At 60.7% G+C, this 56740-nt stretch carries 55 protein-coding genes (1 of these 55 cut by a window edge); 44 read left to right on the top strand and 11 right to left on the bottom strand.

What is annotated here, in order from left to right; all coding sequences use genetic code 11:
* The first annotated feature begins 57 nt into the window (after positions 1–57).
* The 6 genes from napE to O8B93_RS05265 are packed head-to-tail and all read left to right on the top strand — an operon-like array spanning position 58 to position 4669.
* Positions 58–243, top strand: coding sequence for a periplasmic nitrate reductase, NapE protein (napE, locus tag O8B93_RS05290; RefSeq protein ID WP_269708761.1), 186 nt, complete (start codon positions 58–60; stop codon positions 241–243).
* Between the two features lie 7 nt (positions 244–250).
* Positions 251–751 (top strand): ferredoxin-type protein NapF, encoded by a 501-nt coding sequence (napF, locus tag O8B93_RS05285; protein ID WP_269708760.1) that lies wholly within the window; start codon positions 251–253, stop codon positions 749–751.
* Positions 744–1031 carry a chaperone NapD gene (locus O8B93_RS05280; RefSeq protein WP_052819247.1) on the top strand — a complete coding sequence of 96 codons (288 nt, stop codon included), beginning with the start codon at positions 744–746 and terminating at the stop codon, positions 1029–1031. The genes napF and O8B93_RS05280 overlap by 8 nt, the downstream gene beginning before the upstream one ends.
* Positions 1006–3510, top strand: coding sequence for a periplasmic nitrate reductase subunit alpha (napA, locus tag O8B93_RS05275; protein WP_269708758.1), 2505 nt, complete (start codon positions 1006–1008; stop codon positions 3508–3510). The genes O8B93_RS05280 and napA overlap by 26 nt, the downstream gene beginning before the upstream one ends.
* Positions 3480–3971, top strand: coding sequence for a nitrate reductase cytochrome c-type subunit (locus tag O8B93_RS05270; protein ID WP_010973823.1), 492 nt, complete (start codon positions 3480–3482; stop codon positions 3969–3971). The genes napA and O8B93_RS05270 overlap by 31 nt, the downstream gene beginning before the upstream one ends.
* Positions 3972–3973: 2 nt before the next feature.
* Entirely contained in the window at positions 3974–4669 is a 696-nt protein-coding gene (locus O8B93_RS05265; protein WP_269709029.1) for a cytochrome c3 family protein, read from the top strand.
* Positions 4670–4777: 108 nt separating this feature from the next.
* Here O8B93_RS05265 and O8B93_RS05260 read toward each other — a convergent pair whose 3' ends face one another.
* The 3 genes from O8B93_RS05260 to O8B93_RS05250 form a co-directional block, all read right to left on the bottom strand.
* Positions 4778–6691 carry a PhoX family protein gene (locus O8B93_RS05260; RefSeq protein WP_269708757.1) on the bottom strand — a complete coding sequence of 638 codons (1914 nt, stop codon included), beginning with the start codon at positions 6689–6691 and terminating at the stop codon, positions 4778–4780.
* 129 nt (positions 6692–6820) lie between these two features.
* A complete protein-coding gene (locus O8B93_RS05255) occupies positions 6821–7537 on the bottom strand; it encodes a 4'-phosphopantetheinyl transferase family protein (RefSeq protein WP_269708756.1) in 717 nt (238 codons plus the stop codon).
* Between the two features lie 211 nt (positions 7538–7748).
* A complete protein-coding gene (locus O8B93_RS05250; RefSeq protein WP_269708754.1) occupies positions 7749–8936 on the bottom strand; it encodes an acyl-CoA dehydrogenase in 1188 nt (395 codons plus the stop codon).
* 96 nt (positions 8937–9032) lie between these two features.
* On the opposite strand from O8B93_RS05250, the gene O8B93_RS05245 reads away from it, so the two are divergent.
* The 8 genes from O8B93_RS05245 to O8B93_RS05210 all read left to right on the top strand — a co-directional run bounded on the left by O8B93_RS05245 (position 9033) and on the right by O8B93_RS05210 (position 17668).
* The gene (locus O8B93_RS05245; protein ID WP_269708752.1) at positions 9033–9953 is read left to right on the top strand and encodes a LysR family transcriptional regulator; all 921 of its coding nucleotides are present in this window, start codon (positions 9033–9035) and stop codon (positions 9951–9953) included.
* Positions 9954–10087: 134 nt separating this feature from the next.
* Positions 10088–11149, top strand: a complete 1062-nt coding sequence (locus tag O8B93_RS05240) for a LacI family DNA-binding transcriptional regulator (RefSeq protein ID WP_269708751.1) — start codon at positions 10088–10090, stop codon at positions 11147–11149.
* Positions 11146–12168 carry an ABC transporter substrate-binding protein gene (locus O8B93_RS05235; protein ID WP_269708750.1) on the top strand — a complete coding sequence of 341 codons (1023 nt, stop codon included), beginning with the start codon at positions 11146–11148 and terminating at the stop codon, positions 12166–12168. The genes O8B93_RS05240 and O8B93_RS05235 overlap by 4 nt, the downstream gene beginning before the upstream one ends.
* Positions 12169–12333: 165 nt before the next feature.
* Entirely contained in the window at positions 12334–13161 is an 828-nt protein-coding gene (locus tag O8B93_RS05230) for an ABC transporter permease (RefSeq protein WP_269708749.1), read from the top strand.
* Entirely contained in the window at positions 13158–13937 is a 780-nt protein-coding gene (locus O8B93_RS05225; protein WP_006315562.1) for an ABC transporter permease, read from the top strand. The genes O8B93_RS05230 and O8B93_RS05225 overlap by 4 nt, the downstream gene beginning before the upstream one ends.
* Positions 13930–14955, top strand: coding sequence for an ABC transporter ATP-binding protein (locus O8B93_RS05220; protein WP_269708746.1), 1026 nt, complete (start codon positions 13930–13932; stop codon positions 14953–14955). Before O8B93_RS05225 ends, O8B93_RS05220 begins: the two co-directional genes overlap by 8 nt.
* 2 nt (positions 14956–14957) lie before the next feature.
* Positions 14958–15878: a nucleoside hydrolase gene (locus O8B93_RS05215; protein ID WP_269708745.1), complete on the top strand. Its 921-nt coding sequence runs from the start codon at positions 14958–14960 to the stop codon at positions 15876–15878.
* Positions 15875–17668, top strand: a complete 1794-nt coding sequence (locus tag O8B93_RS05210; protein WP_269708743.1) for an adenine deaminase — start codon at positions 15875–15877, stop codon at positions 17666–17668. Before O8B93_RS05215 ends, O8B93_RS05210 begins: the two co-directional genes overlap by 4 nt.
* A gap of 51 nt (positions 17669–17719) precedes the next feature.
* On the opposite strand, the gene O8B93_RS05205 is transcribed toward O8B93_RS05210, so the two are convergent.
* Positions 17720–18421 carry a DNA helicase gene (locus O8B93_RS05205; protein WP_269708742.1) on the bottom strand — a complete coding sequence of 234 codons (702 nt, stop codon included), beginning with the start codon at positions 18419–18421 and terminating at the stop codon, positions 17720–17722.
* 216 nt (positions 18422–18637) lie between these two features.
* Entirely contained in the window at positions 18638–19810 is a 1173-nt protein-coding gene (locus O8B93_RS05200) for a M20 aminoacylase family protein (RefSeq protein WP_269708740.1), read from the bottom strand.
* Between the two features lie 207 nt (positions 19811–20017).
* Between O8B93_RS05200 and O8B93_RS05195 the strand changes: the two genes are divergently transcribed.
* The 24 genes from O8B93_RS05195 to O8B93_RS05080 all read left to right on the top strand — a co-directional run bounded on the left by O8B93_RS05195 (position 20018) and on the right by O8B93_RS05080 (position 47455).
* Positions 20018–20725, top strand: coding sequence for a phosphoribosyltransferase (locus O8B93_RS05195; RefSeq protein WP_269708739.1), 708 nt, complete (start codon positions 20018–20020; stop codon positions 20723–20725).
* Between the two features lie 205 nt (positions 20726–20930).
* Positions 20931–21986 carry a dipeptidase gene (locus O8B93_RS05190; protein WP_269708738.1) on the top strand — a complete coding sequence of 352 codons (1056 nt, stop codon included), beginning with the start codon at positions 20931–20933 and terminating at the stop codon, positions 21984–21986.
* 50 nt (positions 21987–22036) lie between these two features.
* Entirely contained in the window at positions 22037–23674 is a 1638-nt protein-coding gene (locus O8B93_RS05185) for an ABC transporter substrate-binding protein (protein WP_269708737.1), read from the top strand.
* 21 nt (positions 23675–23695) lie between these two features.
* Positions 23696–24763 (top strand): ABC transporter permease, encoded by a 1068-nt coding sequence (locus O8B93_RS05180; RefSeq protein WP_269708736.1) that lies wholly within the window; start codon positions 23696–23698, stop codon positions 24761–24763.
* Positions 24760–25692 (top strand): ABC transporter permease, encoded by a 933-nt coding sequence (locus O8B93_RS05175; RefSeq protein WP_269708734.1) that lies wholly within the window; start codon positions 24760–24762, stop codon positions 25690–25692. Before O8B93_RS05180 ends, O8B93_RS05175 begins: the two co-directional genes overlap by 4 nt.
* Complete coding sequence (locus O8B93_RS05170; RefSeq protein ID WP_269708733.1) at positions 25689–26525, top strand: ABC transporter ATP-binding protein; 837 nt, start codon at positions 25689–25691, stop codon at positions 26523–26525. Before O8B93_RS05175 ends, O8B93_RS05170 begins: the two co-directional genes overlap by 4 nt.
* Entirely contained in the window at positions 26522–27271 is a 750-nt protein-coding gene (locus O8B93_RS05165; protein ID WP_269708732.1) for an ABC transporter ATP-binding protein, read from the top strand. The genes O8B93_RS05170 and O8B93_RS05165 overlap by 4 nt, the downstream gene beginning before the upstream one ends.
* Positions 27272–27531: 260 nt before the next feature.
* A complete protein-coding gene (locus O8B93_RS05160) occupies positions 27532–28434 on the top strand; it encodes a LysR family transcriptional regulator (RefSeq protein ID WP_006313227.1) in 903 nt (300 codons plus the stop codon).
* 208 nt (positions 28435–28642) lie between these two features.
* Entirely contained in the window at positions 28643–30178 is a 1536-nt protein-coding gene (locus tag O8B93_RS05155) for an ABC transporter substrate-binding protein (RefSeq protein WP_269708731.1), read from the top strand.
* Between the two features lie 194 nt (positions 30179–30372).
* Positions 30373–31323 (top strand): ABC transporter permease, encoded by a 951-nt coding sequence (locus O8B93_RS05150; protein WP_269708728.1) that lies wholly within the window; start codon positions 30373–30375, stop codon positions 31321–31323.
* Positions 31320–32141, top strand: a complete 822-nt coding sequence (locus tag O8B93_RS05145; protein ID WP_269708727.1) for an ABC transporter permease — start codon at positions 31320–31322, stop codon at positions 32139–32141. Before O8B93_RS05150 ends, O8B93_RS05145 begins: the two co-directional genes overlap by 4 nt.
* Positions 32142–32194: 53 nt before the next feature.
* On the top strand, positions 32195–33592 hold the full coding sequence (locus O8B93_RS05140; protein WP_269708726.1) for an amidase: 1398 nt from the start codon (positions 32195–32197) through the stop codon (positions 33590–33592).
* Positions 33593–33688: 96 nt separating this feature from the next.
* The gene (locus tag O8B93_RS05135) at positions 33689–34255 is read left to right on the top strand and encodes a DJ-1/PfpI family protein (protein ID WP_269708725.1); all 567 of its coding nucleotides are present in this window, start codon (positions 33689–33691) and stop codon (positions 34253–34255) included.
* Positions 34256–34326: 71 nt separating this feature from the next.
* Positions 34327–34677 (top strand): ribbon-helix-helix domain-containing protein, encoded by a 351-nt coding sequence (locus tag O8B93_RS05130; protein ID WP_107339536.1) that lies wholly within the window; start codon positions 34327–34329, stop codon positions 34675–34677.
* Between the two features lie 175 nt (positions 34678–34852).
* Complete coding sequence (locus tag O8B93_RS05125) at positions 34853–36016, top strand: M20 aminoacylase family protein (RefSeq protein WP_269708721.1); 1164 nt, start codon at positions 34853–34855, stop codon at positions 36014–36016.
* Between the two features lie 48 nt (positions 36017–36064).
* The gene (locus tag O8B93_RS05120) at positions 36065–37915 is read left to right on the top strand and encodes an ABC transporter ATP-binding protein (RefSeq protein WP_269708720.1); all 1851 of its coding nucleotides are present in this window, start codon (positions 36065–36067) and stop codon (positions 37913–37915) included.
* Positions 37916–38126: 211 nt separating this feature from the next.
* Positions 38127–39080: a sugar-binding transcriptional regulator gene (locus tag O8B93_RS05115; protein WP_269708719.1), complete on the top strand. Its 954-nt coding sequence runs from the start codon at positions 38127–38129 to the stop codon at positions 39078–39080.
* A 144-nt stretch (positions 39081–39224) separates the two neighbouring features.
* Positions 39225–40538: an ABC transporter substrate-binding protein gene (locus O8B93_RS05110; RefSeq protein ID WP_269708718.1), complete on the top strand. Its 1314-nt coding sequence runs from the start codon at positions 39225–39227 to the stop codon at positions 40536–40538.
* Between the two features lie 230 nt (positions 40539–40768).
* Entirely contained in the window at positions 40769–41641 is an 873-nt protein-coding gene (locus O8B93_RS05105) for a carbohydrate ABC transporter permease (RefSeq protein ID WP_004445256.1), read from the top strand.
* 12 nt (positions 41642–41653) lie between these two features.
* On the top strand, positions 41654–42478 hold the full coding sequence (locus O8B93_RS05100) for a carbohydrate ABC transporter permease (RefSeq protein WP_269708717.1): 825 nt from the start codon (positions 41654–41656) through the stop codon (positions 42476–42478).
* A 12-nt stretch (positions 42479–42490) separates the two neighbouring features.
* Positions 42491–43489 carry an ABC transporter ATP-binding protein gene (locus O8B93_RS05095; RefSeq protein WP_269708716.1) on the top strand — a complete coding sequence of 333 codons (999 nt, stop codon included), beginning with the start codon at positions 42491–42493 and terminating at the stop codon, positions 43487–43489.
* Positions 43490–43614: 125 nt separating this feature from the next.
* A complete protein-coding gene (locus O8B93_RS05090) occupies positions 43615–45099 on the top strand; it encodes a mannitol dehydrogenase family protein (protein WP_269708715.1) in 1485 nt (494 codons plus the stop codon).
* Between the two features lie 7 nt (positions 45100–45106).
* On the top strand, positions 45107–45823 hold the full coding sequence (locus O8B93_RS05085; protein WP_269708714.1) for an HAD family hydrolase: 717 nt from the start codon (positions 45107–45109) through the stop codon (positions 45821–45823).
* A gap of 57 nt (positions 45824–45880) precedes the next feature.
* The gene (locus O8B93_RS05080) at positions 45881–47455 is read left to right on the top strand and encodes an FGGY-family carbohydrate kinase (RefSeq protein WP_269708713.1); all 1575 of its coding nucleotides are present in this window, start codon (positions 45881–45883) and stop codon (positions 47453–47455) included.
* 200 nt (positions 47456–47655) lie between these two features.
* On the opposite strand, the gene O8B93_RS05075 is transcribed toward O8B93_RS05080, so the two are convergent.
* The gene (locus O8B93_RS05075; protein ID WP_269708712.1) at positions 47656–48489 is read right to left on the bottom strand and encodes a MurR/RpiR family transcriptional regulator; all 834 of its coding nucleotides are present in this window, start codon (positions 48487–48489) and stop codon (positions 47656–47658) included.
* A gap of 298 nt (positions 48490–48787) precedes the next feature.
* On the opposite strand from O8B93_RS05075, the gene O8B93_RS05070 reads away from it, so the two are divergent.
* Positions 48788–49525: a sulfate transporter family protein gene (locus tag O8B93_RS05070; RefSeq protein ID WP_269708711.1), complete on the top strand. Its 738-nt coding sequence runs from the start codon at positions 48788–48790 to the stop codon at positions 49523–49525.
* On the opposite strand, the gene nth is transcribed toward O8B93_RS05070, so the two are convergent.
* Entirely contained in the window at positions 49487–50269 is a 783-nt protein-coding gene (gene nth / locus O8B93_RS05065) for an endonuclease III (RefSeq protein ID WP_269708710.1), read from the bottom strand. The two genes, O8B93_RS05070 and nth, sit on opposite strands and share 39 nt — an antisense overlap.
* A 37-nt stretch (positions 50270–50306) precedes the next feature.
* Between nth and O8B93_RS05060 the strand changes: the two genes are divergently transcribed.
* Positions 50307–50789 carry a DUF2244 domain-containing protein gene (locus O8B93_RS05060; protein ID WP_269708709.1) on the top strand — a complete coding sequence of 161 codons (483 nt, stop codon included), beginning with the start codon at positions 50307–50309 and terminating at the stop codon, positions 50787–50789.
* A 131-nt stretch (positions 50790–50920) separates the two neighbouring features.
* Positions 50921–51793, top strand: coding sequence for a bifunctional helix-turn-helix domain-containing protein/methylated-DNA--[protein]-cysteine S-methyltransferase (locus O8B93_RS05055; protein ID WP_269708708.1), 873 nt, complete (start codon positions 50921–50923; stop codon positions 51791–51793).
* A gap of 220 nt (positions 51794–52013) precedes the next feature.
* Here the strand turns inward: O8B93_RS05055 and O8B93_RS05050 are convergent, their stop codons facing one another.
* A complete protein-coding gene (locus O8B93_RS05050; protein WP_269708707.1) occupies positions 52014–53003 on the bottom strand; it encodes a sugar-binding transcriptional regulator in 990 nt (329 codons plus the stop codon).
* Positions 53004–53210: 207 nt separating this feature from the next.
* On the opposite strand from O8B93_RS05050, the gene tal reads away from it, so the two are divergent.
* Positions 53211–54176 carry a transaldolase gene (gene tal / locus O8B93_RS05045; protein ID WP_269708706.1) on the top strand — a complete coding sequence of 322 codons (966 nt, stop codon included), beginning with the start codon at positions 53211–53213 and terminating at the stop codon, positions 54174–54176.
* 103 nt (positions 54177–54279) lie between these two features.
* On the opposite strand, the gene O8B93_RS05040 is transcribed toward tal, so the two are convergent.
* Positions 54280–55047, bottom strand: a complete 768-nt coding sequence (locus O8B93_RS05040) for an IclR family transcriptional regulator (protein ID WP_092733064.1) — start codon at positions 55045–55047, stop codon at positions 54280–54282.
* A gap of 198 nt (positions 55048–55245) precedes the next feature.
* Here O8B93_RS05040 and O8B93_RS05035 point away from each other — a divergent pair, with 198 nt between their 5' ends.
* On the top strand, positions 55246–55977 hold the full coding sequence (locus tag O8B93_RS05035; protein ID WP_003499083.1) for an SDR family oxidoreductase: 732 nt from the start codon (positions 55246–55248) through the stop codon (positions 55975–55977).
* Between the two features lie 55 nt (positions 55978–56032).
* On the opposite strand, the gene O8B93_RS05030 is transcribed toward O8B93_RS05035, so the two are convergent.
* Complete coding sequence (locus tag O8B93_RS05030; protein WP_003499086.1) at positions 56033–56206, bottom strand: DUF1328 domain-containing protein; 174 nt, start codon at positions 56204–56206, stop codon at positions 56033–56035.
* On the opposite strand from O8B93_RS05030, the gene O8B93_RS05025 reads away from it, so the two are divergent.
* Positions 56205–56396 carry a hypothetical protein gene (locus O8B93_RS05025; RefSeq protein ID WP_269708705.1) on the top strand — a complete coding sequence of 64 codons (192 nt, stop codon included), beginning with the start codon at positions 56205–56207 and terminating at the stop codon, positions 56394–56396. The two genes, O8B93_RS05030 and O8B93_RS05025, sit on opposite strands and share 2 nt — an antisense overlap.
* Before the next feature lie 22 nt (positions 56397–56418).
* On the opposite strand, the gene O8B93_RS05020 is transcribed toward O8B93_RS05025, so the two are convergent.
* Positions 56419–56740 carry the final stretch of a metal ABC transporter permease gene (locus O8B93_RS05020; RefSeq protein ID WP_269708704.1) on the bottom strand. The gene runs 533 nt beyond the window's last position, so only the last 322 of its 855 coding nucleotides appear in the window; its start codon lies beyond the right edge, outside the window — the gene reads right to left on this strand; it ends in the stop codon at positions 56419–56421.

The following is a 56740-nucleotide window of genomic DNA, read 5'->3' as shown; positions in this document are numbered from 1 at the left end:
TTGAATATTTCGGCCTTTTGGCCGATGATAACTCGAACCGAACAGGGAAACGCGAATATGCCTAAAATAGTCGCGCCTCTACACGCGGATGGAAAGCCGAGCCGGACGAAGGAGCTTATTGCCTTCGCCGTTCTGGCCTTTGGAATCTGGCCTGTGCTGGCGGTCGGATTTGTCGGAGCCTTTGGCTTCATCGTCTGGATGTTCCAGATCATTTACGGGCCGCCGGGACCGCCCGGCCATTGAGGGCGAAATGACGATGGAAGTCTCACTCAGCTGGCGCGATTTTCTGCGCGGCGGACAGAAACGGGAAATGCGTATCTGTCCCCCCGGGGTCGCGTTGAGCGACCTCGCCGCCTGCAGCGGTTGCGCAAAATGCGTTGAAGCCTGTCCCACCGGTATCATCACCATGTCAGGCGGTCTGCCTTCGGTGGATTTCTCCGCCGGGGAGTGCACCTTCTGCGGCAAGTGCGCGCAAGCCTGTCCCGAGCCGGTTTTTGCGACATCTGACGCACAAAGCTTCGATCACATCATGGCGATCGGCGAGGGGTGTCTCGCTTTTGGCAATGTCGATTGCCAGGCCTGCCGCGATGCCTGCCCGACCGAGGCTATCCGGTTTCGCCCCCGCCGCGGCGGCCCCTTCGTGCCCGCGCTTGTCGAGGAGGCCTGCACCGGCTGCGGGGCCTGCGTGTCTGTCTGCCCAGTCGGTGTGATCAAGATCAAGGAAACAGCCAGGGAGACGCAATATGCCTGAGAATACAGGCCGATATCATGTCTCAAGCGCTGTGGTTGCGGTGATGCCCCAGATGCGGGACGCCGTGTTTGCAACGCTCCTGACGCTCGACAATGTCGAGGTTCACGGCGAGGGCAACGGCAAGATTGTCATCGTCATAGACGGCACGAGCACCGGCATGCTGGGCGATACGCTCACTTATATTTCGACACTCGACGGTGTGATTGCCGCCAACATGGTTTTCGAACACGTCGATACAGAGGAGACAGGCGGCGATGAGCAGCGAACTGACGCGGCGTAATCTATTGAAGGCGCATGCCGCCGGCATTGCGGCGGCAACGGCGGGCATTGCGCTGCCGGCCGCCGCCCAGCCGGTGCCGGGCGGTGTTTCAGCATTGCAGATCAAATGGTCCAAGGCGCCCTGTCGTTTCTGCGGCACGGGCTGCGGTGTCATGGTCGGCGTCAAGGAAGGCAAGGTGGTTGCCACCCATGGTGACATGCAGGCGGAGGTCAATCGTGGCCTCAACTGCATCAAGGGCTATTTCCTGTCCAAGATCATGTATGGCAAGGACCGGCTGCAAACCCCGCTTCTACGCAAGAAAAACGGCGCCTATGCCAAGGACGGCGAATTCGAGCCTGTCAGCTGGGATGAGGCCTTCGATGTGATGGCGCAGCAGTGCAAGCGCGTGCTGAAGGAAAAGGGACCGACGGCCGTTGGCATGTTCGGCTCCGGCCAGTGGACCATCTTCGAAGGCTATGCGGCCACCAAGCTGATGCGCGCCGGCTTCCGTTCCAACAATCTCGACCCCAATGCCCGCCACTGCATGGCGTCGGCCGCTTATGCCTTCATGCGCACCTTCGGCATGGACGAGCCGATGGGGTGCTACGACGATTTCGAACATGCCGATGCCTTCGTGCTCTGGGGCTCGAACATGGCGGAGATGCATCCCATCCTGTGGACCCGCATCGCCGATCGGCGTCTGGGCTTTGACCACGTGAAGGTGGCGGTGCTTTCGACCTTCACCCATCGCAGCATGGATCTCGCCGATATCCCCATGGTCTTCAAGCCGGGCACGGACCTCGTCATCCTCAATTACATCGCCAACCACATCATCAAGACCGGGCGCGTCAACGAAGACTTCGTTAAGAACCACACGAAATTCGTACGCGGCGTCACCGATATCGGTTATGGCCTGCGGCCAGACAATCCGGTGGAGGTGAATGCCGCCAATTCCGCCGATCCGACCAAGACGGAAGCGATCGATTTCGAGACCTTCAAGGAATTTGTCTCCCAATACACGCTGGAAAAGACCGCCGCCATGACCGGGGTGGAAGCCGGTTTCCTGGAGGAACTGGCCGAGCTTTATGCCGACCCGAAACGCAAGGTCATGTCGCTCTGGACCATGGGTTTCAACCAGCATGTCCGCGGCGTCTGGGCCAACCAGATGGTCTATAACATCCATCTTTTGACCGGAAAGATTTCCGAGCCCGGTAACAGTCCGTTCTCGCTGACCGGCCAGCCCTCGGCCTGCGGCACGGCGCGTGAAGTGGGAACCTTCGCCCACCGCTTGCCGGCCGACATGACGGTGACCAACCCGGAACACCGAAAGCATGCCGAAGAAATCTGGCGCATTCCGCACGGCATCATCCCGGAAAAGCCGGGTTACCACGCCGTGCAGCAGGACCGCATGCTGCATGACGGCAAGCTGAATTTCTACTGGGTACAGGTCAACAACAACGTCCAGGCCGGCCCCAACACCAAGAACGAGACCTATCTGGGTTATCGCAACCCGGAAAACTTCATCGTGGTTTCGGATGCCTATCCGACCATCACCGCCATGAGCGCCGACCTCATTCTGCCCGCCGCCATGTGGGTGGAGAAGGAAGGGGCCTATGGCAATGCCGAGCGGCGCACCCATGTCTGGCACCAGCTGGTGGAGGCGACAGGCGAGGCGCGTTCCGATCTCTGGCAGTTGGTGGAGTTTTCCAAGCGCTTCACCACCGACGAGGTGTGGCCGGCGGAACTGCTGGACGCCAATCCTGACTATCGCGGCAAAACGCTGTTTGAGGTTCTCTACAAGGACTGCGATGTCGGCAAGTTCCCGCTGAGCGAGATCAACGCCGACTACCAGAATCAGGAATCCAGGGATTTCGGTTTTTATCTGCAAAAGGGTCTGTTCGAGGAATATGCCGCTTTCGGGCGCGGTCACGGCCACGATCTGGCGCCTTACGATGCCTATCACGAGGTGCGCGGCATGCGCTGGCCGGTGGTGGATGGCAAGGAAACGCTGTGGCGTTACCGCGAGGGTTATGACCCCTATGTCAAGCCGGGCGAGGGCGTGAAATTCTACGGCAACAAGGACGGCAAGGCGGTCATCATCGCCGTGCCTTACGAGCCGCCGGCGGAATCCCCCGATGAGGAATTCGACACCTGGCTGGTGACGGGTCGCGTGCTGGAGCACTGGCATTCCGGTTCCATGACCATGCGCGTACCGGAACTCTACAAGGCCTTTCCCGGCGCTCGCTGTTTCATGAATGCCGCGGATGCGCGCAAGCGCGGGCTCAATCAGGGTTCGGAAATCCGTATCGTCTCGCGCCGTGGCGAAATCCGCTCCCGCGTGGAAACGCGCGGCCGCAACCGCATGCCGCCCGGCGTCATCTTCGTTCCGTGGTTCGATGCCAGCCAGCTGATCAACAAGGTGACGCTCGACGCAACCGATCCCATCTCCAAGCAGACGGATTTCAAGAAATGCGCAGTCAAGATAGAGCCAGTCGCATGATCAGGAAACACGGATGGATCGCCGCCACGCTTCTGGTCGTGGCCTTGGCGACGGGGGCCGTTGCGCAGATGGTGCCGGAACTGTCCGGCCCGCGCGGCGACGCCATGAAAACCGAGCCCGCGAAACCCCTGCCGAAATGGGTGATCGACGATTTCAGGCGCATGCGCGCCTATCCCGAACAGCCGCCTGTCATCCCGCATTCGATTGACGGTTACCAACTGTCGGTCAACGCCAATCGCTGTCTCTCCTGTCACAAGCGCGAATTCACCCAGGATTCCGGCGCACCGATGATCAGCGTCACCCATTACATGACGCGCGAAGGCCAGATGCTGGCGGATGTCTCGCCGCGCCGTTATTTCTGCACCGCCTGCCATGTGCCGCAGGCCGATACGCGACCGCTCGTGCCCAACACGTTCGAGGACATGAGCACCATGGGCGTGAAACCGGCGGGTAGCGAATGATGATTGCCCGTATCAAAAAACTCTTCATCTGGCTCTGGGCGGTTCTGACCACGCCGGCGGGTACGCTCAGCCTCGCCTTCCTGACTCTTGGCGGTTTCGTCGGCGGGGTGATGTTCTGGGGCGCCTTCAACACCGCGCTGGAAATGACCAACAAGGAAGCTTTCTGCATTTCCTGCCACGAGATGCGCGCCAATGTTTATGAGGAGCTGACCCGGACGGTGCATTTCTCCAATCGCTCCGGCGTGCGTGCTTCCTGTCCGGATTGCCATGTGCCGCACGAATGGACCGACAAGATCGCCCGCAAGATGCAGGCTTCCAAGGAAGTCTGGGGCAAGATTTTCGGCACCATCGACACCCGCAAGAAATTCCTCGACAAGCGGCTGGAGCTTGCCCAGCACGAATGGTCGCGCCTGAAGGCCAATGACAGCCTGGAGTGCCGCAATTGCCACTCCTCCGTCGCCATGGACTTTACCAAACAGACGCAGCGCGCCGCCGATATTCATTCGAAATATCTGCTGACGGGCAAGGCCACCTGCATCGATTGCCACAAGGGCATCGCGCATGAGCTGCCGAATATGGAAGGCATCGACCCCGGCTGGAAAATGCCACCCGCGCTCAACGATGAACCGGGACAGACGGCGTCCGCGGTCGATGATCTGCGCCGGGCGATGAGCGATGTGCATCGGAACGTGTTCTAATCGGTCGGGCAAAACAAAACGCCGTGCAGGCTTTCGGATGCACGGCGTTTCTATGTTCTGAACCAGACCGCGGGTTGCACGCGGCCGGGTTTGCGTCAGATTTATGCCTCAGCCGATCTTCGCGTTGTCGTCGCGCTTGATGGCGATGACCGCCGAGCGCGGCAGTTTGCCTTCGCCGTCCGGGAAGGGAGCGTCGGGGTGCTGGATGCCGACGAAGTGGGTGCGCTTGTCGCCGGACCAGGTCTGGCCGGTGACTTCGGAACCCTTTGGGGCGGTCAGGAAGCGCTCGATACGGCCGGTGGCCGGGTCGCCCGCCAGCATCTGGTTGTTGCCCTGGCCAGCGAAGTTGCCTTCATTGCTGTCTTCGCCGTCGGTCTGAATCCAGAGCAGACCGGTGCTATCGAACATCATGCCATCAGGCGAGTTGAACATGTTGCCTTCGTTGATATTCGAGGAACCGGCATAGGCGTCCTTGTGAACGGCGGGATTGCCAGCCATGCAGAACAGGTCCCACTTGAACTTGGCGTCCGCATGGTCGTCATTTTCCGGATACCAGCGCACGATCTGGCCGTATTCGTTCTTTTCGCGCGGGTTGACGGCATTGATGGTCATGGCGTCGCCGCCGGCATTGGCGCGCAGCTTGCCGTCCTTCATTTCACCGCGGCGGCTGTTATTGGTCAGCGCGCAATAGGCTTCGATGGCAACCGGGTTGATGGCGACCCATTCCGGGCGGTCCATGGTCGTCGCACCCACCTTGGAAGCGGCCTGGCGGGTGAAGACGCAGATTTCGTCGATCTTCATGCCTGTGGTTTCCGGCGTGAGGGCCACCCATTCGCCAGCGCCGTCATCGGCGAACTTGGCGACATGGAGCGTGCCTTCGTCAAGCAGCTTGGAAGTGTCGCCGCCCGGCACATAGATGCCGTTGGAGACGAATTTATAGAGGAACTCGCCACGCTCGTCGTCACCCATATAAACGACGACGCGGCCGTCACGGGCAATGACCACGGCGGCGTTTTCGTGCTTGATGCGGCCAAGCGCAGTACGCTTGATCGGGGTGGACTTGGCGTCCGAAGGATCGATCTCGACCACGTAACCGGCGCGGCGCGGCTCGTTCGGGTTCTTGGCGACGTCGAAACGCGCGTCGAACTTCTCATAGGCATAACGCGTCTCCGCGACGATGCCATAACGCTTGTAGTCGTCAGGCAGCTTGAAGGCGGCGTCAGCGGTGCCGAAATAGCCGTTGAAGTTTTCCTCGCAGGTGAGGTAGGTGCCCCAGGGCGTGCGGCCGGCACCGCAATTGTTGAAGGTGCCAAGACAGTCGACACCATCAGGATCGGCGGCGGTCTTGACGAGATCGGAACCGGCGGCCGGGCCGGAAAGCTTCATCGGCGTGTTGTGGTGGATACGGCGGTTGAACGGGCTGTCGAGAACGATCTCCCAGCCATCCTTGCCTTCGGCGACTTCCATGACGGTGACACCCTGCATGTTCTGCAGGATCTTCACGTCGTCGGCCGTCTTCGGATTGCCTTTTTCGGCATGCGGCAGGTTGATTTCCGGGTTCACATATTCATGGTTGACGGCGATCAGCTGGTGGGCGCCGACCATGAACAATTCCATGCCATCGGTGTTCTCGCCGAACACCTTCTCGGAGTTCTCGACGCTGACGCCCTTGGCGGGGTCGAGATCGGGAACGTTGGAAAACAGCGGCTGGCCCCATTTGGCAACCGGCTTCCAGCTATAGCCTTCCGGGACGTGAATGGTATGGTCGGTCGCAGCCGCCACCGGCTTGAACTGGAAGCGCGAGGTCGCTGCCTGCGCCGCTTCGGCCGAGGTGCTGCTCATCAGGTTGCCGAGCGTGCCCATGGCGGCCGCGGCCGAACCGAAGGCAAGTACGCCACCGAGAAAGCCGCGCCGGGAAATCGCGCTTTCAACCACACGGTCGAAATCGGTTTCGGCCGGCGGCGGGTTTTGCAGTTCGTCCCACTCGTCCCAGGACAGCTTGCTCGTATCGATGTCGGTCATGTCGTGTCTCCACCGTTCAATGTTTGGAATCATTCCAACAGGCTGCGTATCGTCTGAGTGTTTCACTCGGATGACGGGAAGAACGACTTAAAATATGAACTTTGGAGACCAAAATCGCGCAATTTTCTCTCAATGCGGGAGAAGGACGCGGGTGAGAAGAAGGCCTTCGAAATGGCCAAAGCGGAAGGGAACCTCCGTTCCTTTGCGCCATCCGCCGTCCAGATCGGCGGTCAACCGCAGGGCTCCCGAACCATTTTCATCGTAGGCGGATAATTCTGCCGCCTCGAAAAAGAAAAGCCGTTTGACAGTTGGGTAAAGCGCCTTGAACAGGCTCTCCTTGGCCGAAAAAATCAGTCCGGTCATGAATGGATCGATGACGTTGCCGAGGCTGTGAAGCTCCTGATTTGTCAGGGTCTGCGTTGCGATATCACCGGCTTCCTCTTCGCTCAAAAGCTTCTCGATATCGATGCCGATGCCGCAAAACCTGCCGCCGGCGCCGGCAAGGGCGATCGCCCGGTCACCGCTGTGGGAAATCGCGCCGACCACGCCTTCAGGCCAGATCGGCGCACGGTCTTCCCCCATCCCGGGAGATACTGCCTGCCCGGTGAGGCGACGTATGGCTTCCGCCGCGCATCGGCGTCCCGCCAGAAACTCCGCCTTGCGTTTGGGCACTGCCCGCAGAAGCTGCGGCGGTAGGGAAGCGGCCATATCGGCGGTGGGTTCTTCGTCAGTGCTATAGCGAAGAGTGAGGCAATGGCATTCGCCGCTGTTATCCGGCCACGGCCAGACGGCCGCCGGTGCAGCATCGGGAAAGGTGTCGTTATGAGATGCCGGCACGATCGCCATAATCTTCCCCTTGTTTTTCCGGTCGGGTCGGGCCGCAGATATCGCCTCGTCAATCAGGACCGGAGAGAAACGGCATCCTATCGGCCATATCATCCGGTCTTGCAATCCCCTCGCCAAGTGCTTGGAACGTCAGCATCCGAGTTCGAAAACAAAAGGCCTTCGAAGCGATCTTCGAAGGCCTTTTCCTGGTGTAGGGGATGCGGATGAAACCTCAGAAAAACGCCTGGATGCCCGTCTGCGCCCGGCCGAGGATCAGCGCGTGCACGTCATGCGTGCCCTCATAGGTGTTGACGGTTTCAAGATTCTGGGCGTGACGCATGACGTGATATTCGATCTGGATGCCGTTGCCGCCATGCATGTCGCGGGCCTGACGGGCGATATCCAGCGCCTTGCCGCAATTGTTGCGCTTGACGATTGAGATCATTTCCGGCGCCATCTTATGCTCGTCCATCAGCCGGCCGACGCGCAGCGATGCCTGAAGGCCGAGCGCGATTTCGGTCTGCATGTCGGCGAGCTTCTTCTGGTAAAGCTGCGTGCCGGCGAGCGGCTTGCCGAACTGCTTGCGGTCGAGGCCATATTGGCGGGAACGGAACCAGCAATCTTCCGCAGCCCCCATCACGCCCCAGGAAATGCCGTAGCGGGCGCGGTTGAGGCAGCCGAACGGGCCTTTGAGGCCGGAAACATTCGGAAGCAGGGCATCTTCGCCGACTTCCACGCCATCCATGACGATCTCGCCTGTTATCGAGGCGCGCAGCGACAGCTTGCCGCCGATCTTGGGGGCGGAAAGACCCTTCATGCCCTTTTCCAGCACGAAACCCCTGATCTCATTGTCATGCGCTTCGGATTTCGCCCAGACGACGAAAACATCGGCGATCGGCGCGTTGGAAATCCACATTTTCGAACCGCGCAGGCGATAACCGCCGGCGATCTTTTCGGCGCGGGTCTTCATGCCACCGGGATCGGAGCCGGCATCCGGCTCGGTCAGGCCGAAACAGCCGATCAGTTCGCCGGAAACGAGGCCTGGCAGGTATTTCTTCTTCTGTTCGTCCGAGCCGTAAGCGAAGATCGGGTGAATGACGAGCGAGGACTGCACGCTCATCATCGAGCGGTAACCGCTGTCGATCCGCTCCACTTCGCGGGCGACGAGGCCGTAAGCCACATAGCTGGCATTGGCCGCGCCATATTCTTCCGGCAGGGTGACGCCGAGCAGGCCGGTGCGTCCCATCAGACGGAAGAGTTCCGGTTCGGTGGTTTCGGAAAGATAGGCTTCCGAGATGCGCGGCAGCAGTTCGGATTTGCCGAAGGCCTCGGCGCTGTCGCGGATCATCCGCTCATCATCGGTCAGTTGGTCTTCGAGCAGAAAAGGGTCCTGCCAATTAAATGCTGCGCGTTCGCTCACTGTGTGCCTCCGGATTTGCTGGCCGGATTATTCTTATCCCAACCGTCGCGCACAAGCCATGTTTACTCATTTTTGCATTACCTATAGTAATAGGTCATGACGTCTCTCAGCCGTAAACTCCTGCCCTCCACCAGTGCGCTTGCCGCCTTTGATTCCGTTGCCCGGCTTGGCAGTTTTTCGGCCGCCGCCGATGAGCTGGCGCTGACGCAAGGGGCGATCAGCCGGCAGGTTATGTCACTGGAAGAACAGCTTGGCGTGCGGCTTTTCGAGCGCGGTGCGCGCGGCGTGGCGCTGACGACCGAGGGCCGCGCTTATGCAAAATCCATCGCGGCGGCGCTTGGCGAAATACGCTCCGCCTCGTTGCAGATCATGACCAAAACGCATGGCAATACGCTGAACCTCGCCATGTTGCCCACCTTCGGCACCCGCTGGCTTTTGCCGCGCATCCCGGATTTTGTGGCAAACCATCCGGAAATCACCATCAATTTCGCCACCCGCATCGGCCAGTTCGATTTCGAGCGCGAGCAGCTGGATATGGCGATCCATATCGGCCAGGCCGACTGGCCGGGGGCGGAAAGCACCTTTCTCATGCATGAAATGGTCGCGCCGGTTTGCAGCCCGCAATTCCTCAGCGCCCACCCGGTGGAAAAGGGAGAAGATATCGCTGCCCTGCCATTGCTGCATATGGCCTCGCGGCCGGGAGCCTGGGGCCACTGGTTCGAAAGCCTAGGCCTGTCGCTCGCTTTGCCACAGGGCATGCGGTTCGAGCAGTTCTCAAGCGTGGCGCAGGCGTGCATTGCCGGGCTTGGCGTGGCGCTGATGCCGCTGTTTCTGATCGATAACGAGCTGAAATCGAAGCAACTGGTGAAAGCCTTCGATCATCAGGCGAGAAGCCCCAGTTCCTATTATGCGGTGGCGCCGCTTTCGCGTGCCAATCACGCCCCGGTCGTGCTGTTTCGGGATTGGTTGGTGCGGCAGGTGGAGGCTTATCGCGCGGCCGGCACCCAGGGCTTGTGAAAATAATCGCTCTTTTTTCGGGCATTTAACCCTTGTGCCCAGCTTTTCGCCGCATTTCGCCGGCGAAGGACTCGACAGCGGCGCGCGCCTCGCTTATCCTGATTAAACGTTTAATCAGTCTTTCCGGACAATCCATGGCGTCTTCACGGCCTGCCACCAATCTGAGCGCGATAGCAGCGGCACTCGGCGTGTCGGTGGCAACGGTGTCCAATGCGCTCTCCGGCAAGGGGCGTGTTTCACCCGATCTGGTGGAGCGCATTCGCACGACGGCGAGTGAACTGGGTTATGTGCCGAGTTCGGCGGGCAGGGCGTTGCGCACCGGCAGATCAGGCGTTTTGGGGCTCGTCCTGCCCGATATCGCCAACCCTCTTTTCCCGCAGATCGCGCAGGCCATTGAAAAAGCAGCAGTCTCTGCCGGTTATGGCGTGCTGATTGCCGATGCGCGCGGCGAGATCGCCATGCAGACGGATGCCATCAACCGGCTGATCGAGCGCGGAGTGGACGGCATGGTCATCGTTCCCCGCCGCGGCACGCGCATCTCCGGCGTCGATTGCCCTGTCGCCATCATCGACAGCCCTTCCACGCCTGGAAATACCGTCGCCGCCGACCATTGGGATGGCGGCCGGCAGGTGGGTGACTATCTGGCAAGCCTCGGCCACCGCAAGGTGGTGCTGGTGGGCAAGAACAGGGATTCCAACGTGCAGAACGACCGTCTCGGCGGCATTCGCGATGGTCTCGGCAAGGCCTGTGTGACCCGGACGCTCTGGATCGACAGCATCGAAGAGGCTGACGGTGCGGGCTGCCGGCTGGGGCTTGCCGATCTGGTGGCGGATGGTTTCACCGCCTTTGCCGCCATTTCCGACCTGCATGCGCTGCGCGCGCTCACCGAATTGCAGCGCGAGGGCATCGAGGTGCCGGAAGAGGCAAGCGTCACCGGTTTCGACGATCTCATTTTCTCCGCCGTAGTCACCCCGCCGCTCACGACCATGCGCATGGATATGGGTCGCATCGCCGATCTGGCCGTCGGGGCGTTGCTGCGCGCCATCGACAGCGCCGGTGACAACGGTGTCGCCATCGATGTGACGGCGGAAATCTCGAAAGTACCGATGGCGCTGATCATGCGCGGTTCCACCGGCAAGACAAAGCATGATGCGATTGAAGCCAAAAAAACGACAGCAGGAGAACTCACACCATGAAAAAAATCATTCTTGCATCGGGCACCGCCCTGATGCTGACGATGGGAGCGGCGCAGGCTGAGGACAAGACGCTGACGATTTCCGTCTACGCCTTTGCGCAGGATGAATTCAAGGAACTGGTCTATACGCCGTTTGAAGCCAAATGCGGCTGCAAGCTCGTCGTCGAAACTGGCAACAGCGTCGAGCGTCTTGCCAAGATGGAAGCCAACAAGGCCAATCCGGTGGTCGATCTCGCCATCGTCTCCATGGCCGATGCGCTATCAGCCACCCGCAAGGACCTGATCCAGAAGATCGATGCGTCCAAGGTTCCGAATATCGAAAAGCTCTATGACATCGCCAAGGATCCGAATGGCGACGGCATGAGCGTCGGCGTCAATTTCTACGCGACCTCCATCGTCTACCGCACCGACAAGATGAAGATCGACAGCTGGGCCGATCTTTTGAAGGACGGTATTGTCGATCACGTCGCTTTCCCGAACGTTACCACCAATCAGGGCCCGCCGGCGCTTTATATGCTGGGCAAGGCGATCGGCAAGGATACGCCTGATCTTGCCGGCGCGATCGAAGCCGTGGGCGAGAAGAAAGACGATATCGTCACCTTCTACGTCAAGTCTTCGCAGCTGGTGCAGCTGATGCAGCAGGAAGAAATCTGGGCAGCCCCCATTGGCCGTTTCTCCTGGGCGCCTTTCACCAAGCTCGATCTGCCGCTTGCCTGGGCAACGCCCAAGGAAGGCCAGACCGGCGGCATGAACGTGCTCGTCGTGCCGAAGGGCGGAAAGAACGAGGAGCTTGCGCTGCAATTCATGGATTTCTGGCTGTCGACCGACGTTCAGAAGGCGCTGGCGGAAAAGCTGGTGGACAGCCCGACCAACAGAGAGGTCAAGGTTTCAGACGAGGTCGCGAACAACATCACCTATGGTGACGAAACTGCCCGCAGCCTGCAGCTCATTCCTTCCGACGTGACGCTCGATAACCGCGACAAGTGGCTGTCGGAGTGGAATTCCAAGGTCGGCCAGTAAGTCCTTTCACCGTTTGGAATGGGGCATCGAAACGTCCGAAAGGGCGGCTCCATTCCGGGAAAAGCGGTTCGGTCGTCCCCTGACCGCTTTTCCACCCTCTTTTCGCAGGCCGCTCCTTCCGGCTGCCATAACAACCGGCCTTCAGGCCGCTCAGGGAATAAACCCATGTTTCAGAACCGGGCCGAAGCGCTGGCGCTTGCCTTGCCCGCCGCAATTTTCGCGGCGGCGGTCTTTCTTGTGCCGGTCTTCATGCTTCTGTCGGAGGGTTTTCGGACCGCGGACGGCTGGACATTGTCGGCCTATGCCGCCTTCTTTTCCGATCCGCTGAACCAGACGGTTTTCCTGCGCACGCTGAAGCTCGGCGCGCTCGTCACCGTCGTCTCGGCGGTGGTGGGGTATGCTGCGGCTTTCGCGATCGTCAACCTATCGCCGGGCAAGAAGGGCCATGTGGTCAATCTCGTCGTGCTGCCGCTGATGATTTCGCCGGTCGCCCGCACCTATGCCTGGATCGTCATTCTCGGCAGAACCGGCATCGTCAATCAGGCGCTGCAGGCCGTCGGCCTGAGCGACGCGCCGATCCGCATCTTGTTTTCCGAAACGGCTGTCTTCATCGGCCTTCTGCAACTGTTCCTGCCGCTGATGATCATTTCGCTGATCAGCGCGCTCGAAAACATGCCGAAGGATACGATCGCGGCCGCCCGCGTGCTCGGCGCCAACTGGTTTCAGGTGTTCTGGAAAGTCATCCTGCCGCTTACCAAGGAAGGGCTGGTGGTCGGCGGCACGCTGGTCTTTACCGGTTCGCTGACGGCCTATATCACGCCTGCCATTCTCGGTGGTTCGAAGGTGCTGATGCTGGAAACCCTGCTTTACCAGCAGGTGACGGTCTCTAACAACTTCGTCGCCGCCAGCGTCATCGCCTTCATTCTTATCGTCATGAGCTTTGCCGCCAATATCCTGCTGAAGCGAATTGCCACCGCAAGGAACAAGAAATGACCCGGCAGCTCTTCATTCCGCTCACGCTTCTTCTTGTCGTCGGCTTCCTCATCGGGCCGTTCCTCATCATCGTCGCCGCCTCGTTTTCGGCGGGCGATACGCTCGCCTTTCCGCCGCAGGGCTTTTCGCTGAAATGGATCGCCAAGGTCTTCACGGTCGAAAGCTTCCGCGAGAGTTTTGCGATGTCGATGTTCCTCGCCATCGGCGGCACGTTTACGGCGCTTATCCTCGGCATTCCCGCTTCCTACGCCATGTCGCGCTACAAGCTGCCCTTTGCCGAGACCGTGCGCACCATCGTTTCCGCGCCGATCATCGTGCCCGGCATCATCGTCGGCTTAGCGCTGCTGCGGTATTTCGTCGTGCCTTTCGGCATCGGCATCACGCTTGCTTTGTTTCTCGCCCACACCGCGCTCATTCTGCCCTATGCGGTGCGGGTCGTGTCGGCCAGCCTCAACAACCTGCGGTCCGATATAGAGGAGGCGGCGGTGCTGCTTGGCTCGTCGCGGCTCGGTGCCTTTTTCCGGGTGGTGCTGCCGAATATTCGCGGCGGCATCCTGTCCGCTTTCATTCTCGGTTTCGTGACGAGTTTCAACCAGGTGCCGGTATCGCTGTTCCTGTCCGGTCCCGGCGTGCGCACGCTGCCCATCGACATGCTGGGCTACATGGAAATCGTCTTTGACCCTTCCGTTGCAGCCCTTTCCTCGCTGCTCGCCTTCCTTTCCATCGGCATCGTCTTCATGGCCGAACGTTTCCTGGGGTTCTCCCGATATGTCTGACGCAAATTATCTTTCGCTCAACAAAGTCTCGCTCGCTTACGGCAACAGCATTGCCGTCAAGGATCTGGATCTCGATATCCGCAAGGGCGAACTGCTCGCCCTTCTCGGGCCTTCCGGCTGCGGCAAGACAACGACGATGCGCGCCATTGCCGGGCTGATGCCGGTGGCAAGCGGGCGTATCGATCTCGATGGCGTCGATATCACTCGCGTCGCGGCCAACAAGCGCGCCGTTGGTCTGGTCTTCCAGTCCTATGCGCTATTCCCGCATCTGACTGTGTATGAAAACGTCGCCTTCGGCCTGAAACTCAAAGGCATGAGCGGCAAGACGCTTGATGATAAGGTGGCCTCCGGCCTCAAATCGGTAGGCTTGTCCAATTTCGCCTCCCGCAAGCCGGCGGAACTTTCCGGCGGCCAGCAGCAGCGCGTGGCGCTGGCGCGCTCCATGGTCATGGAGCCGAAGGTACTGCTGCTCGACGAGCCGCTCTCCAACCTCGATGCCCGCCTGCGCCTTGAAATGCGCACCGAATTGCAGCGCGTGCAGAAGGAAACCGGCGTGACGATGATCTTCGTCACCCATGACCAGATCGAGGCTTTGGCGCTCGCCGACCGCATTGTCGTCATGAAGGGCGGCAAGATTGAGCAGATCGGCACGCCGGAGGAAATTTATAACGCGCCGGTTTCGTCCTTCGTGGCTGACTTCGTCGGCTTCGAAAACATCTTCGCGCTTGATGGCGGCGCGTTGAAAACCGCGAACGGCACAACACCGCTTCCCGGACCAGTCGGTTCAGCATCCGGACTGGCCTGGCGGCCGCGCATGGTAACCCTTGGTTCAGGTCCTTTCCAGGGAACCGTGCGCGGCACATCCTTTGCAGGCAACAGCCGCGAATATCTGCTCGATACGCCGCTTGGCCCCATCAAGGCGGAAACCGATGCCGTCCTTGCTGCGCACGCCATCGGTGATACGCTCGCCTTCGACCTGCCGGTCGAAAAGGCGGCAAGCCTGAAGGTGTTTGGCTGATCATGGGCGTGTGGATCGATACCGATATGGGCTTTGACGATATCGCCGCCATCATGGTGGTGCAATCGGCAGGCCTTGCTATTGACGGCATCTCTTTGGTGTTCGGCAATGCGACGCTGGATGCGGTCTGCCGCAATGCCGCAGGCGCCGCAGCAAGCTTCGGCTGGTCGATGCCGATCCACCAGGGCCGCGCCATGCCGGTGCTTGGCGCGCTCGAAACCGCGCAGTCCATCCTCGGTGAAAGCGGCATTCCGACCGCCGGCCAAAGCCTGCCGGATGCGCCGGCTCTGCCAAAAAGCGATGCCTTTGCCGCACTCTGCAACTGGCTGGAGGGTGAAGGCAAAAAACGCATTCTCGCGCTCGGCCCGCTCACCAATATCGCCGCACTTTGTCTCGCTCGGCCCGATCTTGCCGCCAAAATTTCCGACCTGATCTGGATGGGGGGCGGGCTTACCAGCGGCAACCACACGGCATCGGCCGAATTCAACGCCTTCGCCGATCCCGAGGCACTGGCTATCGCGCTCGCTCACGGCCTGCCGCTGCGCATGGTCGATCTCGATGCCTGCCGCAAGGTAACGGCCTCGCCCGCCGATGTGCTGCCGATCCGCACCGCTGGCGGCAGGAATGCGGGACTGATTGCCGATCTGCTGGAGGGCTTCATCGGCATTGCCACCAGCCGCGGCAGGGCTGCCATGGCGCTTTACGATCCCGTCGCCGCAGTCGGCTTCACCTCCGATCATCTCGGCTGGCAGCAGGCGCGCATCGATGTCGAACTTCATGCCTCGCTGACGCGGGGAAGAACCGTGGTCGAGACACGCGCGGAGAAGGTGACAGACTTTAACGCCCAGTTTGCCGTGACCGTTGACGCTGGAGCCGCGAAGGTGGCCATACTGGAGGCACTGCGCCGGGAGGCCGCCCGATGAGCGCGCAAATCCGCCTGGCGGAACCTGCCGATCTCAACGATGACACCCTGCGCACCCGTGCGGTTGCCGCCGCGCGTGGTGATCAGCGTTTTGATGTTCTCATCACCGGCGGAACATTGGTGGATGTGGCGACGGGCGAGCTTCGCCCTGCCGATATCGGCATTGTCGGCGCGCTGATAGCCAGCGTTCACGAACCGGCAAGCCGCAGGGATGCCGCGCAGGTGATCGATGCGGGCGGGGCCTATGTTTCGCCGGGGCTGATCGACACGCATATGCACATCGAAAGCTCGATGATCACGCCGGCCGCCTATGCGGCAGCGGTGGTTGCCCGCGGTGTCACCACCATCATCTGGGACCCGCATGAATTCGGCAATGTGCATGGTGTGGAAGGCGTGCGCTGGGCGGCGAAGGCGATCGAAAACCTGCCGCTGCGCGCCATTCTGCTTGCCCCTTCCTGCGTTCCGTCAGCACCGGGGCTGGAGCGTGGCGGTGCGGATTTCGACGCCGCCATTCTCGCCGATCTCCTCTCCTGGCCGGAAATCGGTGGCATTGCGGAAATCATGAACATGCGCGGCGTCATCGAACGCGATCCGCGCATGAGCGGCATCGTGCAGGCCGGGCTCGCCGCGGAAAAGCTGGTCTGCGGCCATGCGCGCGGACTTGGTGGCGCCGATCTCAATGCCTTCATGGCGGCGGGCGTCTCTTCCGATCACGAGCTTGTCTCGGGTGAAGACCTGATGGCGAAGCTCAGGGCAGGGCTGACGATCGAGCTGCGCGGCTCGCATGATCACCTGCTGCCGGAATTCGTGGAGGCACTGAATAAGCTCGGCCACCTGCCGCAGACGGTGACGCTCTGCACCGACGATGTCTTCCCGGACGACCTGTTGCACGGCGGCGGGCTCGATGATGTGGTGCGCCGCCTTGTGCGTTATGGCATGAAGCCCGAATGGGCGCTGCGCGCCGCTACGCTGAACGCCGCGCAAAGGCTTGGCCGTCCCGATCTCGGCCTCATCGCCGCCGGTCGCCGCGCCGATATCGTCGTTTTCGAGGATCTGAGCGGTTTTACCGCCCGTCATGTGCTCGTAAGCGGCAGGGCCGTTGCGGAAGGTGGCCGCATGCTGGTCGACATTCCCGCCTGCGACACGACCACGCTTGAAGGCTCGATGAAGCTTCCGCCACGCATGACTGATGATTTCCGGGTGAAATCCGAGGGCGCGAAGGTACGCCTCGCCACCATCGACCGCCCGCGCTTCACCCAATGGGGCGAAACGGAAGCCGACGTGAAGGACGGTTTCGTCGTTCCGCCTGAAGGTGCAACGATGATTTCCGTCACCCATCGCCACGGCAAGGCCGACCCCATCACGAAAACCGGTTTCCTCACTGGCTGGGGAAACTGGAACGGCGCCTTCGCCACCACCGTCTCGCATGACAGCCACAACCTCACCGTTTTCGGCGGCAACGCAGAGGACATGGCGCTCGCCGCCAATGCGGTGATCGGCACCGGCGGCGGGATGGCCGTTGCCTCCGGGGGCAAGGTTACAGCGCTGCTGCCCCTGCCGCTCTCCGGCCTCGTTTCGAATGCGCCGCTCAAAGAGGTGGCGCGGGCTTTCGAGGATCTGCGCGAAGCCGTCGGCAAGGTGGTGGAATGGCAGCCACCCTATCTGGTTTTCAAGGCCTGTTTCGGTGCCACGCTCGCCTGCAATATCGGCCCGCACCAGACGGATATGGGCATTGCAGATGTATTGACGGGCAAGGTGATGGAAAGCCCCGTCATCGAGGTTTTACGATAATAACGTCAGGACCGGCTGCCGCGATGTCGTCGTCGCGGCAGCCGGGACCTGTCAGTTCACATTGTGAAGCTGCGCTTCGCCATTATGCAGAAAGCAGGCTTTGGTGAAGAGACCCAAATCCAGCAGGTTGGGCAGGCGGATATCGCGCATATCGGGAAGCCGCTTGTTTTCAGGATCAAACGAGCGGTCAACCTGCGAGATGAATGCGAAAATGACGCCGGTCTTCTGTGCGAAGTTCCCAAGAGCGGTCACCTGTTGCGACAGGTCCGGTTTGTGCCGCTGCTGGTCGAGTATTTGTAGATAATCGATCACGGCGAAGGTACCGCGTTTGGCAGGCGACAAATGGCGGATGATGTAATCCGCGCATATCTCGTCCGACGTCACGATTTCGGTTTCTCTCTGCCCGGCCGCGTGTTTTTCGATACGCTTACGCGCCTGCTGCTCCGTCATTTCGAGCGTGAACAAAACAGACTGCCGTCCGTCTTCGGCTGCTGCGTGCAAAAGTTCAAACCCAAGCGCTGTCTTGCCCTGACCTGGGCGGCCGGCAAGCAGGAGCATGTCGCCATCCACGATGCGCGAGAACAGGTCTTCGGACAAGGAACCCGCCGCAACGTGGGCGGACAGCAGGCTCCACTGTGCAAATCCTTCCTCGCGCGCGATGTAGTCCAGCGCTTCGTGCAGGGGAATGGCATTGTTTCGGACCATGAGTTTGGCCCGCCGCTTCAACTGAAAAATCGGAGTAGAAAGTTTCATCAAAAGACCTCTATTTCGGGTCTGAAACGCAATCCCTCCTTATGCGAATGCCCGAACAGACGGTTCGATGATGATATTACCCCGCATGTCGAATGCTTCCCCGAAAGGAGGGAGGAGGCTTGGGTCGAGCCTGTGCGCGGAATTTACCGCGCCCGATGATTCGCCACAAGCGTCCGAGGTGTTGCCGTTCGAAAAACGGCAGGCAGCAAGACGGGGCTACTCCGTTGCCAGTTCCTGCTCCACCAATGTCGCCCAGAACGCGACGCCGGGCACGATGGCCGCATCGTTGAAGTCATAGGAGGTGTTGTGGTGCAGCGCGCCATCCACCGCCGGGCCGTTGCCGAGCCAGACATAGCAGCCGGGAGCTTCGCCAGCGAAGAAGGCGAAGTCGTCGCCGGCGGTCGAGGGCGGGAAGGCGGTGCGGGCCTTGGTGCCGAAGACGGTCTTGGCGGCGCGTAGCGCTCGTTTCGTTGCATCCGCCTCGTTAATGACGGGGGGAATGCGACGGATGAATTCGTACTGCGCCTCGATGCCGAACATTGCCGCCGTGCCCTTTGCCAGCCGGCCTATCTCCGCTTCAAGCTGATCGCGCACATCTGCCGCATAGGCGCGCGCCGTGCCGCCGATTTCGACGAGATCGGGAATGACGTTGAGCGCCTTCGGGTCGCCCGCCTGCACCGAACAGGCGCTGACGACGGCGGGCTGCAACGGGTCGATGACGCGGCCGACGATGTTTTGCAGCGAGGCGAGGAAGGTGCCCGCCGCGGTTATGGGGTCACGGCCGAGATGCGGCTTGGCGCCATGGGTGCCGATGCCTTTGAACGTAACGCGCCAGCTGTCGGAAGAGGCAAGCTGCGGGCCTTCCACCACCGCCATTTCGTCAAGCCCAAGCCCCGGCATATTGTGCAGGCCATAGACCGCATCGCAGGGGAACAGGTCGAACAGCCCGTCCTCCACCATTTTTTTCGCGCCGCCCCGGCCTTCTTCGGCCGGCTGGAAGATGAAATGCACGGTGCCGGAAAAGTCACGGGTCTTGGCAAGGTAACGCGCGGCACCCAGCAGCATGGCGGTATGGCCGTCATGGCCGCAGGCATGCATCTTGCCGGGAAATTTCGATTTATAGGGCCGGTCGGGCACCTCAGGCATGGCCAGCGCGTCCATGTCGGCGCGCAGGCCGATGCTGCGGGTGCCGTTACCCACCTGCAACGTGCCGACCACACCTGTACCACCGAGACCACGATGCACCTTCAGCCCGGCGCGCTCGAGAAAATCGGCGACGATGGCGCTGGTTCTTTCCTCCTCGAAACCCAGTTCCGGATGGGCGTGCAGATCATGACGAAGCTCCGTCAGGAATGGCAGGTCCTCGCCGATCCGGTCCAGCAGTCTCATGGGAAGCTTGTCCTTGAATATGGGGAAAACCCGCGTCATAGGTGGGTTTGCCCGAATGCCTGTTGCTTTGTTTCCGTTCTAGCGGAAAAAGCCAATGAAATGAACCCGCCGCATGTTTGCGGTTGCTGAAATGCCCACTATGTCGAACGGAATTGGCGCGGCTGAAACCGCATCCGCCTTGCGATCCCGATCCTGAAAGGAAAACCGATGCCGTCATCCGCATCGCCCGCCGCCCAGTCTCCCGCCGCGCCGCACGAGTTCTGGCAGGATATTCATCCACCCGGCACCTTTGCAACGACAGGTCTGCATACCAGCTTCTTTCCGGCGGAACTGGATGACAAGAGACAGATCTGCCTGCCCATCCGGCCGCTTGCGGATGGTGAACATGCGCTCGCATCGCTTATCGTCAATCAGGCCTCATTCGAGGTGCTGGAGGCGCTGGCGGCCGATCTTGCCGCCAAGCTCGCGCCCTTCAGCCCCGACGTCGTGATCGGCCTGCCGACACTCGGCCTGACGCTTGCCGCCACCGTTGCCCGCCATCTCGGCCATTCCCGTTACGTGCCGCTCGGCACCTCGCGGAAATTCTGGTATCTGGAGGAACTGTCAGTGCCAATGTCTTCCATCACCACCAAGCAGGAAAAGCGGCTTTACATCGATCCGCGCATGCTGCCGCTCCTCGAGGGCAAACGGGTGGCGCTGGTGGATGATGTCATCTCCAGCGGTAGCTCCATTATTGCAGGTCTTTCGCTTCTCGCCTCATCCAGCATCAAGCCGGTGGTGATCGGCGCTGCCATGCTGCAATCGGATCGCTGGCGGGAAAAAATCGCCGCTTTCGGGCCGGAATGGCCGGAGCGGGTGAGGGGTGTTTTCGCCACGCCACTGCTGACAAAAGCGCAAGACGGCTGGCGCGCTTGACGTTGCGCAAGTTCCGGCAAAAGGCAAGTGGTGATAATTTCACCGGTGCCTAATTTCTGCCTTGCGAAGTTCCAGAAGATCATCCTAAGATCACTTCCGACAGACAATAGCGGTCGGCGAACAAGGTGCCGGTTTGCTTTCGCGCGGTGTCATCCCGGCGTCTGCCCGCCCCCTTTGTTCTTGCCGATGACTGGAATTTCTTCCCATGCATGCAGTGTTTGACGGTCATAATGATGTGCTGCTTCGTTTGTGGCGCAACAGCAAGGCCGGTGCCGATCCCGTGGCCGAATTCAAGAACGGCACGCGTGAAGGTCATATCGATGGTCCGCGCGCGCGGGCAGGCGGTCTCGGCGGTGGCATCTGCGCCATCTATATTCCGTCAGGCGATCTGGTCCTGCAGGAACCGGACGAACAGGGCCATTACGATACGCCGCTCGCCTCGCCGCTGGAGCGCCTGCCTTCCCTCGATATCGCCATGGAGAAGGCGGCGATTGCGTTGCGGCTCGACCGCGCCGGTGCCTGGCGGCTCTGCCGCTCCACGGCCGACATTCGCAAGGCCTTTGCCGAGGATATTTTCGCCGCCGTGCTGCACATGGAAGGCTGCGAGGCGATCGGGCCTGATCTTGACGCGCTGGAGGTGTTTTATGCCGCCGGCCTGCGCTCGCTCGGCCCGGTCTGGAGCCGGCACAATGTTTTCGGCCATGGCGTTCCCTTCTCTTATCCCATGTCGCCCGATACCGCGCCCGGTCTTACCGATGCCGGTTTCGCGCTGGTGAAGGAATGCAACCGGCTCGGCATTCTCATCGATCTCGCGCATATCACCGAAAAGGGCTTCTGGGATGTGGCCAAGACCACCAACCAGCCGCTGATCGCCAGCCACTCCAACGCGCATGCTCTCACTCCCGTCGCCCGCAATCTCACCGACCGGCAGATGGATGCCATCAGGGAGAGCGGTGGGCTGGTGGGCCTCAACTATGCCGTCACCATGCTCAGGCCCGACGGGCGTGATATTGCCGATACGCCGCTCTCCGATATGGTGCGCCATATCGACTACATGGTGGAACGCATGGGCATCGACTGCGTGGCGCTCGGATCGGATTTCGACGGTGCCACCGTACCCGTCGGCGTGGCCGATGCCAGCGGCAACCACAATCTGGTTGCGGCACTGAAATCGGCAGGCTACGGTGATGGAGAGCTTGCTAAAATATGCCGGGAAAACTGGCTGCGTGTTTTGTCTCAGGCCTGGCACGAAGCGGCCTGAGAACAGTTTTAAGCGAACCAAATCAATCTCATAACAAAAGGGGAGATCCTATGATCAAATCGCTCAACAAATCCATGCGTATCCTTAGCACCAGCGCTGCCCTGTCGCTGATGATGTTGTCTGCACCGCACGCTTTCGCCGCCACGCCGGCCGACACGCTGGTCGAAGGTTTCGCCATCGACGACATCATCACGCTCGATCCGGGTGAGGCATTCGAACTGTCCGCAGCCGAAGTCACCGGCAACACCTACAGCAAGCTCGTCTCCATCGATCTCAACGACACGTCCAAAGTCATCGGCGATCTCGCCGAAAGCTGGACGACCTCCGAAGACGGCCTCACCTACACCTTCAAGCTGAAATCCGGCCTGAAATTCGCCTCCGGCAATCCGGTCACCGCTGACGATGTGGCCTTCTCCTTCGAGCGCGCCGTCAAGCTCGACAAGTCGCCAGCATTCCTGCTGACGCAGTTCGGCCTCAAGGGCGACAACGTCAATGAAAAAGCCAAGGCTGCGGATGCAAACACCTTCGTGCTGACGGTCGACAAGCCCTATGCGCCGAGCTTCGTGCTGAACGTGCTCACCGCAACCGTCGCTTCGGTGGTCGACAAGAAGCTCATCACCGAAAAGGCAAAGTCCGTCACCCCGAGCGCTGATTACAAATACGACACGGATTTCGGCAACGAATTCCTGAAAACCGGTTATGCCGGTTCCGGCCCTTACAAGATCCTCGGCTGGAAGGCCAACGAGGCCGTCATCCTCGAAGCCAACCCAAATTATTATGGCGAAAAGCCGAAGCTGAAGCGCGTCGTCTATCGCCACATGAAGGAAAGCTCCGGCCAGCGCCTGGCGCTTGAGAACGGCGATATCGATGTTGCCCGCAACCTCGAGCCGGGCGACATGGAAGCCGTTTCCAAGAAGGAAGGCCTTGCCGTCACCTCTGCGCCCAAGGGCACCGTCTATTACTTCAGCCTCAACCAGAAGAACGAGAACCTGAAGAAGCCGGAAGTCGTTGAAGCTTTGAAATATCTGGTCGATTACGACGCGATCGGTGCGACGATCATCAAGGGCATCGGCGAAATCCACCAGACCTTCCTGCCGAAGGGCCAGCTCGGTGCGCTCGACGAGAACCCCTACAAGCTCGATGTGGCCAAGGCAAAGGAACTTCTTGCCAAGGCCGGCCTGAAGGACGGTTTCACCGTGACCATGGATGTGCGCAACACGCAGCCGGTGACCGGCATTGCCGAAAGCGTGCAGCAGACGCTGGCGCAGGCCGGCATCAAGCTGGAAATCATTCCCGGCGACGGCAAGCAGACGCTGACCAAATATCGCGCCCGCACGCATGATATCTACATTGGTCAGTGGGGTTCGGACTATTTCGATCCGAACTCGAATGCCGAAACCTTCACCATCAACTACGACAATTCCGATGAAGGCAAGAACAAGACGCTCGCCTGGCGTAATGCCTGGGATGTTCCTGATCTGACCAAGGAAACCCAGTCGGCGCTGCTGGAAAAGGACACCGCCAAGCGTGCCGCCATCTATCAGAACCTGCAGAAGGAAGTTCTGGCGAAGGGTCCCTTCGTCATCATCTTCCAGCAGACGGAAGTTGCCGGTTATTCCGCCAAGCTCAAGGGTCTGAAGCTCGGACCGAGCTTTGACACCAACTACGTTTACACGATCTCCAAGTAATGATCCGGAAGGGTCGGTCTCTTGAGCATCGTTGAAGCAAACAGCAGGGCGAGGCAGGGCAAACGCCGTGCCAACGCCCGTGCTAAGGCCATTATCGGCTTTGCCCTTACCGTCATCACCACCTTTCTGGGGTTGATGGCGGTTACATTTTTCATTGGCCGTGTCGTACCGATCGATCCCGCGCTGGCGATCGTCGGCGACCGTGCGCCTGCGCATGTGGTCGAGCGGGTGCGTGAGCAGCTCGGCCTCAACCTGCCGCTCTGGCAGCAGTTCTTCCTTTACCTGAAGCAGGCGCTTTCGGGTGATTTCGGCATTTCCGTCCTCACCACCAATCCTGTCATGGAGGATATCAAGCGGGTGTTTCCGGCGACGATCGAGCTTGCCACGATCGGCACCATCATCGGTGCCGTCTTGGGCATTCCGCTTGGTGTGCTCGCTGCCGTGAAACGCGGCAGCTTTGCCGACCAGGTCGTGCGCGTGATCGGCCTCATCGGTTATTCCGTGCCGATCTTCTGGCTCGGGCTACTTGCGCTGCTGGTGTTTTACGCCCGGCTGCAATGGGTCGCCTATCCCGGCCGCATGGATATCGTCTACGAATTCACCTTCACGCCGGTCACGGGCTTCTTCCTGATCGATGCGATCTGGCAGCGGCAATGGGACGTGTTGTGGGATCTGTTCCGCCACATCATCCTGCCCGCGTCGCTGCTCGGCTATTTTTCGCTGGCCTATATCAGCCGCATGACGCGCTCCTTCATGCTGAACGAGCTTAGCCAGGAATATATCGTCGCGGCCCGCGCCAAGGGGCTTTCGGAAACCCGCATCATCTGGCTCCACGCGCTGCGCAACGCCGCCGTGCCGTTGGTGACCGTGATTGCGCTCTCCTATGCCGGTCTCTTGGAAGGTTCGGTTCTGACCGAAACCATCTTCGCCTGGCCGGGGCTCGGCCTCTACATCACCAATTCCCTGCAGAATGCGGATATGAATGCCGTTCTCGGCGGCACGATTGTGATCGGCGCCATCTTCGTCGGCATCAATCTCTTCTCCGATCTGCTTTACCGGACGCTCGACCCAAGGACGCGCAGCCGATGATGATTTCGACCGATACACTCAAACCCTATAGCCGCGAATGGCTGCTCTCCGACCGGCCGGCCTCGCGCAAGCAGGCGCGGCTTGGGCGTGCCTATGTCATCTGGCGTCGCTTTTCGGAAAACCGGCTGGCGCTGCTCGGGCTTGCCATCATCATCGCGCTGCTGTTCGTGGCGCTGTTTGCCGATGTGCTGGCGCCGCACAATCCGGTGCAGGGTGACTTGCGCAATGCCCGGCTTCTGCCGCCCGGCACTGCGGGTTATCTACTCGGCACCGACGACCAGGGGCGCGATATTCTCTCGCGGCTCATCCACGGTTCGCGGTTGACGCTATTCGTGGTGCTGCTGGTGGCCATCATCGCCGCACCCATAGGGCTCATCGTCGGCACCGTCTCGGGTTATGCCGGCGGCTGGGTCGATGCCATTCTGATGCGCATCACCGATATCTTCCTCGCCTTCCCGAAGCTCGTTCTGGCGCTCGCGCTGGTGGCGGCACTCGGGCCGGGCATTGAAAATGCGGTGCTCGCCATCGCGGTCACCTCGTGGCCGCCCTATGCGCGTATCGCGCGCGCCGAAACCATGACGTTCCGCAATTCCGATTTCATCGCGGCGGTGAAGCTCATGGGGGCATCGCCCTTCCGTATTGTCCTCAAACACGTCATGCCGCTCTGCCTGTCGTCGCTTATCGTGCGTGTGACGCTGGATATGGCCGGCATCATCCTCACAGCAGCTGGTCTCGGCTTCCTCGGCCTTGGTGCTCAGCCGCCGCTGCCGGAATGGGGCGCGATGATCGCCTCCGGCCGTCGTTTCATTCTCGATCAATGGTGGGTTGCGGCCATGCCGGGTATCGCGATCCTGATCGTCAGTCTCGGTTTCAACCTTCTGGGCGATGGCCTGCGCGATGCGCTTGATCCCAAGGAGGCGAACCAATGAGCGCGCCGCTCCTGACTGTCGAGAACCTGCGCGTTTCCTTCCCCACCCGCACCGGGCTGGTGGAGGCGGTGCGCGGCGTGTCCTTCACACTCGGCCGCGAGCGTCTTGGCATCGTCGGCGAATCCGGCTCCGGCAAGTCGCAGACCGGCCGCGCCATCATGGGGCTGACGCCGAAAAGCGCGCGCATCGAAGCTGATACCCTGCGTTTCGGCGACATCGATCTGCTCAAGGCGTCTGCAAAAGAACGGCGGATCATGCGCGGCAAGCGCATGGCCATGATCCTGCAGGACCCGAAATACTCGCTGAACCCGGTCATGACCATCGGCCGCCAGATCATGGAAACGCTGCGGACCCATGAAAAGATCGGCAACGGCGAGGCGCGTCAGCGCACGCTTGCCATGCTCGAAGCCGTGCAGATCCGCGATCCCGAGCGCGTGTTCGATCTTTATCCGCACGAGGTTTCCGGCGGTATGGGCCAGCGTGTCATGATCGCCATGATGCTGGTCTGCGGCCCGGAACTGCTGATCGCCGATGAACCGACTTCGGCGCTCGATGTGACGGTGCAGCTGGAAGTGCTCGATATTCTCGACAAGCTGGTGCGCGACCGCGGCATGGGGCTGATCTTCGTCAGCCATGATCTCCGGCTCGTCTCCTCCTTCTGCGACCGGGTTCTGGTCATGTATGCCGGCAAGGTGGTGGAAGAGCTGTCTTCTGCCAATCTGAAGGAGGCGAAACATCCCTACACGCAGGGTCTGTTGAACTGCCTGCCGGAAATTGGCGGCCATCGCCATCCGCTGCCAGTTCTGGAACGCAAGCCGGAGTGGCGCGCATGAGCAAAGTTCTTTCCATCAAAGACATGGTGGTGGATTTCGACGGTTACATCGCGCTCGACAGCGTCAGCGTCGATGTTGCCGAGGGTGAATCCTTCGGCATCGTCGGCGAATCCGGTTCCGGCAAATCGACCCTGCTGCGCGCCATTGCCGGCCTCAACCATTTCGATGAAGGCTCGCTGATGGTGGCGGGGCGCTCCTATTCCAGCAAGCACCGCGACAAGAGTTTTTACAGCGATGTGCAGATGGTGTTTCAGGACCCCTATGGCTCGCTTCACCCGCGCCAGACGGTGGATGCGCTGCTGCTGGAACCGCTCGTCATCCATGGTCTCGACAATCGCGAGCAGCGCATTGCCCGGGCGCTGGACGAGGTTGGCCTCGGTTCCGGTTTCCGCTTCCGTTATTCGCACCAGCTTTCCGGCGGCCAGCGCCAGCGCATCGCCATTGCCCGCGCGCTGATCGTCGAGCCGAAAATCCTGCTGCTGGACGAGCCGACCTCGGCGCTCGACGCCTCCATTCAGGCGGAAATCCTCAACCTGCTCGAACAGGCCCGCAAGGACCGCAACCTCACCTTCGTCATGGTCAGCCACGATCTCGGCGTCATCAGCCATATGTGCGATCGGCTGGCGGTTATGAAAAGCGGCAAGGTTGTGGAAATGCTGGAGGCCGAGGCGCTGGAAAGCCGCGAATTCAGCGCTGACTATACAAGGCAGCTGCTGGTGGCGAGCGAGGGTTTCAAACGCGGTTGATGTGACGAGTGGGTGCCTCCCTTTCTTCTCCCCGCCGGGGAGAAGATGCCCCGAAGGGGGGAGATGAGGGGGCTAGCTCTCCGCATATCTCTACCGTCACCCCCTCATCCGGCGCTACGCGCCACCTTCTCCCCCGGCGGGGAGAAGAAACAGGCGGCGCTTTTGCTCCACAACGATCTTCCTGTGGGAAGTATTCTCTCATCGTGCCGCGGTGATATGCTGGCCCTCACACCGGCCCACCCGAACAAGGTCTCCACCCCATGCAACTGCGCGCCTTGATGTATTTCGACGAACTCGTCCGCACCAATTCCATGCGCGCCGCGGCGGAAAACCTGAATGTCGCGCCGACGGCGGTGAGCCGGCAGATCGAGAACCTCGAATATTATTTCGGCTCGCCGCTGGTGGAGCGATCCAGCCGCGGCGTGAAGCTGACGGCGGCGGGTGAGCTGCTCGCTGCCCGCGCCGGCAAGACGTTGCGCGAACTCGACCATGTGCACCAGCTGATCGACGATCTCAAAGGCCTGCAGCGCGGCCGGGTCACGGTCTATGCCAATGGCGCGACGGTGGCGAACCTTCTGGCGCCCGTGCTGGCGCAGTTCAGCCTGAAATATCCGAAGCTGCGCTTTGAGGTGCATATTACCAGCGCCCGGCAGGCGATGGAGGCGCTGGGTGCGGCGGAAGCTGACCTCGTCGTCAGCCTGTTTGCGCCGAAGCTTTCGGGTGTGAAGGTGCGCTCGCGTACCCGCATCAGCTACGATGTCATCTTCCCCGCCGGCCACGCGCTCGCCGCCCAGCCGGAAGTCTCGCTGAAGGAACTGGCCGGCATGCCGCTTGCCCTGCCGGACAAGAGTTTTGCCGCGCGTCAGGCCTTCGATACACTCTTTGCCGATGCCGGCATCGAGCTTGATCCGGTCTTCATCACCAGCTCGCTGGAAATGCTGAAGGAACTGGTGCTGGGCCATGCCGCCGCCACGCTGTTGCCGGCGCTTTCGGTCGCGCGCGAAATCCGCAGCGGCCAGATGGTTGCCGTTCCGCTAGCCGGCAAGAAGGGCATCCATACGCAGATCGATCTCTGTGTTGCGCCCGACCGGCAATTGTCTTTCGCCGCCTCCAAACTTGCCGATTTCATCGAGCGTTTCATGCGCGAGGCAACAGCGGGGTAGTTTCTTCTGCCCGCTGGGGAGAGGAATAGGCCAGCTCGGGAAATTACCCACCAAGGTTGATTTCCACCGGCAATTCCGTGTAGCCATTTCAGCTACACGGAGCACACAAAACGGAGATTGTGTGTGCGCCTGCAACATGACACTCTTTTTGCAACGGGTGGTCTTTGGAAGGGCAAAAATGCCCCGGCCGCCAGACAGGGGACTAAGGATGCCACGCACTTATCTTTCGCAGGCGGCAAAGCTTTCGCGCCGTACCGCGCTGACGCTTGCATTGGGCACGGCGCTCTGGCTGCCGTTTTCGGTTGTTAACGCCGAAGCCGCGCCGAAAACCGCCCTGACGCTTGGCATGACGGTGGAGCCGACCGGTCTCGATCCGACCATTGCCGCTCCCGTCGCCATCGGCCAGGTCACCTGGCAGAATATTTTCGAAGGTCTCGTCACCATCGACAGCAAAGGCAAGGTGAAGCCGCAGCTTGCCGAAAGCTGGGAAATTTCGCCTGACGGCAAGAGCTACACCTTCAAGCTGCGCAAGGGTGTCACCTTCCATGATGGTGAGGCGTTCGATTCCGCCGTCGCGAAGTTTTCGCTGGACCGGGCGCGCGGAGAAGCTTCCGTCAACCCGCAGAAGCGCTTCTTTGCGGCAATCGATAACATCGAGACGCCGGACGCGGACACGCTGGTGCTGAAACTGAAACAGCCCGCCGGCAGCCTCATCTACTGGCTCGGCTGGCCAGCCTCCGTCATGGTCGCGCCGAAGAGTGCTGAGGCTAACCGCACGACACCTGTCGGCACCGGCCCGTTCAAATTCGTGAGCTGGGCCAAGGGCGACAAGGTGGAGCTTGAGAAAAATGCCGCCTATTGGGACAAGGCAGTGGCGGTGAAGCTCGACAAGGCGACCTTCCGTTTCGTCGCGGATCCGCAGGCACAGGCAGCTGCGCTGAAGTCAGGCGATATCGATGCCTTCCCGGAATTCGGCGCGCCGGAGCTGATGACCTCCTTTGACGGCGATAAGCGCCTCGGCACCTTCGTCGGCAATACCGAGCTGAAGGTCGTGGCCGGCATGAACAATGCCCGCAAGCCTTTTGACGACAAACGCGTGCGACAGGCGCTGATGATGGCGGTGGATCGTGGCACTGTCATCGAAGGCGCATGGTCCGGTTACGGCACGGCCATCGGCAGTCACTACACGCCTAATGATCGCGGATATGTCGATACGACTGGTGTGCACTCCTTCGATATCGACAAGGCCAGGGCGCTGCTTGCGGAAGCCGGATATGCCGATGGTTTCAGCTTCACCATCAAGGCTCCACAAATGGCCTATGCCCAGCGCACCTCGCAAATCCTGCAGGCGATGTTGGCCGAAATCGGTGTGACGATGACCATCGAGACCACCGAATTTCCGGCCAAATGGGTGGCGGATGTTTTGAAGGGTGCGGATTACGACATGACCATCGTTGCCCATGCCGAGCCGATGGATATCGATATCTATGCCCGCGATCCCTATTATTTCAATTACAAGAACCCGGCCTTCAACGAGGTCATCGCCAATGTCGAAAAGACCGCGAATGCGGGCGAGCAGGAAGCGCTTTACGGCGACGCCCAGAAAATCCTGGCCGAAGATGTGCCGGCGCTGTTCCTGTTCGTGATGCCGAAGCTTGGCGTCTGGGACAGGAAGGTGAAGGGGTTGTGGGAAAACGAGCCTATTCCTTCGAATGTGCTGACGGACGTGCATTGGGAAGAGTGACGTTTGTCGATACCCGTTTCTTCCGTCATGCCGGACTTGATCCGGCATCCAGCCAGCCCAAGTCCTTGGGCTGACAGGGTTCTCTCCGCCGCGCAGACGCGCGTCGGCTGGATTCCGGCTGAGGGCCGGAATGACGGGAGAAGGATAACGGGACGCTCGACCGCAGGTAAAACAAAGCAAGGAGCAGATGCCAGATGTTAGCCGTCCTCATCCGGCGTCTCGTAAGCCTCGTCATCACGCTGTTTGCCGTTTCCCTTATCATTTATCTCGTCATGGGCCTGCTGCCGGGTGATCCGGCCGCCATCATGCTCGGCACTTCGGCAAGCCCGGATACGCTGGCGGCGCTGCAAAAGCAGATGGGTCTCGATCAGCCCTTGCCGCTGCGTTATCTCCACTGGCTCGCCGGCGTGTTCCGGGGCGATCTCGGGCAATCCTATACCTATGGCGTGCCGGTGGCGGGGCTGATCATCGAGCGGTTGGCCGTCACGCTGCCGCTTGCGCTGCTTGCCATCTGCCTGTCTGTCACTATTGCCATTCCGCTCGGCGTGGCGGCGGCGAAGAACCGCAATGGGGCGCTGGATTTTGCAGCCGGGCTGTTTTCCCATGTGGGCATCGCCGTGCCGGGCTTCTGGGTCGGGCTGCTGCTGATCATCGTTTTTTCCACCACGCTCGGCTGGATGCCATCAGGTGGTTTTCCCGGCTGGAGCCCAAGCTTTTCGGCGGGGCTTGCGGCGCTGGTGCTGCCGGCAATCGCGCTCGCGCTGTCGCAGGCTGGCGTTCTCACCCGCGTCTGCCGCTCCGCCGTGCTGGAAGTGATGAACGAGGATTTCGTGCGCACCGCCCGTGCCAAGGGCCTGAGCGAGCGGGTGGCGCTGTGGCGGCATGCCGTGCCGAACGCGATGATCCCCGTCGTTACCATGATCGGCCTGCAATTCACCTTCCTCATTGCCGGTGCTGTGCTGGTGGAAAATGTCTTCAACCTGCCGGGTCTCGGGCGGCTTGCCTATCAGGCGCTGACGCAGCGCGATATCGTGGTGATGCAGTCGGTCGTGCTGTTTTTCTCGGCGCTGGTCATCGTCATGAATTTCGTGGTCGATATCGCCTATCTCTTCATCGATCCGAGATTGCGGGCAGGTGCGCGATGATGCGATTGCTCCGCCGCCGCCCGGCCTTCGTTATCGGCATCGCCGTCACCACCTTTCTTGTCGCCGTCGCCCTTTTGTCGCTGGTCTGGACGCCGGTTTCGCCGACCAAGATACAGATCGTCCAGAAGCTGAAATCGCCCTTGGTTTATGGCGGTCTCGGCACGGATCATTTCGGCCGTGATGTGCTCTCCATGCTGATGGCCGGTGCGTGGAACTCTCTCTCCACCGCCATCGCCGCCGTCGCCATCGGTGCCTTCATCGGCACGGCAATCGGTGTTACGGTCGCGGCCCTGCGCGGCTTTACCGAAACCGTGGTCATGCGCATCTGCGACATCATCTTCGCCGTGCCGCCGATCCTCTCGGCCATGATGCTCGGTGCCTTCATCGGCACGGGACGCTTCACCGCGATCATCGCCATCGCCACCTTCATGGTGCCGGTTTTTGCCCGACTGACGCTGGGTGCCGCACTGCAGATATGGGCGCGGGAATATATCACCGCCGCCATCAGCATCGGCCAGAACCGCGCCAAGATCACGCTTTTCCATATCGTGCCGAATATTTCCAACCAGATCATCGTGCAGGTGACGATCCAGCTCGGTCTTGCGATATTGACGGAAGCGGGCCTTTCCTTCCTCGGTCTCGGCATGCCGCCACCCGCCGCCACCTGGGGGCGGATGCTGGCCGATGCCCAGACCTATCTTGGCGCGGCCCCCTGGCTTGCCATCATGCCCGGCCTTGCCATCGCGCTTGCCGTCTTCGGCCTCAACCTCCTCGGCGATGGCCTGCGTGATCTGCTCGATCCGCGCGATACCAGCTGACCGCTTCCAGCCGATATCGCCGCTATTTCCTGTTTTTATGACGAGACGATGCCATGACCGATCTCATAGACCTCAACACGCTCGAAATTCTGGCGCTTTACCGGGAAAAGAAGCTGTCGCCCTCGGAATACTGGCAGGCGGTGGAAGCGCGCATCGAGGCTTTCGAGCCGACGGTGAACGCGCTTTATGCCTACGACCCGGAAGATGCCCGCAGGCAGGCGGCAGCCTCGACGCAGCGCTGGCAGAGCGGGGAAACACTCGGCCCGCTTGATGGGCTCCCGGTCTCGCTGAAGGAACTCATCGCCACGAAAGGCCATCCCGTGCCGCTCGGCACCAAGGCAGTGGAACTGGTGCCGGCGCTGGAGGACGCGCCGGTTGCCGCCCGCTGCCGGGAGGATGGCGCGATCCTCTATGCCAAGACGACCTGCCCGGATTACGGCATGCTCTCCTCCGGCCTTTCCAGCTTCCACAAGCTCAGCCGCAACCCCTGGGACCCGACCCAGAACCCCGGCGGTTCCAGCGCCGGTGCTGCCTCGGCGGGTGCCGCGGGTTATGGCACGCTGCATATCGGCACGGATATTGGCGGCTCGGTGCGGTTGCCGGCCGGGTGGACCGGGCTCTTTGGTTTCAAGCCGAGCCAGGGCCGTATTCCGGTTGATCCCTATTATACCGGACGTTGCGCCGGGCCGATGACCCGCACCGTTGTCGACGCTGCTTATGCCATGGCGACGCTGTCGCGGCCCGACTGGCGCGATGGCACATCGCTGCCGCCGAACAGCATCGACTGGATGGACCTCGATATCGATGTGAAGGGTTTGAGGATCGGCCTGATGCTGGATGCGGGCTGCGGCCTGCCGCTGGATGAAGAGGTACGAGACGCCGTGCTTGCCGCCGCGAAGCTGTTCGAGGCGGCCGGCGCCATCGTCATCCCGGTCGAGCCGGTGCTGACGCGTGAGATGCTGGATGGGCTTGACGATTTCTGGCGGGCTAAATTCTGGGGCGACATGGCAGCGCTGAGTAATGAACGCCGTGCCACGATCCTTCCCTATATTCTCGAATGGGCGGAAAAGGGCGCAAATGTCTCCGGTGCACGTGCCGTTTTCGGTTTCAACCAGACCATGGAAATGCGCAAGGCCTGCGCGCGGTTGATGCAGTCGGTTGATGTGGTGATCTCGCCCGTCAATCCCATCGTCTCCTATCCGGCAGACTGGGCCTCGCCCACCAATGACCCCGCGCGACCCTTCGAACATATCGCCTTCACGGTGCCGTGGAACATGTCGGAACAGCCGGCATCCTCGATCAATTGCGGTTTCTCAAAATCGGGTATGCCCATCGGGTTACAGATCGTCGGCCCCCGTTATGAAGACCTGTTCGTGCTTCGGCTTTCGAGGGCATTCGAGAGCTGGGGCGGTGGCGTGCGACGCTGGCCAGAGCCGCCAAAGCGTCGCTGATCGCGTCTTTCCGGACATGTAGTATTGCCATAATACCCGCATCTCCGCCGGGCCTGTTAGGGTGCTGAAAGGCATTCAAAAACGGGAGGAGCAGACATGCCGAAGAAGATTTTGATGATCGCCGGCGATTTCGCCGAGGATTACGAGACCATGGTGCCGTTCCAGACCTTGGCTGCGGTCGGCCATACCGTCCACGCGGTTTGCCCCGGCAAGAAGGCGGGCCAGACCATCGCCACGGCCATCCATGATTTCGAGGGCGACCAGACCTATTCGGAAAAGCGCGGCCATAATTTCGCGCTCAACGCCACCTTCGCCGATATCAAGGTGGCGGATTACGATGCGCTGGTCATTCCGGGCGGCCGCGCGCCGGAATATCTCCGCCTCAATCCCGAAGTGCTGGCTGCGGTGAAACATTTCTTCGAGGCCGACAAGCCGGTGGCGGCCGTCTGCCACGGTGCGCAATTGCTGGCGGCCGCCGGCGTGCTCAAGGGCCGCACCTGCTCGGCCTATCCGGCCTGCCGCCCCGAGGTGGAACAGGCGGGCGGCACCTATGCCGACATCGCCATCGATGCCGCCGTCACCGACGGCAAGCTGGTAACGGCGCCCGCCTGGCCGGCGCATCCGGCCTGGCTTTCGCAATTCATGGCGGTGCTCGGCAAATAAGACCAGCGAAACGGGGCTTTTGCCGGCCCCGTTTTCCGCTTATGTTTTGGAACGTGGTGAGGGAGGAAACCATGTGCAAGCTTTTCATCAAGGCAGACCCTGCACTCTGGGAAAGCCACACGCGGTCACTCAGGATCGACGGCATGGTGACCAGTGTGCGGCTTGAAAACTTCTTCTGGACGACCCTGGACGAGATTGCGCGTCGCGACGGCATGAACAGCGTGCAGCTGATTGCCAAGCTCTACAATGAATCGATCGATGCCGGGCATGATCTTGGCAACTTCACCTCGTTCCTGCGGGTCTGCTGCGGGCGTTATCTCGCGCTTCAGCTTTCCGGCGATATTCCGGCGCGGACGGATATTCCGATTGCGGCGCTGGATGCGGACAGCATTCTCGATGCGGAGAAGGTGAACTACCATTAGGGCCCTTCGCCGCATTCCTGTGACAAGCACACCTTGATGAACAAAATTTAAGCCATTTAATTTTGGGCCTATTTTCCGCTCAATCAGCAAATTTCCTGCTTGCAAAAGGAGAAATTGCAAACGCAATATGTTCCCTGACAACCCGACGGGGAACAAAAAAAGGAAGAAAAAGAGAATGCCAATATTGAACCGTGTGGCTGAAATGCAGGAAGACGTGGCCGGCTGGAGGCGTCACCTGCATGAGCACCCGGAACTGCTTTATGATGTCTTCGAAACGTCGAAATTCGTCGCCGAAAAGCTAACGTCCTTTGGCTGCGATGTGGTGGAGACCGGCATCGGCAAGACCGGCGTCGTCGGCATCATCAGGGGCCGGCATGGGGATGGCCCGACCATCGGTTTCCGCTCCGATATGGACGCACTGCCGATCCTCGAGACCAGCGGCAAGCCATGGGCATCGAAGACGCCGGGCAAGGCTCATTCCTGCGGCCATGACGGACACACCGCCATGCTTTTAGGCGCCGCGCAATATCTCGCCGAGACCCGTAATTTCAAGGGTTCCATCGCGGTCATTTTCCAGCCGGCCGAAGAGGGTGGGGCAGGGGCGCTTGCCATGCTGAATGACGGCATGATGGAGAAATTCGGCATTTCGCAGGTCTATGGCATGCATAACGAGCCGGGCATCCCGGTCGGGCAATTCGCCATCCGCAAGGGCTCGACCATGGCGGCGGCGGATAGTTTCGAGATCGTCATCACCGGCAAGGGCAGCCATGCGGCGGCACCGCATCTCTCCGTCGATCCGGTGCTGACCTCGGCCTATATCATCATCGCCCTGCAATCCATCGTCTCGCGCGAGACGGACCCGCTGAAATCGCTGGTCGTCACCGTCGCCACCACCCATGGCGGCACGGCCGTCAATGTCATCCCGGGTTCCGTAACATTGACCGGGACTGTGCGCACCCTTCTGCCGGAAACCCGCGATTTCGCCGAAAAGCGACTGAAGGAAGTGGCGACAGCCACCGCGATAGTGCATGGCGCAACGGCTGAGGTGAAATATCATCGCGGTTATCCCGTCACCTTCAACCACGCAGACGAAACCGAATTCGCAACCGGCGTGGCGATGGGCGTCGCCGGCGCCAATGCCGTCAACACCAATCCCAACCCGCATATGGGGGCGGAGGATTTTTCCTACATGCTGGAAGCCCGCCCCGGCGCCTTCATCTTCATCGGTAATGGCGACACCGCCGGGCTGCACAATGCGGCCTATGATTTCAACGATGATGCGCTGCCTTACGGCATCAGCTACTGGGTTTCGATGGCCGAAACCGCACTTGCTGCATAAGACATCCGGCGGCCTTGATGGCCGCCTTCTGCTTTTCAGGAGATCGGCATGCTTTTGGCGGCAACATCCATGGAACAGGCCGGCGGTTCGGTAAGCCCGGTTCTCTCGGTTCAGAACCTCACCACATCGTTCCGCGTCGATGGCGGCTGGAAATCCGTGGTCCGCAATATGAGTTTCGAGATCGCGCCGCGGGAAACCGTGGCGATCGTCGGTGAAAGCGGCTCGGGCAAAAGTGTCACCTCGCTCTCCATCATGCGGCTCCTCGATAAAAAGACGAGCCGCATCGAGGGCAGGGTCATGCTCGGCGGCCGCGACCTGCTGGCGCTGCCGGAAGAGGAGATGCGAAAGGTTCGCGGCAAAGACATTTCGATGATCTTCCAGGAGCCGATGACCAGCCTCAACCCGATCTTCCCGATCGGCAAACAGATCGCCGAAGCGCTGACCGTGCATCAGGATATCTCGTCATCCGCCGCGAAGGCCGAAGTCATCCGTCTTCTGGAAAAAGTCCGCATTCCCAATGCGGCAAGCCGTTTCGACGATTATCCGCACCAGTTTTCCGGCGGCATGCGCCAGCGCGTGATGATTGCCATGGCGCTTGCCTCCAAGCCGAAGCTTTTGATCGCCGACGAGCCGACCACGGCGCTCGACGTCACCATTCAGGGCCAGATTCTCGACATCATCAAGCAATTGCAGGAAGAGGAGGGCATGTCGGTGCTGTTCATCACCCATGATATGGGTGTGGTGGCGGAAGTGGCTGACCGTACCATCGTCATGTTCCGCGGCGATGTGGTAGAAACCGGCGCCACCGATGACATTTTCCATCGCGGCCACCATCCCTATACGCGTGCTCTGCTTTCGGCGGTGCCGAAGTTGGGCTCGATGAGGGAGCGTGTGCTGCCCGCCCGTTTCCCGATTATCGACATCAAGACCGGCGAGAGCCCGCCGGTGGTGGAGACGAAGGACACGGTTACCGGCGGCAAGACGCCCATTCTCTCGGTCAAGGACCTGACGACGCGCTTCGATATCCGCTCCGGCCTTTTCGGCCGCAAATCCGGCGCCGTGCATGCGGTGGAGAAGGTTTCCTTTGATCTAGCAGAAGGTGAAACCCTGTCGCTGGTCGGCGAATCCGGTTGCGGCAAGTCCACCGCGGGCCGGTCAATCACCCGGCTGATCGAGCCGACTTCAGGCAATGTCACGCTTGATGGTTACGAGGTGCTGAAACTCGACCGGACGACGCTGCGCACCATGCGCCGCAGCGTGCAGATGATCTTTCAGGACCCCTTCGCCTCGCTTGATCCGCGCATGAGCATCGGCGCGGCGATCATGGAACCCTTCATGGAGCACCGGCTTGGACCGAAGGCGCAGGCGCGCGAAAAGGCGGCGGACCTGATGGAAAAAGTGGGCTTGAGCCCGGACATGATGCGGCGTTTCCCGCATGAATTTTCCGGCGGGCAGCGCCAGCGCATCGCCATTGCCCGCTCGCTGATGCTCGATCCCAAGGTCATCGTCGCCGACGAGGCGGTCTCGGCGCTCGATGTCTCGATCAAGGCGCAGGTCTGCAACCTGCTGCTCGACCTGCAACAGAGCCTCAATCTGGCTTTCCTGTTCATCTCGCATGATATGGCAGTGGTCGAGCGCGTCAGCCATCGTGTGGCGGTGATGTATCTCGGCGAAATCGTGGAGATCGGCCCACGCGCCGCCGTCTTCGACAATCCGCAGCACCCCTATACGAAAAAGCTGATGTCGGCCGTTCCGGTACCGGACCCGACGCGGCGGCAGATACGGCGCAATATGGCCAACGACGAGGTCAAAAGCCCGATCCGCCCGGTGGATTACGTGCCGCCTGAGCGGCGCTATCGCGAGGTCTCTGCCGGGCATCTGGTGCAGGAAGCGGCGTGATCGAATGGGGCCGGCTTCGGGCTGAGCGCTGCTAAGGGACCGAGCGGTTGCTGCTTGTTTCTTTTCCCCGCCGGGAAGAAGAAATATACCGCGACGTCACACCAGATGATTTTACGCCCACCGCACGCTCCCTTCCGCATCCTCCCGTTTGACAGCCGACGCAAAAAAATGCCAGCAAATGCGACAAGCATAATTCTCAGAGGGCAGCGGCATGGCCAGACGAAACGACGCACATGGACGGCTGGATGACGCAGCCCGCGCCGGCTGGCTTTATTATGTCGCCGGCCGCACGCAGGATGAAATTGCCGCCGCCATGAGCATTTCCCGGCAGTCGGCGCAGCGTCTGGTGTCGCTGGCCGTTGCCGAGCGGCTGATCAAGGTACGGCTCGATCATCCCATCGCCGCCTGTCTCGAAAAAGCCGAACGGCTGAAAGAGAAGTTCGACCTTAAATATATCGAGGTCGTGCCGAGCGATCCGGCCGGTGTCTCCTCCACCGTCGGCATCGCCGAGGCGGGTGCGGCGGAAATCGAGCGCTGGCTGAAAAATGCCGATCCCATCGTGCTTGCCATCGGCACCGGCCGTACTTTGAAGGCCGCCGTGGACCAGCTGCCGCCGATGGAGTGCCCGCAGCACCGTATCGTGTCGCTGACGGGCAATATCGGACCGGATGGATCGGCGGCCTATTACAACGTCATCTTCAGCATGGCCGATGCCATCAAGGCACGGCATTTCCCGATGCCGCTGCCGGTTCTGTGCTCGTCGGCGGAGGAGCGTGAACTGCTGCATGACCAGTCCATGGTCCGCTCCACGCTGGCGCTCGGCGCTGCCGCCAACGTCACCTTCGTCGGTGTCGGTGAACTCGGCGAAAACGCGCCGCTCTGCGTTGATGGTTTCCTCGGTGTCGACGAGATGAAGGCGCTGATGGCGAGCGGTGCGGTGGGCGAGATCTGCGGCTGGATATATGACGCCGAAGGTCGCATCCTTGAGCACTCCGTCAACGAGCGTGTCGCCTCCGTTCCCATCCCCGCACGGGATACCTGCACCGTCATCGGCATGGCGCAGGGCGCGCGCAAGAACGCCTCGATTCTGGCGGCGCTGAGGGGTGGCCTGTTGAATGGCCTCATCACCGATGAAGCGACAAGTGAATATTTGCTCACTCACTGAGCAAAAATTAAATAGGCAAAATCAAGGGCTTGGTTTTTTCCTGTGCGTCGCAGCACAGGATGTTGCTTGACATTTTTGCTCTCCGGGTGAGTAAATGCCCCAGAGCAAAGCGAATGCTCATCATTTTTCTTCTGGGAGGAAGATATGACATTGAAGACCATTTTGCTGGGCGCATGCTCGGCACTCGCCTTTACGACCCTTGCTTCCGCCGAGACGCTGACCATTGCCACCGTGAATAACGGCGATATGATCCGCATGCAGGGTCTGACCTCCGACTTCACGGCAAAGAACCCCGACATCAAGGTCGAATGGGTCACGCTTGAGGAAAACGTTCTCCGCGAGCGCGTGACGACCGATATCGCCACCAATGGCGGCCAATATGACATCATGACCATCGGCAACTATGAAGTGCCGATCTGGGCCAAGCAGGGCTGGCTGCTGCCGCTTGAGAAGCTCGGCGACAAATATGACGTGGATGACATCCTTCCGGCAATCCGCGGCGGTCTTTCCGCCGAGGGCAAGCTTTACGCAGCACCCTTCTACGGCGAATCCGCCATGATCATGTATCGCAAGGACCTGTTTGAAAAAGCCGGCCTGAAGATGCCTGAAAACCCGACCTGGGAATTCATCGGTGATGCGGCCCGCAAGATTACCGACCGCAAGGCCGATATTAACGGCATGTGCCTGCGCGGCAAGGCCGGCTGGGGCGAGAACATGGCCTTTATCAGTGCGCTCACCAACTCCTTCGGTGGCCGCTGGTTCGATGAAAACTGGAAGCCGCAGTTCGATCAGCCGGAATGGAAGAGCGCGCTGCAATTCTACGTCGATCTGATGAAGGATGCCGGCCCGTCCGGTGCTTCCTCCAACGGCTTCAACGAAAATCTGACGCTGTTCCAGCAGGGCAAATGCGGCATGTGGATCGATGCCACGGTCGCTGCTTCCTTCGTGTCCAACCCGAAGGATTCCACAGTTGCCGACAAGGTCGGTTATGCGCTCTTCCCGACGCATGGCGAGCTGAAGAACCACGGCAACTGGTTGTGGTCGTGGAACCTTGCGATCCCCAAGAGCTCGCAGAAGGCGGAAGCGGCTGAAAAGTTCATCTCCTGGGCAACCAGCAAGGACTACACCACGCTTGTCGCTTCCAAGGAAGGCTGGGCAAACGTGCCTCCGGGCACCCGCACTTCGCTTTACAAGAACGCCGACTATGAAAAGGCTGCCGCCTTCGCCAAGCCGACGCTTGCAGCGATGGATGCCGCCGACATCACCAAGCCGACTGTAAAGCCCGTGCCTTACACCGGTGGTCAGTTCGTGGCGATCCCTGAATTCCAGGCGCTCGGCACCACGGTCGGTCAGCTGTTCTCGGCTGTCGTTGCCGGCCAGTCCAGCGTTGACGATGCGCTTGCGGGCGCCCAGTCGACGGCGACGCGTGAAATGACCCGCGCCGGTTACATCAAGTAATCCTCCCGAAGATCGCTGCCCGGTAACGAGGCCGGGCAGCGAGCAACCGGCAAGACCGGCCGCCGGCATGATCCGGCGTTTTCAAATAAAAACAATGTGGTCTGGCTATGGCTGCGCAGCATCTGCGGAAACAGGATGTTGCGTACCTTTTCCGACCCTTGGGCGATGCCTGGGCCGCCAGCCGGCGGCGATAAACGCCCGGCCCCTTGGCCGATGATGGAGGGATTGAGATGGCAACACGAAACACGAGCGGGTTAGCGCGGGTAATGCTTGCGCCATCAGTACTGCTACTGCTGGTGTGGATGATTGTGCCGCTGGCAATGACCCTGTGGTTTTCGTTCCAGAACTACAATCTCCTCAACCCTGCCAATGTCAGCTTCGCCGGTCTCTTCAATTACCAGTATTTCTACACCGACCCGGCCTTCTTCCAGTCGATCTGGAACACGCTGCTGATCGTCGGCGGCGTTCTGTTGATCACCGTCATCGGCGGCATCGCCATTGCGCTGTTGCTCGACAATGACATTTTCGGGCAGGGCATCGTGCGCATCATGATCATCTCGCCCTTCTTCGTCATGCCGCCGGTGGCCGCACTGGTGTGGAAGAACATGATCATGCATCCCGGTTACGGCGTGCTGGCCGATCTGTCGCGCTTCTTCGGTTTCCAGCCGGTTGACTGGTTCGCGCAGTTTCCGCTGCTGTCGATCATCATCATCGTCGCCTGGCAATGGCTGCCCTTTGCGACGCTGATCCTGCTCACCGCACTTCAGTCGCTCGATGGCGAGCAGAAGGAAGCCGCCGAGATGGATGGCGCCAACTTCGTCAACCGCTTCATCTATCTGACCCTGCCGCATCTGTCCCGCGCCATCACCGTCGTCATCCTCATCCAGACGATCTTCCTGCTCGGCGTTTACGCGGAAATCCTTGTCACCACCAATGGCGGACCGGGTTATGCCTCCACCAACCTCGCCTTCCTCATCTATCGCACCGCACTTCTGGGTTACGACGTCGGCGGCGCTTCGGCCGGCGGCATCATCGCCGTCATCCTCGCCAATATCGTCGCCATCTTCCTGATGCGCGCCGTCGGCAAGAACCTCGACCGGTAAAGGGGAAACATCATGGCCCGCAAGACAACCACACGCGCAAAGATCGGCTTCACCATCGCGGCATGGGCCGTGGCCCTTTTGCTGTTCTTCCCGATCCTCTACGCCTTCCTCACCTCGCTCAAGACCGAGCCGGAGGCGATTGCCGGCTTCAGCCTCATTCCATCGGGTACGCTGGAAAACTATATCACCGTGCAGACCCAGCGCGATTACTTCAAGCCGTTCATGAACTCGGTCGTGCTGTCGCTCGGCTCGACGATCATTGCGCTGATCATCGCCATTCCCGCCGCCTGGGCCATGGCGTTCTCGCCGACCAAGCGCACCAAGGACATTTTGATGTGGATGCTCTCCACCAAGATGATGCCGGCCGTCGCCGTGCTGGTGCCGATCTATCTGATCTTCCGCAATGCCGGCCTGCTCGATACCCGCATCGGGCTCACCATCATGCTGACCTTCATCAACCTGCCGATCGTCATCTGGATGCTCTACACTTACTTTCGGGAAATCCCCGGCGAGATCCTCGAAGCCGCCCGCATGGATGGCGCGTCGCTGTGGAACGAGATCGTCCATGTGCTGACGCCAATGGCGGTGCCGGGTATCGCCTCGACGCTGCTGCTCAACGTCATCCTTGCCTGGAACGAATCCTTCTGGACGATCCGGCTGACGACCACCAATGCGGCACCGCTGACGGCCTTCATCGCCTCCTTCTCCTCGCCGCAGGGGCTGTTCTGGGCAAAACTCTCGGCCGCCTCGATGATGGCGATCGCCCCCATTCTCGTCATCGGCTGGTTCTCGCAGAAACAACTCGTGCGTGGCCTGACCTTTGGCGCCGTGAAATAAGGAACGACAAACATGGGCAGCATTTCCCTTCAGAACGTGTCCAAGCTCTTCGGTGAGGCGAAAGTCATCCCGTCGATCGATCTCGATATCCATGACGGCGAATTCGTCGTCTTCGTCGGCCCCTCCGGCTGTGGCAAGTCCACGCTTTTGCGGCTCATTGCCGGGCTGGAAGACGTCTCCGGCGGCAAGATCGTCATCGACGGCAAGGATGTGACGGAGCGCGCACCCGCAGAGCGCGGTCTTGCCATGGTGTTCCAGTCCTATGCGCTCTACCCGCATATGAGTGTGAGAAACAACATCGCCTTCCCGCTGAAGATGGCCAAGCTCGACAAGGCTGTCATCGACAAGAAGGTCGAGGATGCCGCCCGCGTGCTGAACCTCACCGATTATCTCGAGCGCCGGCCCTCACAGCTCTCAGGCGGCCAGCGCCAGCGCGTTGCCATCGGCCGCGCCATCGTGCGCGAACCCTCCGCCTTCCTGTTCGACGAGCCGCTCTCCAACCTCGATGCGGCGCTGCGCGGCACTATGCGGCTGGAAATCTCCGAACTGCACAACACGCTGAAGACGACCATGATCTACGTCACCCACGACCAGGTGGAAGCCATGACCATGGCCGACAAGATCGTCGTCTTGAACCGGGGCAATATCGAGCAGGTCGGCTCGCCGATGGAGCTTTACCGCTCGCCCGCCAACCTCTTCGTCGCTGGCTTCATCGGCTCGCCGCGCATGAACCTCATCACCGGCGACTTCGCCCGCAGCAAGAATGCCGCCACCGCCGGCGTGCGGCCGGAACATCTGGTGCTGTCGAAAGAAAGTGGCCTCTGGCAGGGCAAGGTGACGGTGGCCGAACATCTCGGCTCCGATACCTTCCTGCATCTCGAGGTGCCTGGCATCGGCCCGATTACCGCCAGAACCGATGGCGAGTTCGAATGCAAACACGGCGATACCGTCTTCATCACCCCCGACGATACCAAGATCCACAGGTTCGATGACAAGGGCAAGGCGATCTAGGGGGAAGCGACTCCAAAAAGCTTTACCGCCTGACTGCCGCTTGCGGCTGGCGGTGCTCCGACAGGCCGATTGCCCGGCAAGAGGGCGATCGGCACGACCAACGTTTCCCCTTCGAGGATCGTGACATGACATGCAAACTCTCCCTCGCAACGCTTGAAGACGCCAGAAAGACGGCGGCGGTTCCGGCCTATTCCCGCGCCGATCTGTCCGCCGGCATCGTGCATTTCGGCGTCGGCAATTTCCACCGCGCCCATCAGGCGGTCTATCTCGATGACCTGTTCAATACGGGTACGGACCATGACTTCGCCATCATCGGCGCCGGCGTACTGCCGTCTGATGCCGTGATGCGCGAAAAGCTTGCCGCACAGGATTTCCTGACCACTGTCGTGGAGCAGGACAATAACCGCACCGGCGCGCGCGTGACCGGGCCGATGATCGACATTCTGAAGGTCGGCGACACCAGCGCCATCATCGATACGCTTGCCGATCCGAAAATCCGTATCGTTTCGATGACGATTACCGAAGGCGGTTATTTCATCGATGCCTCCGGCTCCTTCAATCCGCAGCATCCGGCCATTGCCGAAGACGGCAAGAACCCGTCCGCGCCGAAAACCGTGTTCGGCCTCATCGTTGCCGGGCTGAAGGCGCGGCGTGACAGGGGCCTGCAGCCCTTCACCGTCATGTCCTGCGACAACATTCCCCACAATGGCAAGGTCACGAAAAACGCGGTGGTCGGGCTGGCCGCGCTCTCCGACCCGGCCTTCGCCAACTGGATCGGCGAAAACGTCGCCTTCCCGAATTCCATGGTCGACCGCATCACCCCCGCCACCGGCGAGCGCGAACGCAATATTGCCCGCGACGATTTCGGCATCGAGGACAATTGGCCGGTCTTCTGCGAAGAGTTCAAGCAATGGGTGATGGAAGATAACTTTCCGGCGGGCCGCCCGGCGCTGGAAAAGGCGGGCGTGCAGTTTGTGCAGGATGTTGCGCCTTACGAACATATGAAAATCCGTATTCTCAATGGCGGCCATGCGGCAATCGCCTATCCCGCGGCCCTGCTCGACATCCACTTTGTCCATGAGGCGATGGAGCATTCGCTGATCCGGGCGTTTCTCGCAAAGCTGGAGAAGGACGAGATCATTCCGGTCATTCCGCCGGTGCCTGATACCAATCTCAACGATTATTTCGCGCTGATCGAACGGCGTTTCCTCAACCCGAAGATTGGCGACACCATTCCACGCCTGGCTCAAGATGGCTCCAATCGCCAGCCGAAATTCATCCTGCCTTCCACTTCAGATCGGCTGTCGCGCGGCGAAGACATCATCGGCCTGGCGCTGGTCTCGGCGCTGTGGTGCCGTTATTTCTACGGCACGTCGGACAGTGGCAAGGAAATCACCTTCAACGATGCCAGCGCCGAGCGCCTGCAGGCGGCGGCCCTCAAGGCCAAGGACGATCCGATGACCTTCCTCGCGCTTGACGATATCTTCGGGGCGGTTGCCGAATCGGAGCTTTTCCGTAAACGCTTCGCCCATGCATTGAAGACGCTGTGGCAAGAAGGCACGGCGAAGACCTTGCGGCTTTATCTGGATGACAAGCTGGCTGAAAAGTGACCATGAGATGGACGACCGCACCGGGCCTCTGCTGATTTTCGATTGCGACGGCGTTCTCGTCGACAGCGAGCCGGTCTCGATTGCGGTGCTTCTGGACATGCTCTCCCATCTCGGCGTGACGATGGGGGAAGAGGAAGCTTATGAACGCTTTCTCGGCCGCAGCGTCGCCAGCATGACGGCGACCTTGTTCGAGGATTATGGTGTCGAAACCGACATCGATTTTCTCGACCATATGCGGGCGACGCTGTTCGAGCGCTTCCGCACCGAATTGAAGCCGATCGACGATATTGCCGAGACGCTGGACCGGCTTCTGCCGTTAAAGCGCTGTGTCGCCTCTTCCAGCCAGCCGGAGCGTATCCGTTATTCGCTGGGGCTGACGGGCCTGATCGACAAATTCGAGCCGCATGTCTTCAGCGCCACCATGGTGAAGAACGGCAAGCCGGCTCCCGATCTCTTCCTGCATGCGGCGCGCGCCATGGGCACTGATCCGCGTCACTGTATCGTGATTGAGGACAGCCCGGCCGGCATTGCCGCCGCAAAGGCAGCCGGCATGGGCGTTTTTGCCTTCACCGGCGGATCGCATGCGCGCTTTCCCGCATTCCGTGAAAAGATCGCCGGTCTGGGGGCCGATGCCGTGTTTGACGCCATGCCGGATTTGGTCCAACTTGTCGGCAGCTATGTGGGGAGGGGCGGTTTTGACCAGGTGGAACGTGACGCAGGCTGAGCCTGATCTTGCCTGCCGCCGCCGGGTCGCTCCGCCAGGGATGGAATTGCAGTCTTGATGCGTCAAAATCTCGTCGCTGTCGATGTCGGTACGGCGAGCGCCCGGGCCGGGATTTTTGATCCGACCGGTCGGCTGCTCGCGCGCTCCACCCATCCCATCCTCATGCAGCGGCCGCGTGAAAACCATGCCGAGCATGATTCCTCCGATATATGGAATGCCGTCTGCATCGCCGTGAAGGCGGCGCTTGCCGATGCCGGCGTCCTGCCGCAAAGCATTGCCGCCATTGGTTTTGACGCCACCTGCTCGCTGGTCATCCGTGATGGGCGGGGTGAGCCGGTTTCGGTTTCCACGACCGCGGAAGACCGCTTCGACACCATCGTCTGGCTCGACCATCGCGCCATCAGCGAGGCCGACCGGCTGACGGCCTCGGGCCATCGGGTGCTCGATTTCGCCGGCAACAGTGTCTCGCCGGAAATGCAGATGCCGAAGTTGATGTGGCTGAAGGCGCATATGCCGGAGAGCTGGGCGCGCATGTCCTTCGCCTTCGATCTCGCGGATTTCCTCACCTGGAAGGCGACCGGTTCGGCAAAGCGCTCCAATTGCACGCAGACGGCGAAATGGAACTTCCTGGCGCAGGAGAATCCCGGCTGGCAGGCGGATTATCTGGCATTTGCCGGACTTGCCGACCTGAAGGAGCGAGCAGGCCTGCCCGAAACCACCGTCATGCCCGGCGGCGCCATCGGCCCGCTTTCGCCCGAGGCCGCCGCCGAACTCGGTCTCGACACCGGCTGCCAGGTGGCGGCGGGCATGATCGATGCCTATGCCGGCACGCTCGGTGCCCTGGGCGGATGCCTTGCCGAGGATGTCGGCAAACATGTCGCGCTGATCGCCGGCACGTCGAGCTGCCTTGTCGCCATGTCCGCGGAGCCGATGCCGGGCCGCAGCCTGTGGGGACCCTATTGGCAGGCGGTGCTGCCCGGCCACTGGCTGGTGGAAGGTGGGCAATCGGCCACCGGTGCGTTGCTCGACCATATCGTGCGCATGCATGCGGCGGGTGGCGACCCGGATACGGCCTTGCATGCCCGCATCGTTGCGCGCGTCACTGAATTGCGCGAACTGGAGGGTGAGGCCTTTGCGGATCGGCTGCATGTTCTGCCTGACTTCCACGGCAACCGTTCGCCGCTTGCCGATCCGCATGCGGTCGGCGTCATCAGCGGGCTGACGCTCGATACCTCCTTCGACAGTCTCTGCCGTCTTTATTGGCGCACTGCGGTCGCGATCGCGCTCGGCGCACGCCATGTGCTCGATGCCATGGAGCGTTTCGGTTATGCGGTGGAAACGCTGCACGTTACCGGCGGGCATGTGAAGAACCCGCTATTGATGGAGCTTTACGCCGATGTGACGGGCAAACGCATCGTGGTTCCCGCCACCGCTGACGCGGTGCTGCTCGGCACGGCGATGACGGCGGCGACGGCCGGCGGTGTGCATGCGAGCCTAGCGGCGGCAGGAGCGGCCATGTATCCGGGCAATGCGGAAATCTCGGGAAATCCGGCGCTGACGGCGCATTACGAGCGGGATTATCGCCGTTTCCTCGCCATGTACCGGCATCGCCAGGAACTGGAAAGTCTTTGATTTATTAGATTGGAATTATGCTGGCGGGTGCGGCGTATTTCTTCTCCCCGAGGGGAGAAGGTGGCCCGAAGGGTCGGATGAGGGGGCACCGTTGCCGGATTTCGGAGATCTTGCCCCCTCATCCCGCTGCCGCGGACTTCTCGCCGGCGGGGAGAAGAAACAAGTGGTAGCCGCTCGATCCTATCGCCCGCCAAGCGCAATCAGCTGCGCAGCGAGCGTTTCAGGGCGGCAAGGTTTTTTGTCCGGGTCCTGCCGGCGTCGTCGGCCCCGGCGCTCAGCGCGCAAAGGGTGAATTCCAGCAGGGAGACCAGTTGCAGCAGGCCTTGGCCGCCACTCTGGCTCTGCGGCATGGCAAGACAGAGATCGACGCTTTCCGGTCCCCATTCGTAAAAACGGGTGGTGATCAGAAGCGTTCTGTAACCGCCCTTGCGGGCCGTGGCCGACAGGCGCTGCAGGGGCAAGAGGTTGCCGCCGCAATCCATGATGACGAGCAGCGTCTGCTCGGGTTCGTAATCCCACAGGGCGACATAGGCCGCATTGTCGCTGCCGAGGTGGTGAATGTGGCTCCGGCATTCCAGAAGCCGCCCGTAAAAGTGCCTGCTGGCATCGAGGCCTTCCGGAGAGGTCGCCAGAAAGACATCGCCCGCTGAGGTGATCTCGTTCATGGCAAGACGCCAGATCGTCTGGGTGGTCATATCGAAGGCGGTCTGGATCGCCTGGATCTGCTGCGACAGAAGTTGTGAAAACGGGTTGGAATGCCGTTCGCCGCCTTCGGTCGTCACGGGCTGGTCTGCGCCGACGGTTTCTTCCGCATGGCGCAGATCGGCGCGGATGTCGCTGAATTGCCGGTATCCCAGAGAACGCAGGAACCGGCCGACCGTCATCGGACTGAGGCTGAGCTTGGCGGCCAGCGTCTGTGCCGTCTCGAACGGCAACTCATCCAGATGCTCGATCAGATATTTGGCAATCTTGCGCTCGGAAGGGGTTCCTGCCTTCATGGCGCGCGTAAGGTTCAACAGCAGCTTTTCCACCAACGCCTCTTTTATTTTTTAGTTATTGAACGGTGATGCATTCGCGCGCCCGTGCAAGCGTGCGAACCGCGATTTGACGGTGGGGACGAGCTTTCCCGGCCATGTCCTCCACCGGACCGGAATGCGAATTATCGTAGATGGTTTATTATATTTTAGGGCTACCTTTTATTCAAGGGAAATTCCATCTGCGGTTTAATTCACGACAGCAGCAAGTCCCTGCACCCGTCTTGCGGAGTGAACGGCCAGCCCCTATCTCGTTGACAAGTGAGTTTCAACGCCAGGGGCGTCAAGGGAGTTCCGAATGATTTTTGATGCGGCGCGGCTGGCATTCCACAATCTCTTTGCCGCCGAGACCCGGTCGGTATTCTGGAAGGTGCTGGGGCTGACGCTTCTGGTGCTCGCGGCGCTGTGGTTCGCCATCCGCTCCATATTCATCTATTTCGCCCTGCCGTGGATCGATACGCTTATTCCCGGGGTGCCCGATTGGGCCGGTTGGCTGAGCTTTGTTTTCGCCATTTTCGCCGGCATCGGGCTCGCCCTGGCGCTGGCGCTGCTCATTTCACCGGTCACGGCCGTCATCGCCGGCCTGTTTCTCGATGATGTCGCCGAAGTGGTGGAAAAGAAGACCTATCCGGATGACCCGCCCGGCAAGGCGATGCCGATCGGCGAAGCGGTGCTGTCATCGATCAAGTTTTTCGGCGTGGTCATTGCCGGCAACCTCCTGGCACTTTTGTTGCTCCTGGTGCCGGGCGTCAATCTCATCGCGTTTTTTCTGGTGAATGGTTATCTGCTCGGTCGGGAGTTTTTTGAGTTTGCGGCCATGCGTTTCCGCTCGCCCGCTGAAGCCCGGTTATTCCGGGTGAAACACCGCACCACGGTGTTCATGGCCGGGCTGGTGATTGCGGCATTCCTGGCGGTGCCGCTCCTCAACCTGCTGACGCCGCTTTTCGCCGCCTCGATGATGGTGCATCTGCACAAGGCCGTCAGCCGGCGCGATCCCTCATTCGCCGCTGGCCGCACCGAACAGTTGCGCGGGTAATTCCACCAGCGGTGCGGGAATATCGAAGGTCTTTTCCGGGGATTTGCAGATATCGGCAATCACGCAGCGTTCGCATTCCGGCTTGCGCGCCTTGCAGCAATAACGCCCATGCAGGATCAGCCAGTGATGCGCATGGAACAGATATTGTTCGGGAATGATGCGCACCAGCCGGTCTTCCACCTCATCGGGGGTTTTGCCGGGCGCAAGACAGAGCCGGTTGGCAATGCGAAACACATGCGTGTCCACTGCAAGCGTGGGTACGCCGAAGGCCATGGACATCACCACATTGGCCGTCTTGCGGCCAACACCGGGCAGGGTTACCAGTTCCTCGCGGGTCTTCGGCACCTCGCCGCCGAAATTGTCGATCAGCATCTGCGACAGTGCGATGACGTTTTTTGCCTTGTTGCGATAAAGGCCGATGGTCTTGATGTAACCGATCAGCTGCTCTTCGCCGAGCGCCAGCATCTTTTCCGGCGTATCGGCCACCTTGAACAGCGCTCTGGTCGCCCGGTTAACGCCCACATCGGTCGCCTGCGCGGAAAGCGCCACCGCCACCAGCAGGGTGAACGGATTGGTGTGTTCCAGCTCGCCTTTCGGCTCCGGCCGCTGAATGGAAAAACGGCGGAAGATTTCGGTGAGTTCGTCCCTGGAATAGGCTGACTTCACCCGCACCGGTTTGCGCCGCTGCGCCGGAATTGACTTTTTCAATGTTTGGGTGCTGGATCGTTTCTTGGCGACTGTCATAGACTATCTATAGCCAGCCCGCCCTGAGGAAAGCAACGTGGATACGCTCAACGACCAGCCGATTTTCGCGGCGGAACTCGTTCCGCACCGTTCGCTTGGCCGAAGCGGTTTCCGGCTGCTTCTCATCCTCACCGGATTTGCCTGCCTCATCTATGGCGGCTTTTTCCTTGCCACCGGCGCATGGCCGGTCGGGCTGTTTTTTGGGCTGGATTTCCTGCTGCTTTATATCGCCTTCCGCGCCAATTACCGGGCGGCGAAAGCGCGGGAAGAGGTCAGCGTATCGCGCACCAACCTGTCGATCCGCAAATTCTCTCCCGCCGGGCGCATGGTGGAATATCGTTTCAATCCTTTCTGGGCACGCTTCCGGGTGCGGCGACATGACGAGATCGGCATCGTTTCCATGCATGTGACGGGTGAGGGCCGGGCGACCGATATCGGCTCCTTCCTCAATCCGGATGATAGGGAAAGCTTTGCCAGGGCCTTCGGTGGTGCGCTGGCGACGGTGCGGCGGCGGATGTAAGAGGATAATCCCGCTCTCTTTCCGTCATTTCGGCCCTGAGCCGGAATACGGTAGAAACGGAGCATGGCGCAAGAAACGGGTGGAGGCCGCCGCGCTTTGATGGTTTTCTGTGAAGCGTTAGGAGACATGCGATGAACGCCAATATTACGCTGAACGAAGACATCACCCCCATCGGCTCGGATTACGATACGGTGCGCGGGGTTATCGAGCTTTTGACGCTGGATTATCGCGAGCAACCCTCCCTCGAAGCCATCGCCGCCAGGCTCGGCCAGTCGCCGACGCAATTGCAGAAGACTTTTACCCGCTGGGCCGGCCTTTCGCCGAAGGCCTTCCTGCAGGCCGTGACGCTCGATCACGCCAAGCGGCTGCTGCGCGAAGAGGACCTGCCGCTGCTTGAAACATCGATCGAGGTCGGCATGTCCGGACCCGGCCGCCTGCATGATCTGTTCGTCACCCATGAGGCCATGTCGCCCGGCGAATGGAAGGCGAAAGGTGGCGGGCTGACGATCCGTTACGGTTTTCACGCCTCACCGTTCGGGCTTGCGCTGGTCATGATCACCGATCGCGGCCTTGCCGGCTGTGCCTTTGCCGATCCGGGCGAGGAAGGAGCCTGTTTCGAGGATATGGCCGGCCGCTGGCCGAATGCGGATTATGTCGAGGATCGCGAAGCGACCGCGCCCTACGCCGCGCGCATCTTCGAACCTGCCCTCTGGACGGCGGACAAGCCGCTGCGTGTGGTCTTGCTCGGCACGGATTTTCAGGTGCGCGTCTGGGAAAGCCTCTTGAAAATCCCGATGGGCCGCGCCGTCACCTATTCGCACATTGCCTGCGATATCGGCCAGCCCACCGCATCCCGCGCCGTGGGTGCCGCAGTCGGGGCAAATCCGGTCTCGTTTGTTGTTCCCTGCCACCGTGCCGTTGGTAAAAGCGGTGCGTTGACGGGCTACCATTGGGGCCTGACGCGCAAGCGTGCGATGCTGGGATGGGAAACGGGGAAGGCGTGATTGGGTCTTAATTGTCTTTGCCGATTTGCCGTACACCACTTCCGTCATTCCGGCCTTGAGCCGGAATCCAGCCGACGCGCGTCTGCGCGACGCGAGGAGTTCTTTCAGCCCAAAGACTTGGGTTGGCTGGATACCGGCTCAAGGCCGGTATGACGGGGAGAGTGAAATCGAGAAGGCCTCAACTCAGTCCCGGAATGGCAGGGTGTTTTAAGCGTGCGGCCTAAACCAGTTCCATCAAAGCCCGCGCCGCCGCCTCGTCGGTGATCAGCGTATTGCAGCCAATGCGCTTGATGGTGGCGCGGATGGCGATGGCGCGGTGGGCGCCGCCGGAGGCGAGCACGATGTGTTTGGCCTTGCGCAGCGTGTCGAGATCGATCGCCATGGCGCGCTGGTTGATCGGGTGATCGACGGAGCGGCCTTCGGCATCGATGAAGTTGAACATGGTGTCGCAGACGCAACCGGCATCGACGAGTTCGCGCAGGGTCTCCCTGGAAATGAAACCTTCCGACAGCGAGGTGGAATGCGGGCCGATATCGCCGCAGGAAACGATGGCAAGATCGAGCGTCTCGGCGAGATCGTAAAGCGTCGCCAGACCGCATTTTTCGATCAGCGCCCGTTTGGTCTCGACCGAATCCACCAAAAGCGGCGCGAGGAACATGTAACATTCCGCCCCGAGCGCACTTGCCAGCCGCCAGGTGTAGTCGAGCGGATTGGTCTGGTGCACGGCGACGATACCGCCGAGCAGTGAGACCACCTTGCAGTTTTCCCGCCGCGGCGGGCGGAAACTGGAGAGCGAGGCGGTCATGGTGCGCCCCCAGCCGACGCCGATGGTGGCGCCGTTCGGCACGACTTCGGAGAGGAATTGTCCGAGTGCAAGACCGACGGCCTTGGCGGTGCCTTCCGCGTCTGACTTGCCGGCGGGGAATGGGCCGGGCGAGGGGATGATGACGGCCTCGTCCAGCCCGTAGGCTGCCTCCAGCTGGCCGGCCAGCGAGACGAAATCCTCGATCCCTTCATTGATCCAGATCTGCACTTCGGAGCGTTTCATCGCCTCGTCGAGCAGGCGGATGACGGTGGAGCGGCTGATCCCCAGTTTCTCGGCGACATCTTTCTGCGTCATGCCCTGGTTATAATAGAGCCATGCCGCGCGCAGCCTCAGCGAAGCCGCTTCCGAATAGGTCGTATGGGTCTCTCTTCTCAGTTTCGCCACGGTTTTCGCCATTCCTTATGTGTGGGCGAGTATCGCAGGCATGAAACTTATGTCAATTGCGATGCGCAAATGTCTTGACTTTCGGCCGCGCCGCTTGCGATAGTCGGAGCCGGACAGAACCGTGATTTCGGCCTTGGGCGCACCCTTGGTGCGGGAACGAAAAGACGGCTGAGCAAGTTTACCAGAGATCATGAAGGATCATTCGCCATGACGTCCAAACTCGAACAACTTCGCGCCATCACCACTGTTGTTGCCGATACCGGCGACATCGAGGCGGTAGCACGCCTGAAGCCGGTGGATTGCACCACCAACCCGACCATCGTTCTCAAAGCGCTCGGCACGCCCGCCTTTGCCGATGCGGTGAAGGAAGCTGCCGCCTGGGGCAAGAAGCAGGGCGGGCAGTCCGACGCCGTGGTTGCCGCCGTTGCCGACCGTCTTGCCATTTCCGTGGGTGCAGCGCTTGCCGGCCTCGTTCCCGGCCGCGTATCGACCGAAGTCGATGCCGATCTCTCCTTCGATACGCAGGCCTCCATCGCCAAGGCGCGCCACATCATTGCCGCCTATAAGGAGCGCGGCATCGAGCGTGAACGCATCCTCATCAAGCTTGCTTCCACCTGGGAAGGCATCAAGGCCGCCGAAGTGCTGCAGTCCGAAGGCATCGACTGCAACCTGACGCTGCTGTTCTCGCAGGCCCAGGCGATTGCCTGTGCCGAAGCCAAGGTCTTCCTCATCTCGCCCTTCGTCGGCCGTATCCTCGACTGGTACAAGAAGTCGACTGGCGAGAACTACACCGCCGAGACCGATCCGGGCGTTGTTTCGGTGCGCAGCATCTACAATTATTACAAGGCCAATGGCATCAGCACCGTCGTCATGGGCGCCTCCTTCCGCAATGTCGGCGAAATCGAAGCGCTGGCCGGTTGCGACCGCCTGACGATCAGCCCGGCGCTGCTCGAAGAGCTGGACAAGGACAATGGCACGCTCGAGCGCAAGCTTTCGCCTGACAATGTCAAGGCCGAGCCGCTGCAGTCGCTCGATGAAAAGGCGTTCCGCTGGGCGATGAACGAAGACGCGATGGCTACCGAGAAGCTTTCCGAGGGCATCCGCCTGTTCGCCAAGGATCTGGTGACGCTACGCGAGATGGTCCGCAAGGAACTGAGGGCCGCTGCCGCCTGACAAAAAAGGGGAACCATCTGCGTTCCCCTCGCGTTTACCAGACATAATCTCCAGTCAATTGAAACGCGATCGGGCCCCTGCCGGTCGCGTTTTTTTGTGCCCTTCAGACGTTTCCCGTCACCACTTCGGAGATGCGTTTTGCCGCGTCGCGGATCAGCTGTTCGCAAGTCTCGCGCGTCGGGGCCGTGCCACCGAGCGTGGTAATATAGGGGCAGGTGATGACGGCGAGTGCGGTGCCATCCAGCGTCAGAATCGGGGCGGAAATATTGCGCACGCCCGCAGTCTGCAAGCTGTCCATGGATTCAAAACCGTTGCTGCGCACCTGCCGAAGTCGCTCGGCAAGGTCGGGCGGCACGGTCTCACCGCTGCCACGCACCTGTTCGGTGATCATGATCTCGCGCTGCGCCTCTGTCTGGAAGGCCAGAAGCACATGGCCGGAGCCGGTGTGGAACAGGCTCATCTGCGCGCCGACCCGCATGGACATGGCCCAATAGGTGGCGGATTCCTGCTGGGCGATTACGACGACGCTGCCGCGATCATAAACCGCGAGATGACAGGCCTGTTCGGCGCTTGCGGAAAAATCGCGCATGACAGGTGCTGCGAAGGAGACGAGCCGGCGGATCGGCGCATGAAAATGCGCCAGCCCGAACATTTTCAGCGTCAGCGAAAACCGGTCGCCGTCGAGCCGCTGCACATAACCCCGGCGCACCAGACGGTCCAGCATACGGTACAGTTCGTTGGGGCTCTTTCCGATCGCCTTGGCGATCTCGATCTGCGTCAGCCCGCCATCCGTGCGGGCCAGAAGCTCGAGAATGTCCAGGCCCTTGTCGAGGGCGGGGGCGCGATATCTTTCGCTGTCGTCGTCGGTCATCTGGCCTCGATGGTGTTTCTGATGCGCGCCGGCGGGGTGGTTTAAAATATGGTTGCCCGATACCCCGCATCCGCGCAAGTTTGCTTGACGCCATATGAATACCGCGTTTACATATGAATTGTCGATCCATATTTGAGATCATCAAAATTCAGCGGTCCAGTCCACGAAGGATGGGCGCGCCTTAGCGGGAGGCTATTCATGGTGCAGGATTTTAACGGCCGGACAGTGGTGATCACCGCCGCCGGTCAGGGTATCGGCCGGGCGACGGCGGAGCGCTTCATATCGCTCGGCGCGCGCGTCATCGCCACCGATATCAACGAACAGGCGCTTTCGACCCTGAAAGGTGCGGAAACCCGCGTCCTGAACGTGCTTGATGGCGACGGCGTCAAGGATTTCGCTGCCGATATCGGCCATGCCGACGTGCTGTTCAACTGCGCCGGTTTCGTCCATTCCGGCACCATTCTCGACTGTGAAGAAAAGGACTGGGATTTCTCTTTCGACCTCAACGCCAAGGCGATGTATCGCACCTGCCGCGCCTTCCTGCCCGGCATGCTGGAAAAGGGCAAGGGCGCGATCGTCAATATGTCGTCGGTTGCTTCAAGCGTGAAGGGCGTGCCGAACCGTTTCGCCTATACTGCTTCCAAGGCGGCAGTCGTTGGTCTCACCAAGGCCATCGCCGCCGATTTCGTCACCAAGGGCATTCGCTGCAACGCCATTTGCCCCGGCACGGTCGATAGCCCGTCCTTGCATGACCGCCTGCGCGCCACCGGCAATTACGAACAGGCGTTGGCGGATTTCATCGCCCGCCAGCCGATGGGCCGCATCGCCACACCGGAGGAAATCGCCGCACTTGTCACCTATCTCGCTTCCGACGAGGCAGGTTTCACCACCGGCCAGATCCATGTGATCGATGGCGGCTGGACGGGCTGATTATCGATACGGGAAAAAGGAGAGGCGACCGGTGAAAACCGGTCGCCTTTTTCGTTCAGACGACGGCGCTTCCGGCCATCAGTGCAAGCACGAGGAAGACCAGGAAGATCACCACGGCGATGAAGAACAGGATACGGGCCACGCCCGCCGCTGCCGCGGAAATGCCGGTGAAGCCGAATACGCCTGCGATCAAAGAAATAACGAAGAAAATAAGAGCCCACTTCAGCATGGCGCTTCCCCTTTTGCGTAATTTTCCCGAGCCCGCCGCGCGGCGACAGGCTCAGCAAAATGACGCGCAAAAGGCGAAAATGTTCCACACGCCCGCAAAAATCGTTGTTCTCGAGCATGTCCAGCAAAAGTGCGTTAGCGGTTTTGCGTCCGGACTGGGCAAAAGCAAAGAGATAGAGCATTTCAGGTGAACCGGCTTTCACCGGAAATGCTCTAGAAGCCTGTTTCGCCCGCCGCGTCGATCCGCCGGGCCTTCCAGGTGGTGCGGATGAAGGTGGCGACGAAAGCAAGGGTCATGAACATCACGATGGTGGGGGCCGGCGCGCTGTCGATCAGGAAGCTCACCCAAATGCCTGCCAGCGATGAGGCAACCGCCACCACAATGGCCACCAGCAGCATGGCGGAAAACCGCCGGGTCAGCAGGAAGGCGATAGCACCCGGCGTCACCAGCATGGCGACCGAGAGGATGATGCCCACCGCCTTCAATGCGCCGACGACGGTCAGCGACAGGACCATCAGCAGACCGTAATGCAGA

The organism is Martinezella rhizogenes, from assembly GCF_027460065.1.
Taxonomy (GTDB): domain Bacteria; phylum Pseudomonadota; class Alphaproteobacteria; order Rhizobiales; family Rhizobiaceae; genus Agrobacterium; species Agrobacterium rhizogenes_C.
The sequence above is the reverse complement of the archived record's forward strand: the minus strand, read 5'-3'. Positions and strand labels throughout refer to the sequence as shown.

What these genes read in the sequence shown, in the direction of transcription:
- napE (WP_269708761.1), top strand. Translation starts at nt 58, where the DNA reads ATGCCTAAAATAGTCGCGCCTCTACACGCGGATGGAAAGCCGAGCCGG.
- napF (WP_269708760.1), top strand. Translation starts at nt 251, where the DNA reads ATGACGATGGAAGTCTCACTCAGCTGGCGCGATTTTCTGCGCGGCGGA.
- O8B93_RS05280 (WP_052819247.1), top strand. Translation starts at nt 744, where the DNA reads ATGCCTGAGAATACAGGCCGATATCATGTCTCAAGCGCTGTGGTTGCG.
- napA (WP_269708758.1), top strand. Translation starts at nt 1,006, where the DNA reads ATGAGCAGCGAACTGACGCGGCGTAATCTATTGAAGGCGCATGCCGCC.
- O8B93_RS05270 (WP_010973823.1), top strand. Translation starts at nt 3,480, where the DNA reads ATGCGCAGTCAAGATAGAGCCAGTCGCATGATCAGGAAACACGGATGG.
- O8B93_RS05260 (WP_269708757.1), bottom strand. Translation starts at nt 6,691, where the DNA reads ATGACCGACATCGATACGAGCAAGCTGTCCTGGGACGAGTGGGACGAA.
- O8B93_RS05255 (WP_269708756.1), bottom strand. Translation starts at nt 7,537, where the DNA reads ATGGCGATCGTGCCGGCATCTCATAACGACACCTTTCCCGATGCTGCA.
- O8B93_RS05245 (WP_269708752.1), top strand. Translation starts at nt 9,033, where the DNA reads ATGACGTCTCTCAGCCGTAAACTCCTGCCCTCCACCAGTGCGCTTGCC.
- O8B93_RS05240 (WP_269708751.1), top strand. Translation starts at nt 10,088, where the DNA reads ATGGCGTCTTCACGGCCTGCCACCAATCTGAGCGCGATAGCAGCGGCA.
- O8B93_RS05235 (WP_269708750.1), top strand. Translation starts at nt 11,146, where the DNA reads ATGAAAAAAATCATTCTTGCATCGGGCACCGCCCTGATGCTGACGATG.
- O8B93_RS05230 (WP_269708749.1), top strand. Translation starts at nt 12,334, where the DNA reads ATGTTTCAGAACCGGGCCGAAGCGCTGGCGCTTGCCTTGCCCGCCGCA.
- O8B93_RS05225 (WP_006315562.1), top strand. Translation starts at nt 13,158, where the DNA reads ATGACCCGGCAGCTCTTCATTCCGCTCACGCTTCTTCTTGTCGTCGGC.
- O8B93_RS05220 (WP_269708746.1), top strand. Translation starts at nt 13,930, where the DNA reads ATGTCTGACGCAAATTATCTTTCGCTCAACAAAGTCTCGCTCGCTTAC.
- O8B93_RS05215 (WP_269708745.1), top strand. Translation starts at nt 14,958, where the DNA reads ATGGGCGTGTGGATCGATACCGATATGGGCTTTGACGATATCGCCGCC.
- O8B93_RS05210 (WP_269708743.1), top strand. Translation starts at nt 15,875, where the DNA reads ATGAGCGCGCAAATCCGCCTGGCGGAACCTGCCGATCTCAACGATGAC.
- O8B93_RS05205 (WP_269708742.1), bottom strand. Translation starts at nt 18,421, where the DNA reads ATGAAACTTTCTACTCCGATTTTTCAGTTGAAGCGGCGGGCCAAACTC.
- O8B93_RS05200 (WP_269708740.1), bottom strand. Translation starts at nt 19,810, where the DNA reads ATGAGACTGCTGGACCGGATCGGCGAGGACCTGCCATTCCTGACGGAG.
- O8B93_RS05195 (WP_269708739.1), top strand. Translation starts at nt 20,018, where the DNA reads ATGCCGTCATCCGCATCGCCCGCCGCCCAGTCTCCCGCCGCGCCGCAC.
- O8B93_RS05190 (WP_269708738.1), top strand. Translation starts at nt 20,931, where the DNA reads ATGCATGCAGTGTTTGACGGTCATAATGATGTGCTGCTTCGTTTGTGG.
- O8B93_RS05185 (WP_269708737.1), top strand. Translation starts at nt 22,037, where the DNA reads ATGATCAAATCGCTCAACAAATCCATGCGTATCCTTAGCACCAGCGCT.
- O8B93_RS05175 (WP_269708734.1), top strand. Translation starts at nt 24,760, where the DNA reads ATGATGATTTCGACCGATACACTCAAACCCTATAGCCGCGAATGGCTG.
- O8B93_RS05170 (WP_269708733.1), top strand. Translation starts at nt 25,689, where the DNA reads ATGAGCGCGCCGCTCCTGACTGTCGAGAACCTGCGCGTTTCCTTCCCC.
- O8B93_RS05165 (WP_269708732.1), top strand. Translation starts at nt 26,522, where the DNA reads ATGAGCAAAGTTCTTTCCATCAAAGACATGGTGGTGGATTTCGACGGT.
- O8B93_RS05160 (WP_006313227.1), top strand. Translation starts at nt 27,532, where the DNA reads ATGCAACTGCGCGCCTTGATGTATTTCGACGAACTCGTCCGCACCAAT.
- O8B93_RS05155 (WP_269708731.1), top strand. Translation starts at nt 28,643, where the DNA reads ATGCCACGCACTTATCTTTCGCAGGCGGCAAAGCTTTCGCGCCGTACC.
- O8B93_RS05150 (WP_269708728.1), top strand. Translation starts at nt 30,373, where the DNA reads ATGTTAGCCGTCCTCATCCGGCGTCTCGTAAGCCTCGTCATCACGCTG.
- O8B93_RS05145 (WP_269708727.1), top strand. Translation starts at nt 31,320, where the DNA reads ATGATGCGATTGCTCCGCCGCCGCCCGGCCTTCGTTATCGGCATCGCC.
- O8B93_RS05140 (WP_269708726.1), top strand. Translation starts at nt 32,195, where the DNA reads ATGACCGATCTCATAGACCTCAACACGCTCGAAATTCTGGCGCTTTAC.
- O8B93_RS05135 (WP_269708725.1), top strand. Translation starts at nt 33,689, where the DNA reads ATGCCGAAGAAGATTTTGATGATCGCCGGCGATTTCGCCGAGGATTAC.
- O8B93_RS05130 (WP_107339536.1), top strand. Translation starts at nt 34,327, where the DNA reads ATGTGCAAGCTTTTCATCAAGGCAGACCCTGCACTCTGGGAAAGCCAC.
- O8B93_RS05125 (WP_269708721.1), top strand. Translation starts at nt 34,853, where the DNA reads ATGCCAATATTGAACCGTGTGGCTGAAATGCAGGAAGACGTGGCCGGC.
- O8B93_RS05120 (WP_269708720.1), top strand. Translation starts at nt 36,065, where the DNA reads ATGCTTTTGGCGGCAACATCCATGGAACAGGCCGGCGGTTCGGTAAGC.
- O8B93_RS05115 (WP_269708719.1), top strand. Translation starts at nt 38,127, where the DNA reads ATGGCCAGACGAAACGACGCACATGGACGGCTGGATGACGCAGCCCGC.
- O8B93_RS05110 (WP_269708718.1), top strand. Translation starts at nt 39,225, where the DNA reads ATGACATTGAAGACCATTTTGCTGGGCGCATGCTCGGCACTCGCCTTT.
- O8B93_RS05105 (WP_004445256.1), top strand. Translation starts at nt 40,769, where the DNA reads ATGGCAACACGAAACACGAGCGGGTTAGCGCGGGTAATGCTTGCGCCA.
- O8B93_RS05100 (WP_269708717.1), top strand. Translation starts at nt 41,654, where the DNA reads ATGGCCCGCAAGACAACCACACGCGCAAAGATCGGCTTCACCATCGCG.
- O8B93_RS05095 (WP_269708716.1), top strand. Translation starts at nt 42,491, where the DNA reads ATGGGCAGCATTTCCCTTCAGAACGTGTCCAAGCTCTTCGGTGAGGCG.
- O8B93_RS05090 (WP_269708715.1), top strand. Translation starts at nt 43,615, where the DNA reads ATGACATGCAAACTCTCCCTCGCAACGCTTGAAGACGCCAGAAAGACG.
- O8B93_RS05085 (WP_269708714.1), top strand. Translation starts at nt 45,107, where the DNA reads ATGGACGACCGCACCGGGCCTCTGCTGATTTTCGATTGCGACGGCGTT.
- O8B93_RS05080 (WP_269708713.1), top strand. Translation starts at nt 45,881, where the DNA reads ATGCGTCAAAATCTCGTCGCTGTCGATGTCGGTACGGCGAGCGCCCGG.
- O8B93_RS05070 (WP_269708711.1), top strand. Translation starts at nt 48,788, where the DNA reads ATGATTTTTGATGCGGCGCGGCTGGCATTCCACAATCTCTTTGCCGCC.
- nth (WP_269708710.1), bottom strand. Translation starts at nt 50,269, where the DNA reads ATGACAGTCGCCAAGAAACGATCCAGCACCCAAACATTGAAAAAGTCA.
- O8B93_RS05055 (WP_269708708.1), top strand. Translation starts at nt 50,921, where the DNA reads ATGAACGCCAATATTACGCTGAACGAAGACATCACCCCCATCGGCTCG.
- tal (WP_269708706.1), top strand. Translation starts at nt 53,211, where the DNA reads ATGACGTCCAAACTCGAACAACTTCGCGCCATCACCACTGTTGTTGCC.
- O8B93_RS05040 (WP_092733064.1), bottom strand. Translation starts at nt 55,047, where the DNA reads ATGACCGACGACGACAGCGAAAGATATCGCGCCCCCGCCCTCGACAAG.
- O8B93_RS05035 (WP_003499083.1), top strand. Translation starts at nt 55,246, where the DNA reads ATGGTGCAGGATTTTAACGGCCGGACAGTGGTGATCACCGCCGCCGGT.
- O8B93_RS05025 (WP_269708705.1), top strand. Translation starts at nt 56,205, where the DNA reads ATGGCGCTTCCCCTTTTGCGTAATTTTCCCGAGCCCGCCGCGCGGCGA.
- O8B93_RS05030 (WP_003499086.1), bottom strand. Translation starts at nt 56,206, where the DNA reads ATGCTGAAGTGGGCTCTTATTTTCTTCGTTATTTCTTTGATCGCAGGC.